General features: G+C 38.9%; 63 protein-coding genes (1 of these 63 running past the window's edge). 56 read left to right on the top strand and 7 right to left on the bottom strand.

What is annotated here, in order from left to right:
• The 10 genes from FC85_RS01645 to trxA all read left to right on the top strand — a co-directional run.
• A protein-coding gene (locus FC85_RS01645) for a DHH family phosphoesterase (protein ID WP_057863830.1) crosses the window boundary here: on the top strand, positions 1–324 show its 3' portion. 624 nt of this gene lie to the left of the window's left edge; only the last 324 of its 948 coding nucleotides appear in the window; its start codon lies beyond the left edge, outside the window; its stop codon occupies positions 322–324.
• Positions 325–332: 8 nt separating this feature from the next.
• Complete coding sequence (locus tag FC85_RS01640; RefSeq protein WP_057863829.1) at positions 333–1694, top strand: DEAD/DEAH box helicase; 1362 nt, start codon at positions 333–335, stop codon at positions 1692–1694.
• A gap of 336 nt (positions 1695–2030) precedes the next feature.
• Entirely contained in the window at positions 2031–4673 is a 2643-nt protein-coding gene (alaS, locus tag FC85_RS01635) for an alanine--tRNA ligase (protein ID WP_057863828.1), read from the top strand.
• A 108-nt stretch (positions 4674–4781) separates the two neighbouring features.
• Complete coding sequence (locus tag FC85_RS01630) at positions 4782–5063, top strand: IreB family regulatory phosphoprotein (protein WP_057863827.1); 282 nt, start codon at positions 4782–4784, stop codon at positions 5061–5063.
• Positions 5060–5494 (top strand): Holliday junction resolvase RuvX, encoded by a 435-nt coding sequence (gene ruvX / locus FC85_RS01625; protein ID WP_057863826.1) that lies wholly within the window; start codon positions 5060–5062, stop codon positions 5492–5494. The genes FC85_RS01630 and ruvX overlap by 4 nt, the downstream gene beginning before the upstream one ends.
• 15 nt (positions 5495–5509) lie before the next feature.
• Positions 5510–5836 carry a DUF1292 domain-containing protein gene (locus tag FC85_RS01620; RefSeq protein ID WP_057863825.1) on the top strand — a complete coding sequence of 109 codons (327 nt, stop codon included), beginning with the start codon at positions 5510–5512 and terminating at the stop codon, positions 5834–5836.
• Positions 5837–5924: 88 nt separating this feature from the next.
• On the top strand, positions 5925–6191 hold the full coding sequence (locus tag FC85_RS01615) for a cell division protein ZapA (protein ID WP_057863824.1): 267 nt from the start codon (positions 5925–5927) through the stop codon (positions 6189–6191).
• 7 nt (positions 6192–6198) lie between these two features.
• The gene (locus FC85_RS01610) at positions 6199–6711 is read left to right on the top strand and encodes a CvpA family protein (RefSeq protein WP_057863823.1); all 513 of its coding nucleotides are present in this window, start codon (positions 6199–6201) and stop codon (positions 6709–6711) included.
• A 7-nt stretch (positions 6712–6718) separates the two neighbouring features.
• The gene (locus tag FC85_RS01605) at positions 6719–9085 is read left to right on the top strand and encodes an endonuclease MutS2 (protein ID WP_057863822.1); all 2367 of its coding nucleotides are present in this window, start codon (positions 6719–6721) and stop codon (positions 9083–9085) included.
• A 76-nt stretch (positions 9086–9161) separates the two neighbouring features.
• The gene (gene trxA, locus FC85_RS01600; RefSeq protein WP_057863821.1) at positions 9162–9473 is read left to right on the top strand and encodes a thioredoxin; all 312 of its coding nucleotides are present in this window, start codon (positions 9162–9164) and stop codon (positions 9471–9473) included.
• Between the two features lie 104 nt (positions 9474–9577).
• Here the strand turns inward: trxA and FC85_RS01595 are convergent, their stop codons facing one another.
• Positions 9578–10096 carry a YslB family protein gene (locus tag FC85_RS01595; RefSeq protein ID WP_057863820.1) on the bottom strand — a complete coding sequence of 173 codons (519 nt, stop codon included), beginning with the start codon at positions 10094–10096 and terminating at the stop codon, positions 9578–9580.
• Positions 10097–10250: 154 nt separating this feature from the next.
• Between FC85_RS01595 and murI the strand changes: the two genes are divergently transcribed.
• From murI to cbpB, 4 genes are read left to right on the top strand one after another with little or no spacing between them, the layout of a single operon-like run.
• A complete protein-coding gene (gene murI / locus FC85_RS01590; protein ID WP_057863992.1) occupies positions 10251–11024 on the top strand; it encodes a glutamate racemase in 774 nt (257 codons plus the stop codon).
• Positions 11025–11041: 17 nt separating this feature from the next.
• A complete protein-coding gene (locus FC85_RS01585) occupies positions 11042–11641 on the top strand; it encodes an XTP/dITP diphosphatase (RefSeq protein WP_057863819.1) in 600 nt (199 codons plus the stop codon).
• Complete coding sequence (locus tag FC85_RS01580) at positions 11638–12159, top strand: metallophosphoesterase (RefSeq protein ID WP_057863818.1); 522 nt, start codon at positions 11638–11640, stop codon at positions 12157–12159. Before FC85_RS01585 ends, FC85_RS01580 begins: the two co-directional genes overlap by 4 nt.
• Before the next feature lie 17 nt (positions 12160–12176).
• Entirely contained in the window at positions 12177–12686 is a 510-nt protein-coding gene (gene cbpB, locus FC85_RS01575; RefSeq protein WP_057863817.1) for a cyclic-di-AMP-binding protein CbpB, read from the top strand.
• 238 nt (positions 12687–12924) lie between these two features.
• Here the strand turns inward: cbpB and FC85_RS01570 are convergent, their stop codons facing one another.
• Positions 12925–13803 (bottom strand): mechanosensitive ion channel family protein, encoded by an 879-nt coding sequence (locus FC85_RS01570; RefSeq protein WP_057863816.1) that lies wholly within the window; start codon positions 13801–13803, stop codon positions 12925–12927.
• A gap of 144 nt (positions 13804–13947) precedes the next feature.
• On the opposite strand from FC85_RS01570, the gene FC85_RS01565 reads away from it, so the two are divergent.
• Together FC85_RS01565 and FC85_RS01560 are read left to right on the top strand one after the other, a co-directional pair.
• A complete protein-coding gene (locus tag FC85_RS01565) occupies positions 13948–14364 on the top strand; it encodes a DUF948 domain-containing protein (RefSeq protein WP_057863815.1) in 417 nt (138 codons plus the stop codon).
• Positions 14365–14393: 29 nt separating this feature from the next.
• Positions 14394–14894: a YtxH domain-containing protein gene (locus FC85_RS01560; RefSeq protein WP_147008438.1), complete on the top strand. Its 501-nt coding sequence runs from the start codon at positions 14394–14396 to the stop codon at positions 14892–14894.
• 145 nt (positions 14895–15039) lie between these two features.
• Here FC85_RS01560 and FC85_RS01555 read toward each other — a convergent pair whose 3' ends face one another.
• The gene (locus FC85_RS01555; RefSeq protein WP_057863813.1) at positions 15040–16140 is read right to left on the bottom strand and encodes a M24 family metallopeptidase; all 1101 of its coding nucleotides are present in this window, start codon (positions 16138–16140) and stop codon (positions 15040–15042) included.
• Positions 16141–16347: 207 nt separating this feature from the next.
• On the opposite strand from FC85_RS01555, the gene ccpA reads away from it, so the two are divergent.
• The 16 genes from ccpA (at position 16348) to FC85_RS01470 (ending at position 30663) form a co-directional block, all read left to right on the top strand.
• Positions 16348–17349: a catabolite control protein A gene (ccpA, locus tag FC85_RS01550; protein ID WP_057863812.1), complete on the top strand. Its 1002-nt coding sequence runs from the start codon at positions 16348–16350 to the stop codon at positions 17347–17349.
• Positions 17350–17642: 293 nt separating this feature from the next.
• Positions 17643–18380, top strand: a complete 738-nt coding sequence (locus tag FC85_RS01545) for a YebC/PmpR family DNA-binding transcriptional regulator (RefSeq protein ID WP_057863811.1) — start codon at positions 17643–17645, stop codon at positions 18378–18380.
• A 337-nt stretch (positions 18381–18717) separates the two neighbouring features.
• Complete coding sequence (gene comGA / locus FC85_RS01540; RefSeq protein WP_057863810.1) at positions 18718–19689, top strand: competence type IV pilus ATPase ComGA; 972 nt, start codon at positions 18718–18720, stop codon at positions 19687–19689.
• A complete protein-coding gene (locus tag FC85_RS01535) occupies positions 19619–20680 on the top strand; it encodes a type II secretion system F family protein (RefSeq protein WP_057863809.1) in 1062 nt (353 codons plus the stop codon). Before comGA ends, FC85_RS01535 begins: the two co-directional genes overlap by 71 nt.
• Position 20681: 1 nt before the next feature.
• Positions 20682–20996 carry a competence type IV pilus major pilin ComGC gene (gene comGC / locus FC85_RS01530; protein ID WP_057863808.1) on the top strand — a complete coding sequence of 105 codons (315 nt, stop codon included), beginning with the start codon at positions 20682–20684 and terminating at the stop codon, positions 20994–20996.
• The gene (locus FC85_RS01525) at positions 20980–21417 is read left to right on the top strand and encodes a hypothetical protein (protein ID WP_057863807.1); all 438 of its coding nucleotides are present in this window, start codon (positions 20980–20982) and stop codon (positions 21415–21417) included. Before comGC ends, FC85_RS01525 begins: the two co-directional genes overlap by 17 nt.
• The gene (locus tag FC85_RS15805; protein WP_057863806.1) at positions 21395–21583 is read left to right on the top strand and encodes a type II secretion system protein; all 189 of its coding nucleotides are present in this window, start codon (positions 21395–21397) and stop codon (positions 21581–21583) included. Before FC85_RS01525 ends, FC85_RS15805 begins: the two co-directional genes overlap by 23 nt.
• Positions 21558–22019: a competence type IV pilus minor pilin ComGF gene (locus FC85_RS01515; protein WP_057863805.1), complete on the top strand. Its 462-nt coding sequence runs from the start codon at positions 21558–21560 to the stop codon at positions 22017–22019. Before FC85_RS15805 ends, FC85_RS01515 begins: the two co-directional genes overlap by 26 nt.
• Positions 22020–22493: 474 nt before the next feature.
• Positions 22494–23504 carry a class I SAM-dependent methyltransferase gene (locus FC85_RS01505; RefSeq protein WP_057863803.1) on the top strand — a complete coding sequence of 337 codons (1011 nt, stop codon included), beginning with the start codon at positions 22494–22496 and terminating at the stop codon, positions 23502–23504.
• Positions 23505–23529: 25 nt separating this feature from the next.
• Entirely contained in the window at positions 23530–24732 is a 1203-nt protein-coding gene (locus FC85_RS01500; RefSeq protein WP_057863802.1) for an acetate/propionate family kinase, read from the top strand.
• 280 nt (positions 24733–25012) lie between these two features.
• Complete coding sequence (locus tag FC85_RS01495) at positions 25013–26383, top strand: amino acid permease (protein WP_057863801.1); 1371 nt, start codon at positions 25013–25015, stop codon at positions 26381–26383.
• Between the two features lie 226 nt (positions 26384–26609).
• Positions 26610–27221 carry a metallophosphoesterase gene (locus tag FC85_RS01490; protein ID WP_057863800.1) on the top strand — a complete coding sequence of 204 codons (612 nt, stop codon included), beginning with the start codon at positions 26610–26612 and terminating at the stop codon, positions 27219–27221.
• Between the two features lie 12 nt (positions 27222–27233).
• Entirely contained in the window at positions 27234–28625 is a 1392-nt protein-coding gene (locus FC85_RS01485; protein WP_057863799.1) for a bifunctional metallophosphatase/5'-nucleotidase, read from the top strand.
• Positions 28626–28638: 13 nt separating this feature from the next.
• Positions 28639–29220, top strand: coding sequence for a YutD family protein (locus FC85_RS01480; protein WP_057863798.1), 582 nt, complete (start codon positions 28639–28641; stop codon positions 29218–29220).
• A 17-nt stretch (positions 29221–29237) separates the two neighbouring features.
• Positions 29238–30011, top strand: coding sequence for a TIGR01457 family HAD-type hydrolase (locus FC85_RS01475; RefSeq protein ID WP_057863991.1), 774 nt, complete (start codon positions 29238–29240; stop codon positions 30009–30011).
• A 1-nt stretch (position 30012) separates the two neighbouring features.
• The gene (locus FC85_RS01470) at positions 30013–30663 is read left to right on the top strand and encodes a TIGR01906 family membrane protein (protein WP_225427538.1); all 651 of its coding nucleotides are present in this window, start codon (positions 30013–30015) and stop codon (positions 30661–30663) included.
• On the opposite strand, the gene FC85_RS01465 is transcribed toward FC85_RS01470, so the two are convergent.
• Positions 30628–30816: a PspC domain-containing protein gene (locus FC85_RS01465; RefSeq protein WP_057863796.1), complete on the bottom strand. Its 189-nt coding sequence runs from the start codon at positions 30814–30816 to the stop codon at positions 30628–30630. The two genes, FC85_RS01470 and FC85_RS01465, sit on opposite strands and share 36 nt — an antisense overlap.
• 117 nt (positions 30817–30933) lie before the next feature.
• On the opposite strand from FC85_RS01465, the gene FC85_RS01460 reads away from it, so the two are divergent.
• Entirely contained in the window at positions 30934–31185 is a 252-nt protein-coding gene (locus FC85_RS01460) for a hypothetical protein (protein ID WP_057863795.1), read from the top strand.
• A 91-nt stretch (positions 31186–31276) separates the two neighbouring features.
• Positions 31277–32449, top strand: a complete 1173-nt coding sequence (locus tag FC85_RS01455; protein ID WP_057863794.1) for a hydroxymethylglutaryl-CoA synthase — start codon at positions 31277–31279, stop codon at positions 32447–32449.
• Positions 32450–32572: 123 nt separating this feature from the next.
• Here FC85_RS01455 and lexA read toward each other — a convergent pair whose 3' ends face one another.
• Complete coding sequence (gene lexA, locus FC85_RS01450; protein WP_057863793.1) at positions 32573–33202, bottom strand: transcriptional repressor LexA; 630 nt, start codon at positions 33200–33202, stop codon at positions 32573–32575.
• A gap of 162 nt (positions 33203–33364) precedes the next feature.
• Between lexA and FC85_RS01445 the strand changes: the two genes are divergently transcribed.
• Positions 33365–33613: a DUF896 domain-containing protein gene (locus FC85_RS01445; RefSeq protein WP_186825054.1), complete on the top strand. Its 249-nt coding sequence runs from the start codon at positions 33365–33367 to the stop codon at positions 33611–33613.
• 106 nt (positions 33614–33719) lie between these two features.
• A complete protein-coding gene (locus tag FC85_RS01440) occupies positions 33720–33944 on the top strand; it encodes a YneF family protein (protein ID WP_057863791.1) in 225 nt (74 codons plus the stop codon).
• Between the two features lie 90 nt (positions 33945–34034).
• Here the strand turns inward: FC85_RS01440 and FC85_RS01435 are convergent, their stop codons facing one another.
• On the bottom strand, positions 34035–34661 hold the full coding sequence (locus tag FC85_RS01435; RefSeq protein WP_057863790.1) for a lysophospholipid acyltransferase family protein: 627 nt from the start codon (positions 34659–34661) through the stop codon (positions 34035–34037).
• Between the two features lie 90 nt (positions 34662–34751).
• Between FC85_RS01435 and FC85_RS01430 the strand changes: the two genes are divergently transcribed.
• From FC85_RS01430 to FC85_RS01420, 3 genes are all read left to right on the top strand, one after another.
• Entirely contained in the window at positions 34752–35504 is a 753-nt protein-coding gene (locus tag FC85_RS01430; protein WP_057863789.1) for a tRNA1(Val) (adenine(37)-N6)-methyltransferase, read from the top strand.
• On the top strand, positions 35488–35760 hold the full coding sequence (locus FC85_RS01425) for a GIY-YIG nuclease family protein (protein WP_057863788.1): 273 nt from the start codon (positions 35488–35490) through the stop codon (positions 35758–35760). The genes FC85_RS01430 and FC85_RS01425 overlap by 17 nt, the downstream gene beginning before the upstream one ends.
• An 82-nt stretch (positions 35761–35842) precedes the next feature.
• Positions 35843–36841: a D-2-hydroxyacid dehydrogenase gene (locus FC85_RS01420; protein WP_057863787.1), complete on the top strand. Its 999-nt coding sequence runs from the start codon at positions 35843–35845 to the stop codon at positions 36839–36841.
• A gap of 268 nt (positions 36842–37109) precedes the next feature.
• Here FC85_RS01420 and FC85_RS01415 read toward each other — a convergent pair whose 3' ends face one another.
• Complete coding sequence (locus FC85_RS01415) at positions 37110–37835, bottom strand: HAD family hydrolase (protein WP_057863786.1); 726 nt, start codon at positions 37833–37835, stop codon at positions 37110–37112.
• A 233-nt stretch (positions 37836–38068) separates the two neighbouring features.
• Here FC85_RS01415 and rpsB point away from each other — a divergent pair, with 233 nt between their 5' ends.
• The 17 genes from rpsB (at position 38069) to truB (ending at position 57632) form a co-directional block, all read left to right on the top strand.
• Positions 38069–38869, top strand: a complete 801-nt coding sequence (gene rpsB / locus FC85_RS01410) for a 30S ribosomal protein S2 (RefSeq protein ID WP_057863785.1) — start codon at positions 38069–38071, stop codon at positions 38867–38869.
• Positions 38870–38959: 90 nt separating this feature from the next.
• Complete coding sequence (gene tsf / locus FC85_RS01405) at positions 38960–39838, top strand: translation elongation factor Ts (protein ID WP_057863784.1); 879 nt, start codon at positions 38960–38962, stop codon at positions 39836–39838.
• A 165-nt stretch (positions 39839–40003) separates the two neighbouring features.
• Entirely contained in the window at positions 40004–40726 is a 723-nt protein-coding gene (pyrH, locus tag FC85_RS01400) for a UMP kinase (RefSeq protein WP_057863783.1), read from the top strand.
• A 2-nt stretch (positions 40727–40728) separates the two neighbouring features.
• Positions 40729–41292: a ribosome recycling factor gene (frr, locus tag FC85_RS01395; protein WP_057863782.1), complete on the top strand. Its 564-nt coding sequence runs from the start codon at positions 40729–40731 to the stop codon at positions 41290–41292.
• 16 nt (positions 41293–41308) lie between these two features.
• Complete coding sequence (locus tag FC85_RS01390) at positions 41309–41755, top strand: hypothetical protein (RefSeq protein ID WP_057863990.1); 447 nt, start codon at positions 41309–41311, stop codon at positions 41753–41755.
• Between the two features lie 76 nt (positions 41756–41831).
• Positions 41832–42605 (top strand): isoprenyl transferase, encoded by a 774-nt coding sequence (locus FC85_RS01385; protein WP_057863781.1) that lies wholly within the window; start codon positions 41832–41834, stop codon positions 42603–42605.
• 11 nt (positions 42606–42616) lie between these two features.
• A complete protein-coding gene (locus tag FC85_RS01380) occupies positions 42617–43405 on the top strand; it encodes a phosphatidate cytidylyltransferase (protein ID WP_057863780.1) in 789 nt (262 codons plus the stop codon).
• Between the two features lie 24 nt (positions 43406–43429).
• Complete coding sequence (gene rseP / locus FC85_RS01375; RefSeq protein WP_057863779.1) at positions 43430–44704, top strand: RIP metalloprotease RseP; 1275 nt, start codon at positions 43430–43432, stop codon at positions 44702–44704.
• Between the two features lie 40 nt (positions 44705–44744).
• Positions 44745–46460, top strand: coding sequence for a proline--tRNA ligase (locus tag FC85_RS01370; protein ID WP_057863778.1), 1716 nt, complete (start codon positions 44745–44747; stop codon positions 46458–46460).
• Between the two features lie 146 nt (positions 46461–46606).
• On the top strand, positions 46607–50923 hold the full coding sequence (locus FC85_RS01365; protein ID WP_169788436.1) for a PolC-type DNA polymerase III: 4317 nt from the start codon (positions 46607–46609) through the stop codon (positions 50921–50923).
• Positions 50924–51090: 167 nt separating this feature from the next.
• Complete coding sequence (gene rimP, locus FC85_RS01360; RefSeq protein WP_057863777.1) at positions 51091–51564, top strand: ribosome maturation factor RimP; 474 nt, start codon at positions 51091–51093, stop codon at positions 51562–51564.
• 18 nt (positions 51565–51582) lie between these two features.
• The gene (gene nusA / locus FC85_RS01355) at positions 51583–52824 is read left to right on the top strand and encodes a transcription termination factor NusA (protein WP_057863776.1); all 1242 of its coding nucleotides are present in this window, start codon (positions 51583–51585) and stop codon (positions 52822–52824) included.
• A 19-nt stretch (positions 52825–52843) separates the two neighbouring features.
• The gene (gene rnpM / locus FC85_RS01350) at positions 52844–53143 is read left to right on the top strand and encodes an RNase P modulator RnpM (RefSeq protein WP_057863775.1); all 300 of its coding nucleotides are present in this window, start codon (positions 52844–52846) and stop codon (positions 53141–53143) included.
• Positions 53133–53450: a L7Ae/L30e/S12e/Gadd45 family ribosomal protein gene (locus FC85_RS01345; protein WP_057863774.1), complete on the top strand. Its 318-nt coding sequence runs from the start codon at positions 53133–53135 to the stop codon at positions 53448–53450. The genes rnpM and FC85_RS01345 overlap by 11 nt, the downstream gene beginning before the upstream one ends.
• A 4-nt stretch (positions 53451–53454) precedes the next feature.
• Positions 53455–56061 carry a translation initiation factor IF-2 gene (gene infB / locus FC85_RS01340; protein WP_057863773.1) on the top strand — a complete coding sequence of 869 codons (2607 nt, stop codon included), beginning with the start codon at positions 53455–53457 and terminating at the stop codon, positions 56059–56061.
• Between the two features lie 49 nt (positions 56062–56110).
• Positions 56111–56464, top strand: a complete 354-nt coding sequence (gene rbfA / locus FC85_RS01335; RefSeq protein WP_057863772.1) for a 30S ribosome-binding factor RbfA — start codon at positions 56111–56113, stop codon at positions 56462–56464.
• 250 nt (positions 56465–56714) lie between these two features.
• On the top strand, positions 56715–57632 hold the full coding sequence (gene truB, locus FC85_RS01330; RefSeq protein ID WP_057863771.1) for a tRNA pseudouridine(55) synthase TruB: 918 nt from the start codon (positions 56715–56717) through the stop codon (positions 57630–57632).
• Positions 57633–57671 lie beyond the last annotated feature (39 nt).

Below are 57671 nucleotides of genomic sequence, written 5' to 3'. Positions count from 1 at the left end.
CTGACGATGTTGGATAGCGGCGCGGCATATTTGGTGCTTTCAAACGATGTCCTGGAGCCCTTTAAGTTAGGAGACGATAGCACATCAGCAGTTGTGCCATTGCCTGGAAAAATTAAAGAGGTTATGAGTTGGGCAATTTTTGTTCAGCAAAAGGATGGCACATTTCGGATTCGGCTTCGTTCAAAGGGGCCCGCAATTAATGAGTTGGCTAAGAAATACGGCGGCGGTGGTCACCCACTTGCCAGCGGTGCCGTTGTTGAAAATGAAGACCAAATCAAAGATTTTGTAAAGGATCTAAATGACCTTGTCACAAACAACAAGTAGGAGATTATATGACCAATTTTTCAGAATTTAATTTAAAGCCATTTTTACTGGAAGCAATCAAAGATTTAAAATTTGACCATCCAACACCCGTTCAAGAGAAGTTAATTCCGGTTATTATGAAACATAGAGATGTTGTTGGTCAATCGGCAACTGGAAGTGGGAAAACCCACGCTTTCCTGCTGCCTATCTTTAATCAAATTGACCCCAGTGTTCAAAAGGTTCAAGCAGTTATTACAACGCCCAGTCGAGAATTAGCTTATCAAATTATCGAAGCGGCTAAACAATTAGCCAAATTCAGTCCTGAACCGATTTCGACCGGCGCATATGTTGGTGGCACCGATAAAGTTCGTCAAGAGGACAAATTAAAACGTGAACAGCCTCAGTTAATTATTGGGACACCCGGAAGAATTTGGGATTTGATTAAAAATGGCGGTCTAGACGTCCACACAGCTTCTCAGTTAGTCATTGACGAAGCTGATATGACACTTGATATGGGCTTCTTAGATGTTGTTGATCACATTGCGGCCAGCTTTGGAAAAGACGTTCAAATGATGGTCTTTTCAGCAACAATTCCTCAAAAAATCAATGTCTTTTTAAAGAAATATATGGATAATCCAGTTATTGAAGAAATTCCAGTTTCAACCATTATCAGCCCGACAATTGATAATTGGTTAATTTCGACGAAGGGCCAAGATAAAAACCAGCTGATTTATAAACTGCTCACAATTGGAGAGCCTTATCTGGTGTTGATCTTTGCCAATACGCGGAAACGGGTTGAGGAATTAACTGACTACTTGAAAGGTCAAGGACTTAAAGTTGCCATGATTCACGGTGGTATGCGACCTCGTGAACGTAAACAGGTAATGAAACGAGTGAAGAACCTTGATTTTCAGTTTGTGGTTGCCACCGATTTAGCAGCTAGAGGAATTGATATTCAAGGAGTTTCTGATGTCATTAACGATGACATTCCGACTGAGGACTTAGAATTCTTTATTCATCGGGTAGGCCGAACCGGTCGGAATGGGATGTCTGGAACATCTATTACGCTTTATTCTCCTGATGAGGAAAAAGAAGTCGAAGAATTAGAAGATATGGGAATTCACTTCAAACCAAAAGCTTTAAAACACGGTGAAATTATTGATTCCTATGATCGAAACCGACGTAAAACCCATCGAAAACATCATGATCGCCTCGATCCAACCATGATCGGCATGATCAAGAAGAAAAAGAAAAAAATTAAGCCTGGTTACAAGCGGCGAATCAAAATGACTATCGCCCGTAAAGATGAGATGGATCGACGAATTAAGAAACGTGAAGAAGCGCGTTCGAAGCGTAAGCAACGTAAGAATAGTTCCAATCGGTACCAGTAAGTTCATTGGGAATTGTCCTTTTTTAAAGAACCTGGTTATTAAAGTTTTGGTGTTTAATCAAAAACGTGATTGACATAAAATTCACAAAAAAGTATACTTTGAAATGTCTAAGAATATGCTAGCTAACTTTATTTTTAAGAAACGTTTTGGGTGATGCGAAAAACGATTTAAATTAGTTGGTGCTCTCTTACTTTTTAAATGATTAATGTTACGCAAACTCTACGTTATAGAGATTAAGTGGTTACGATAAACATCGTTGCAATCAGAGTGGTACCGCGTCAATCGGCGTCTCTGTTAGCAACGGTGTTTTAATTTTGTCAAAGAGGAGAATTGCTGATGAAAAGTTTAAGTAGTGGTCAGATTAGACAAATGTTTCTAGATTTTTTCCAGGAAAAGGGTCATACAATTGAACCGAGTGCTTCATTAATTCCAGTTGACGATCCAACCCTGCTTTGGATTAATTCTGGCGTTGCGACAATGAAGAAATATTTTGATGGATCTGTCGTTCCAAAGAATCCACGGATGACAAGTTCTCAAAAGAGTATTCGAACAAATGATATTGAAAACGTTGGTAAAACGCCTCGGCACCATACCCTTTTTGAAATGCTGGGTAATTTTTCGGTTGGCGATTATTTCAAAAGGGAAGCTATTGCATGGGCCTTTGAGCTGCTGACATCTCCAAAATGGTTTGGATGGGATAAGGACAAATTATTCATGACTGTCTATCCAAAGGATACGGATGCCAAAAAATATTGGGAAGCCGTTGGGGTTTCACCTGATCATATCATTGAAATTGAAGATAACTTTTGGGATATTGGTCAGGGCCCCTCTGGTCCGGACTCGGAAATTTTCTACGATCGGGGTAAAGATTTTGATAACCTTGCTGATGATGATCCGGAAAATTATCCGGGCGGTGAAAATGACCGGTGGTTAGAGGTCTGGAACATTGTATTTTCACAGTTTAACCATACGCCTCAGGATACTTATGAACCACTTCCTCGGAAGAACATTGATACTGGTATGGGACTGGAACGAGTCGTTTCAATTTTTCAGCATGCCCGCACTAACTTTGAAACTGATTTGTTTTTGCCAATGATTCATAAAACTGAAGAATTTAGCGATCATAAAACGTACAATACGAGTAAGCAAGATGATGTCGCATTCAGGATTATTGCCGATCATGCAAGAGCAATTACCGTTGCCATTGGTGATGGTGCATTGCCGTCAAATGTGGGCCGTGGATACGTTATTCGTCGACTAATTCGGCGTGCCATTGTAAATGGTCAACGCTTGGGAATCAAAACGTCGTTTCTTTACAAACTAGTTCCCGTTGTTGGTGAAACGTTGAAGACCTACTATCCTGAAGTTTTGGAACAAAAGGATTATATTGCCAAAGTCGTCCGGTCTGAAGAGGATCGCTTTAATGAAACGTTGGCAGATGGATTGAAATTACTTCACCAGGTTATTCAGTCAGCAAAGGATAATCATCAAGTAGCTATCGATGGCCCAACGGCATTTAAGCTTTATGATACTTATGGGTTTCCATTTGAATTAACTCGCGAAGAAGCTAATGATGCCAATCTGGATGTGGATGAAAAGGGCTTTAAAGCTGAAATGCAAAAGCAGAAAGATCGTGCCCGTAAAGCTCGTAGTGGTGCTAAATCAATGGGCGTGCAACGTGATCTGCTAATTAAAATTAAGGATCATAGTGAGTATGTTGGATACGAAACACTTGATGTTGCTAAAGCCAAATTACTTGCAATTGTCGAAAATGAAAAGTTGGTTAGTGAAACCAAAGCTGATACCGCTGAACTTGTTTTTGATCAAACGCCATTTTATGCTGAAATGGGTGGACAAGTTGCTGATAGGGGCGTCATCCTAAACGATGATGGTGACAAAGTGGCTGACGTGGTTGATGTGCAACACGCACCAAATGGCCAAAATCTCCATACTGTTAAAACACAAGAGCCGTTGATCAAGGGGCAGACTTACCATTTGGCTGTTGATCCATTGTTTCATAGCCGAGTTGAAAAGAATCATACAGCAACTCATTTGTTGGACCAGTCATTACGAAATGTGCTTGGCGGCCATACACAGCAGGCTGGTTCATTAGTTGAGCCCGATTATTTACGGTTTGACTTTAACCACTTTGGCCAAGTCACGGATGAGGATTTGCAAAAAGTTGAAGATCTGGTTAATAAAGAGATCTTCAAAGAAATCGACGTTAAAACGACCATTACAGATCCAAAGACTGGTAAAAAGATGGGGGCAATTGCTTTATTTAGCGAAAAATATGGTGACAAAGTTCGGGTTGTCAGTATTGGTGATTTTTCAGTTGAATTTTGTGGTGGAACGCATGTGTCCAACACCCGTGACATTGGTCTCTTCAAGATTGTTTCAGAATCTGGAGTTGGTGCAGGTGTTCGTAGAATTGAAGCTGTTACCTCAAAGAATGCCTTTGAACTATTGAATAAGGAAGAAAAAGCTTTAAAACAGGTTGCTGCTAATTTGAAAGTCACTCAAATTAAAGATGTCCCTCATCGGATTGAACAACTTCAAGATGAAGTAAAAACGCTCGAACAGAAACAAAGTGCATTGGAAGCCAAGCTGGCTGGACAACAAGCCCAAAACGTCTTTGCTGATAAAAAAGCAGCTGGTAATTACACAATTATTACAGGTGTTATAAAAGATGCCGGTATGGCACAGCTGCGGCAACTAGCAGATACTTGGCGCTCTAAGAAACTTTCAGACGTCTTGGTTTTGGGAACTGGCAGCGGTCAAAAAGCTAATTTAATCGTGGCGGTTGCTGATGATAAAGTAAAGAGTGGTCTTAAGGCTGGTGATTTAATTAAATCAATCGCTGGTAATATTAAAGGCGGCGGTGGCGGTCGACCAAACATGGCTCAAGCCGGTGGTAAGGATCCATCGGGTCTGGACAAGGCAATGAATGCTGCCGTATCATGGTTGATCAACAAATAATTATTACACCACGATTACATGTCGGTTACATTGAGTCTGTTGATTGTAGTTTTGGTTATAATCAGTTAGAATTAATACAAATGACCTTATGTCATAGAGGTGAATCGTATGAGTTCGTTAGATAAAACCATGTTTTTTAATTTCAATGAAGACCAACCGAAGGATGTTCGAGATACTTTATTGACTGTTTATGCAGCATTGGAAGAAAAGGGCTATAACCCTTATAATCAAATTGTTGGGTATCTGATTTCTGGAGATCCAGCCTACATTCCGCGTAATCTTGATGCAAGAAATCTTATTCGCCGTCATGAGCGTGATGAGATAATCGAAGAACTAGTTCGTTTCTATTTGGATAATCATCCAAATGAGACCAAAAAAGGTGAAAAATGAGATTAATGGGATTAGATGTCGGTTCAAAAACCGTCGGAGTTGCTGTTAGTGACTCACTTGGTTGGACCTCGCAAGGCGTTGAAATTATTCCGATCGATGAGGAAAATGGGGAATTTGGGTTGGACCGGGTTTCTCAACTGGTCGATAAGTACCAAGTGGATGGCTTTGTAGTGGGATTGCCAAAGAATATGAATAACTCTTTGGGACCTCGTGCTGAGGCATCGGAAAAGTATGGAAAACGATTAGAGAAACAATTTGATCTACCGGTAGATTTTGAAGATGAGCGATTAACTACCGTTGAAGCGCAGCGTATGCTTACAGAAGAAGCCGATATTTCGCGAAAGAAACGAAAGAAGGTCATTGATAAATTAGCTGCAGGTCTGATTCTTCAAAACTATTTGGATCGTAAAGGAAAATTAACTAAAATATAGCGAGGTAAACAAATTATGGCAGATGAACCAGTTCAACAACAAATTACATTAGTTGATGAGAACGGCGAGGAAACGTTATATGACGTTTTATTTACTTTTAAATCGGAGGATTTTGATCGTTCATACATCTTAATTTACCCAGCTGGTAAAAAAGATGATGAGGAAGTAGAAATCCAAGCCTTTGCTTTGCCAAAGGGTGATGATCCCAGTGACCCACAAGGTGGCGAGCTTCAGGTTATTCAAACGGACAAAGAATGGGATATGATTGAATCTGTCTTGAACACATTCCTTGGAAAAGATGGCGACGATCAAGACGATCAACCAAGTAACGATAATAAGTAATTAGATTATTATTGAGTCAAAGGATTGAGTGCAAAGCGTCAGTTTTGTCTCGGTCCTTTTTAATTGAAAAATATTAGGATGTGATTTAATGTCTGATAAGGAGAAACGACGATTTAAAGCAACGATTGACGGAAAAGACTACGTCTTGGTTGGTCACAGTTCAATTACCCACATGCAAGCTGTGACAGACCTGTTGAACGAGCAATTGGATCAACTACACACAGCGATGCCCCAATCAACAGAGGAACAGCGAGCAGTCTTAATTGCCTTTAATGCCATATCGAAGCAGTTCGATGTTGAAAAACAACTTGAAGAAATGCCAAAAAATAAACCGGAAACACCGAAGGATCGGTGATCAAGAAATGATTTTTACAATTATCATTATTTTGATCTTAGTGTTCGGATTTACACGGGGGCTTCACAAAGGGTTAGTTGTTGAGATATTAAATCTAGCAGGAATTTTGCTTTCGACAGTTGTCGGCTTTATTTATACAAGTCCGATTGCTGAATTTGCACTTAACTGGTTGAACCATGGAAATTCAACATTGGGTACCCAAAGGGCAGTTAAGTGGCTTATTTTTGGTATTCTTGTAATTGGCGTGTGGCAAATTGTCCGACTGGTTAAAAGCATCTTAATACCAGTTACGAAGCTACCGGTAATTCATCAACTGAATGCACTACTAGGTGGTGGCATTAACGTTTTGTCGAGCTATTTACTGATTTTTTTCTTGCTGAATTTACTCCTGATGATTCCAAATCAGGCCATTGTAAATCAATACGAACAGTCGACAGTTTCCCAATGGATTGTTAAACAAACCCCAATTCTCTCAGATAAAATGATTCAGATTTGGGACGAGCATTCAAACGAGGTTTAAAATTTAAATGAATGAAAAGGTATTGGAAACATTAGAGTACGATAAAATAAAACAACAACTGGCTGCTTATTTGACGACCGATCGAGGCCATGAAATTGTTAATCAATTGCAACCAAGTTCAGAATTTGATCAGGTGAAGGATCGTCTCGATCAGACAGCCGATGGCGCTGATATTATTCGATTAAAGGGAGAAATCCCGATTCCTAAACTAATCGAGATTGCGCCATATATGAAGCGATTAAGAATCGAAAATGCTGCTTTAAGTGGGACTGAGCTTTCCCACATCACTAAACTACTTCGGGCTGGCCAAGTTGTCCATCAGTTCTTTGAAGACTTTAAAGCAGAGGCGGTTGACCTCAGATCAATTCCTAAGATTGTTGATCAATTAACACTCATGCCCGAAATCACTCAACAGATGATTTCATCGATTGATGATGATGGTCGAATTTTAGATACAGCTTCATCGCAATTAAGTTCCATTCGGAAAACGATTGTCCGTACGCAAAATGACATTCGTGCTAAGATGGGAAAATTTATTAAGGGTTCTGAAGCGAAATATTTGAGTGAGCCGATTATTACTGTTAGAGATGAACGTTTTGTTTTACCCATTAGAGCGGATTATAAACAACACTTTGGCGGTATTATTCATGATCAAAGTGCATCAGGCCAAACGTTGTACGTTGAACCAAGTAATGTAGTTGAAATGAACAATCAGCTCCGACGGGATCAATTAGCGCAGCGAGCTGAGGAACGGCGAATTTTAGCAGAGTTAACCAATTTAATTCGGCCATATCGTTCTGAACTGTTGGAAAATATGAATTTAATTGGTCAGTTGGATTTTGTAAACGCAAAAGCAAAGTATGCCCATCAAACCAGGAGTGTATTACCGAATATTTCTGACCGAAATGTGATCAAGTTACGTCAAGCCAGGCACCCACTAATTCCTCGTGAGAAAGTGGTTGCCAATGATATTGAGATTGGCGATCAATATCATACAATTATTGTTACGGGTCCCAATACAGGTGGTAAAACAATTACGATTAAAACTGTTGGACTACTTCAATTGATGGGCCAATCTGGTTTATTTATCACTGCAAATGAGGATAGTCAAATTGGTGTTTTTGACGATGTCTTCGCTGACATTGGTGATGATCAATCGATTGAAGCTAATTTAAGTACGTTCTCTTCACATATGGATAATATTATTTCCATTCTGGGTCGCTTAAGCCATAACAGTCTTGTTCTACTGGATGAATTGGGAGCCGGAACCGACCCCAAAGAGGGGGCAGCTTTGGCGATGGCGATTATTGATGCAATTCATAAGACGGGTTGCGAACTCATTGCCACAACTCATTATCCAGAACTGAAAGCATTTGCGTATGATCGCCCAGGAATTATTAATGCTTCAATGGAATTTGATGTTGATACACTAAGACCGACGTATCGATTTTTACTTGGAATTCCAGGGCAAAGTAATGCATTAAATATTGCCCATAAATTAGGCCTCTCACAGGCGATTATTGAGCAAGCTCGTGCGTTTACAGATACCAAAAACCAAGATATCAATAATATGATTGAAGAGCTGACAGCTCAAACTAAGCGTGCTCACGATGAAGCTGATGAATTGAAGGTACAACTTGAAGCATCAACTAAACTGCAGCGTGAGTTGACTGATAAATTTAATAAATACCAAAGTCAAAAGGAACGTCTGGTTGAACAAGCTAAAGAGCAGGCTAATCAAGTTGTTGAGGAAGCTAAAAAGAAAGCTGATCAAATTATTGATGATCTGCACAAAAAGCAAGCTGAAATTGGCAAGGTTGCCGTAAAAGAGAATGAATTGATTGATGCAAAGGGCGCTTTGAATAAGCTTGAAGTGGCACCCAGCTTAAAGAGAAATAAAGTGCTTAGAAAAGAAAAAGCTAAGCATAATTTTCATGCTGGTGATGATGTTTTAGTTAAATCATATGGTCAACAGGGGACTTTACTGCGTCAAGAAAAAAATGGTGTTTGGGACGTTCAGCTTGGAATTTTAAAGATGCAAATTAATGAGTCTGATTTGGAAAAAAGTGGTTCTGATAAACCTGAAAAATCACGTTACCAGACTCAAGTTTCAAGAACCCGCTCGACGGGAATGTCACCAACATTAGATTTGCGTGGTCATCGTTACGAAGAGGCGATGTATGAATTGGATCGTTATATTGATTCTGCTTTACTAGCCGGTTATCCATCAGTTACAATTATTCATGGAAAGGGTACTGGTGCGCTTCGAAAGGGAGTTAATGAATACCTGAAGCGCAACTCACGGGTGAAGAGCTTTGGTTATTCAGCCCCTAATGCTGGTGGAGATGGTTCAACCGTAGCGAAATTCAAATAATAAATTGCGTGCAATTTGTTTGCATTTTGCTATATAATTGTTAGTATAAAATCATTAACGGATTGGAGTGTTTGATATGCTTAAAGAAACAACGGATCAAACTTTTGAAAATGACACTGCTAAGGGTGTGACATTAACTGACTTTTGGGCAACTTGGTGTGGTCCATGTCGGATGCAGTCACCAGTTGTTGAAGAGTTGTCTGAAGAGATGAATAATGTGACCTTTAACAAGATGGATGTTGACAAAAATCCAAACACGGCTTCTAAATTTGGAATTATGAGTATTCCAACTTTACTCGTAAAAAAAGATGGTAAAGTTGTGGATACCATTGTTGGTTATCATCCAAAGGCTAAGGTTAAGCAGGTATTGGATCAATATACTGACTAAGCATCATCAGGGTTAACTAAAAAGGAGCTGGACAAAAATGATTTTGTCCAGCTCCTTTTTTATATTTTCTATTATAGTAATGATTAATTAAAACTACTGATCTGTTATGACCGCTCCGAATCGCTATTTTGTTGGGAAGGATTGATGATTTTGAAAGGTTGGGTTGAATTTGATCCCTCAATTGGTTTGTCTTTACTTATAAACGTTGTAATTAAAACAAATCCCTTTGATGGATTTGTTTTCCCAATTTCCGATTCAGCTTGTCGATTTAAAATAGTCTGACAATTCTGCGCAATAAATCCGGCTTCCAAGAAAAAGTCAGGATCATCAAAAAGATCGAGTCGATTTGTGACTACATCACCATCTAATTGCCATTTAATTTGATTTCCAGAACGTTTTAGCAAGGTTAAGTGACCCATCTTAAATTGGTCAAAAAATGTGGTTAGATCATCATAATTGGCTAGTTGGTGGGTTCGTGCCAAATGTTTGCCAGCCCAATAAGATATTTCATGATAGTCACTTCCTAAAATGCTGGGTAAGAGATCATCTCGAATTAGCTCTTGGCCCAGTAAGCCTGATAAGTGATTATTCGTAATTAATTTGTTGTATGCTTCGTTATCCATTTTTTAATCTCCATCAATGCAAAATGTAATAATCCTATTATACAATAATCTTATAAGATCTGTTTTGTTAGTTGAATCTATCTGACAATTGAAAGATAATATTAATAATATAAAGGAAGAAGGAATTCACTTGGATAATCGCCCAATTGGCGTCATGGACTCAGGGGTTGGTGGCTTGACGGTTCTCAAACAAATCGTCAAATTACTTCCAAATGAATCGTATATCTTTATTGGCGACCAAGCCAATTTACCCTATGGTCAAAAGAGTTCAGAAACAGTCAGAAAATTAACTAAACGGATTGCTGACTACATGATAACGCAAGATATTAAAATGTTCGTGATGGCATGCAACACGGCAACTGCTGCCGCATTTGACTATCTATCAGAAATACTTTCCGTTCCGGTTATCGGTGTGATTGAACCGGGATGCCGTTCAGCAGTTCAAGCAACTCATAATGGTCAAATAGGTGTGATTGCCACCAATGGAACTGTTAAATCGGGGGATTACGAGCGCATTATTAAGAAGCTTGCTCCCAGCAGCCATGTTTATTCATTGGGCTGTCCGGAATTCGTCACAATGGTCGAACAGGGTTTGGCAGGGACGCCAGAAACTCAGCTGGTTGTGAATCAGCGGCTTGCTTATTTTGCTGATAAACCAATTGACACGCTTGTCATGGGATGTACTCATTTTCCTGTTTTAAGAAAAGAAATTACAAATGTCTTGGGCACAAAGATGTCCCTAGTTGATCCGGGAATTGCGGCTGGTCAAGATGTTTACGATTACTTGAAACAACATGGCGCACTTTGTGACCCAGCCAGTTCTGACGCAAGTCGTCGTTTCTTTACTACCGGCGATCCGGACGAATTTGCCAAGCTTGCAGACAATATTTTAGGAAATGCTATTGCTGCTGATCATCTTGATATTTAAAAGGGAGATCGTTTAAGTTGAAAAAACCTGCATCAATTGTGATTGCTTCAAAGAATCCGCATAAAGTCATTGAATTTGAAGAGGCATTTGGCGGCACAGGAATTACTGTCAACTCATTAGCAAATTATAATGATGTTCCAAATGTCGATGAAACGGGTCAAACTTTTGAAGAAAATGCAACGCTAAAAGCACAACAAATCATGAAATTTACCGGCCAAGCAGTGATTGCGGATGACTCTGGGTTGGTTGTCGGCGCATTGAATGGGCAACCGGGAGTTCATTCGGCACGTTATGCCGGTGATCACGATGACGATGCGAATAACGCAAAACTTCTTAAGGAAATGCAAAATAAATCGGACCGAGAGGCTTATTTTGAATCTGTTCTGATATATTTAACACCAGAAGGAGAAAAAGTTAAAGCCGTTGGCCGAATTGAGGGTCAAATTCTACGCGCACCACGTGGTGATAATGAATTTGGCTATGATCCACTGTTCTATGTACCAGCACAGCAAAGAACCCTGGCAGAAATGACAACTCATGACAAGAATATGATCAGTCACCGGGGAAATGCCATTCGGGTACTGATTCGGAAATTACTGGAGTTGTGGGACTCATGAAAATTGTAGCTATGAGTGATAATCACGGTGATCGACAAATTATTGAACAAATTATTAATAAGTATGAAGGTAAGGTTGATGCAATTGTCCATTGTGGTGACTCGGAATTAAAGGCCGACGATCCTCTAGTTTCAAAATTACAGATTGTAATGGGGAATATGGATTTTGAACATTTTCCAGAATCTAGGGCATTACGCATTGATCAAAAAAACATTCTTATTACCCACGGTCATCTTCAAAATGTAAATTCTGGCCTATTGACGTTGGAACTATTTGCGCAGTCACATTCGGCCGATATTGTCACGTTTGGTCATACTCACCAACTTGGGGTAAGCTTTGACAAGGGGATTCTGTTTGTCAATCCCGGGAGCATTTCCTATCCCCGGGGACGGTATGCATCAATCGGTGGAACGTATGCATCAATTATTACTGATAATCATGATTATTTGATTCAATTTTTTGATCGTCAATTGACCCCTGTCCCTGAGTTGAAATTTCGATTTAGTTCCTCACAGTAAAGGAGTATTAACCACAAATGATTGATAAGCCTATTGAAGCAGTGATGCGTGAAAGTAAACGAGACATTCTGATTCCTGCTGATCTCGTTGCAACCGTTAATGAAGAAAATAATTTACAGCACGTTTTTCTAGTATTAACCAAAATTAAATACGCAAAGATTCCTGTTTTAGACAATGATAGTCATTTTAAAGGTCTTGTTTCATTACCAATGATCACGGAGAAAATGTTAGGCAATACTGGAATTACGAGTCGTTGTCTTGACACAATGAAGGTCAAGGAGATTATGCAAACCGAGGTCCCCACGATTTATGAACGGGATAACTTAGAAGCAATTCTTCGGTATTTGATAGACGAAAATTTCTTACCATATGTTGATCATGAAAACCACTTTAAAGGTATTATTACGCGTCGCGAAATATTTAAAGAGGTTAATTTTCTGGCTCATAATTTTTCAAAACACTATATTGCTTTGCCGGCATATTTAGAGAAGAAATTGAATCAGGAAACTAAAAGTAAGAGCATGTAATTAAAGTCAATTTGGGAACACCTTAAGCCATTTTACCAAGTAATCATTATTGAAGAATTCAGATGATTCTAAAGTTGCGATTGAATCGTTTTTCAACCCGTTGCTTAGGTGCCGCGAGGACGTCAGCGTTATTTGTGTTTTCGTTTGTCGTCGATTGACAATTTTATGTGAAACAGGCACTAAAAATCAGGTAGTCAAGTGAACGTTAGTTTCGACTTGACTACCTGATTTTTTGAGGCTATTTATTTGGGCTTCCCTGAACGACTACGGGACTTGAGGGTAATTGAATATTATTTTTGTTTAACTCTGATAGATACATTGCCAAGAAATCGTGGGAAACATTGTACTGCGCGCCATTTTTTGTTGTGATATTAACTTGAACAACAAGCTTACCATCTGGCGTATTAATGGTTCCCAGGATTTTGGGATCACCAACGATGTCAGGATATTTAGCCTGTTGGCTTTTGTTAACTTCGCGAATGATTTTAATCACTTTATCAATTGGCGTTTCAGGTAATATTGCAACCTGAATCATGGCGGTCATATTATTACGCGACATATTTGAAATTGTTGTAATTGTTCGATTTGGAATAAAGTTCAGTGTGCCATCATCAGCAACGACTTGAGTTGTTCGAAGACCCACGGCGGTAATTGTTCCCTTGATTGTATTAATCTGTACGTATTCACCTACCTCAATTTGTTTTTCCAGCAAAATAAAGAACCCACTCACGATATCAGTCACGAATCCTTGAGCACCAAGGCCAATTGCTAAGCTGAATACACCGGCGCTGGCAATTAGTGTTCCGACCGGAACGCCAATTGTTGAAAGAACCGAGTATATCCAGAAGAACCATAAGCAGTAATTTAAAATGTTCATCGAGAGGGTGTGAAATGTCCGAACGCGCTTTTCGGTCACAGTATCACGATATTTTTGATGATATTTTTTAAAAAAATGATTAATGAGAGACTTACCGATTCGCCGACAAGTTAACATTAAAATACTTAGTAATATGATCATGATAATCTTTTCTGTCACTGTGATTAATATTTTTTGCCAATCAAAATAATTAAGATATTGCTTCCAATTAATTGCTAGTTTCATCGTGATTGCACGCATTATGCAGGACCTCGTTTTTTTAATATATTTCCATACTATCAAACCACTACTTGAAATAAAACCATCGCCAAAAAAACAATTTCATTGTCAAACCACTGTGGTAATGCTATTCTAAAGTAAATTGTTGCACAAGGAGGAGAAAAGATGACTGTTGGGCAAATTGCAGGACTCATCGCTGCAATTGCATTTTTGCTATTGGTGCTGTTCATTGGATTATTTTTGATGAAAGTAAGTAAAACAGTTACTGAAGTTAATTCATCAATTCGATCAATGACCAGTAACGTGGATGTAATTGTTAAGCAAACAGATAAAATCATGGCAACTTCTAATACCTTAGTCAAAGATGTTGATGATAAGCTAAACATTGTGACTCCTGTTTTTCAGGCTGCAGCTGACTTAGGACAGAGCGTGTCTGATTTAAATACTGCGACTCAAAATTTAACATCAAAGGTCAAAGATAGTGGCAAGAAAGGTGTTACAGCTGGTGTTGCCAGTAAGTTTGGCAAGACTGCTTGGAATATGTACCGGAATCACCGCCATTCGAATAAGCAGAAAGAATAGTTCATACTAATTGTGAAAGGATGATTTTAATGGGTAAAAAAATTGTTAGTGGTTTAGTTGCAGGGCTTCTTGGGGCAGGTTTGTACGCTGCCTATCAAAAACTAGATGAGAATAAGAAGAACCAATTGAAACGGAATCTCCGTGAAAAAACAGATGAGGTCCGTGATCGGGCAGTCGATTATGCATTCTATGCCAACGATGCTGTCAGTGATTTTAAAGATGTCATTAAAGATGAGCTGAATAACGCCAAAGGAACTGTCAAGGATGCCAGTTCTCAGTTTACCGAAAAAGCAACAACTTCTAAATCACAAAGGGGTGCTGATGATCTTAACGAATCTGCACCACAACAGGATGACATCGTTGTCGATGCTCGAGAGGCGTTCAAGAGTACGGATTCAACTGATTCAGTCAATCAAAGCACCACATCACCAGATTCAAGTACTAACGCAGATCCAAGTGGGACAACATCCAATGATGATCCATCGCTGGACCCGACGACCCCAGACCATGATCATTCTCAAGATAAATAAGTTAACGTCGGTTATTTGGTTCTCTTAAATGAAAGCTTGTTGATTAATTACTTTTAGACTAAAAAGGAATGAAGGCAACGCAAAGAAAATCTTGCGGCGCTTCGTTCCTTTTTAGTTTTTTTATTGGGTTTAAGAATGCTGGGGCTTAGCCTTCAACATACTGAAGTTCTTTTGTCATATGAGTAAATGGTTCACAACCATTTTCAGTGATATAAACACAATCTTCAATTCGAACACCGGCAACATTAGGAATATAAATTCCGGGTTCAATCGAGAAGCACATGCCGGGTTGGAGTTGCATCTTATTTCCCTCCATAATTGACGGAAATTCGTGCTCGCTCATCCCCATACCATGGCCCAAACGATGAATGAAGTAGTCACCATAACCAGCCTTAGTGATGACGTCTCGAGCAACTTTATCGAGTTCTTCAGCTGTTATTCCCGGCTTTGCGGCCGCTTGGGCGGTCAACTGTGCTTCCAGGCAGACGTGGTAGATGTCTAAGGATTTTTGATCGGGCTTTCCAACGGCAATTGTTCGTGAAGCATCACTAATATAGCCATCCCAGACTGTCCCAAGATCAAACAGGACGAGTTTATTATTTTCAATTTTTTTATTGCTAGTCGCACCGTGGGGTTCTGCGGCATGAGCAGCTGACTGGACAAGTGATGGAAAACTGAGTTCCATAATACCATTTTTCATCAGCGCATATTGAAGTTCCGCTGCAACTTGATTTTCGGTTCGACCGACTTTAACAGCTTCGATACCAGATTTAAGTGCAAAATCATCCCATTTGCCAGCGATTTTTAATTTTTCAATTTCATCAGATGTTTTAATCACACGCATATTGTTGATGAGTGGCGTTAGATCAGCGGAAAAATGACTTGTTGGGAAACATTTTTGAATCAGTTCTAAACGGTCAATCGTTAATGCATCTTTTTCGATTGCAATTTGATCTTCTGCAGTGTTACGTGCATGAACTTGATCAGCAATGATTTTCCATGGATTTTCATGGTCTAAGTAACCATATACAGGACTTGTCCAACCGCTATCCTTAATTGCTTCAGTTTCAAGGGCTGGTGCAAACATGAACGGTTCTTTATTTTTGAAAACAATCAGCATCAGCACACGTTCGTGAGGATCGCTGTAAAAGGTAGTCAAATATTGTATGGTTTTTGGATTGCTGATTAAAGCAATGTCTTGCCCATTATCAGCCAGCCATCTTTGTACTTTTTCTATCTTACTCACAATTAACACATCCTTTATAGATTAGGAATAGTATATCACATATAAATGTCATCAAAAGTGCGCTTTCACTTGAATTTTCAGTTTTGATAGTTTATGATTTAGTTGAAAACGTTTTCAGTTTGCCGAAGCGTCGTTTATTTGGTATATTGAATGGTGTTTTGAAAATCGATGAAAACTTATTTTGTCTTGAAAGAAAGGGCTATCTTTATGGATAAACAAACGATAACAATTTATGATGTTGCCAGAGAAGCTAGCGTTTCGATGGCGACCGTCTCAAGAGTGGTTAATGGAAATGCAAATGTGAAACCTGCAACCAGAAAGAAAGTTCTGGATGTCATTGAAAAATTAGACTACCGGCCCAATGCTGTTGCCCGTGGTCTGGCAAGTAAAAAGACGACAACCGTTGGGGTAATTGTGCCTGATGTAACCAATATGTACTTTGCGTCTTTAGCGCGTGGTATTGATGATGTTGCCACGATGTACAAGTACAACATCATTTTAACTAATTCTGATTCCAACAGCGAAAAGGAAATTAAAGTTCTGAATACACTTTTGTCAAAACAAGTTGATGGGATTGTTTTCATGGGCAATGAAATTACTGATCAATTACGTGAAGAATTTAAACGAACTAAGACACCAATTGTATTGGCAGGCTCAGTTGATGATCAGGACTTGAATCCGAGCGTCAACATTGATTACGTGGCAGCTGTTCAGGAAGAAGTCAAAAATTTGATTGATCGGGGAAACAAGCGGGTTGCCTTTGTTTGTGGTCCACTAGAACAGGCAATCAATGGGAAGTATCGTTTAAAGGGATACAAGCAAGCTTTAAAGAGTGCAGGGATTCCTTACGACGAAAAACTGGTCTTCGAAACGGACGATACATACAAGACCGGAACGCTGCTCCAGCCAGCCCTTATGTCAGTTAATGCAACTGCTGCAATGGTAACTGATGATGAATTAGCCGCTGGGATTATGAATGGCATGTCTGATGCGGATGTTACAGTTCCCGATAATTTTGAAATTATTACCAGTAATGATACGAAATTAACTGAGATGGTTCGACCAAAGATGTCATCTATCACACAACCGTTGTACGATATTGGTGCGGTTGCAATGCGATTGTTAACCAAGTTAATGAATAATGAAACGGTTGATGAAAAGAATGTTTTACTGCCATATGGACTGATGAAGCGTGAGTCAACTAAGTAATTATTAATTAGGTACGGTCAGCGGGTAATGGCAATTGGAATTGGCTGATTTGGTAATTTGCAAGGAACTGATTCAACGAATAAAAGTTTAATAACCATTATTTGGACAAATGAACCTGGTATTTGAACTTCAGAGATATTGGGTTTATTTATTGTGCATAATGAGAAGTAGGGGTTGAAATCACTGTGACAATTGGGATCATATAACTTGCCTTGAAACCGCTGTTCGTATCTGGTAGAATGTTGCTGTATGTTTGAAACTAGCTATTAAATTTTAGAAAAGAGGAGTTATTTATGTCAGGACATTCAAAATGGCATAACATCCAAGGGCGGAAGAACGCCCAAGATGCTAAACGTGGAAAAATTTTCCAAAAGATCTCACGTGACTTATATCAAGCCGCTAAAGCAGGTGATCCTGATCCAGAAAATAATCCTCAGTTACGTTTAGTAATGGAAAAGGCTCGTGCCGCTAACATGCCAAAAGACAATGTTCAACGGGCCATCGATAAGGCTTCAGGTGTTGGTGGAGCCAAGTTTGAAGAAATTACTTATGAGGGTTACGGTCCCGGCGGTACAGCCATCATGGTTTCTGCTTTAACTGATAATAAGAACCGGACAGCTGCAGCAATTCGTTCGGCATTTACTCATCATGGTGGTTCACTTGGAGCCAGTGGATCAGTGTCTTATATGTTCGATCGAAAGGGCTATATTGTTGTTCTTCGCGATGGCTTGGATAAGACTGAAGACGACATGTTGATGGACGCGCTGGATGCAGGTGCTGATGACATGAAGACAACTGATGATGAATTTCAGATTTTTACCGATCCATCATCGATGGCTGCTGTTCGTGATGCATTGCAAAAAGCCGGTTATGATCTGGATACTGCTGAAGTCCGGTTATTCCCAGAAACAACCACCGAAGTGCCCGGTGATAAGACATCACAGTATACTGGTTTGATTGACGAACTTGAAGACAATGATGATGTTCAAGACGTTTATGAAGCTGCTGTTTTGCCAGAAAGTCAAGATTAATTATAACTATATTTAAAGACCAAAGTGAAAAATCCATTTCACTTTGGTCTTTTTTTGCCGAAAATTTTATTCAATTTTGAGTAGCAGGTTATCAAAAATTGATAATAGAAAAACAAATGGTAAGGATGTCATTTAATTACTGATTGAATTCTTTGGGGGATCACGAATTTCATAAAGGGATAATTCTGCTGGAATCGTTTTAGCCAGTCTCTTTATCGTATTCAAATTATTATTGACGAGAATTTAGAAACTAATCACATTGTGTTCCATTGTTTTTAGTTGTTTTCAAGGAAAATTTTATTCTTTTACGTAACTAATTATTGAGAGGTGAAACAACATGGAAATTAGTGAACAGGTGAATGCTTTATTAATGAACGCTATTACTCATCAAGCCAGTGATATCTACTTTTTACCTACTGAGGATGGGTATGTCATTAAAATTCGTGGTGTTCAGGAAATAATTATTTGGGATGAAATTAAATATTTGAACGCCCGGAGAATGATGAATTATTGTAAATATTTAGCTGATATGGCGCTTAGTGAGCAGAGAAGACCGCAGATTGGCGCGATGGAATGGTATATAGACGACATAAAATATGATTTAAGGTTGTCAGCTGTTGGGAACTTTGCCGGTAAGGAATCACTCGTCATTAGAATTATCTATTCACTGGCAGACTTGTCAACTGCTTTTTTTAATGAAGCCCAGAAGCATTTTCTTGAAGAGCTAAGCAGCAGAAGAGGATTAATCATTTTTTCGGGCCCCACTGGTTCAGGAAAAACGACAACGATCTATAGTTTGGTTCATCAGTTAGTTGCGGATCAATTTGTGATGACAATTGAAGATCCAATCGAGATTAAAGATCCAAGGTTTTTACAACTCCAGGTCAACAATGATGCAGGAATGGGTTACTCAGAGCTCATAAAAGTTGGCCTTAGGCACCGACCAGATATTTTTATTATTGGCGAGATTAGAGATTCAATGACTGCCCAGGCGGCTATCAAAGCAGCCCTGAGTGGACATTTGGTTTACACAACCGTTCATGCCCAAAATCCTCTCGGCGTTATTAGTCGATTAAAGCAGCTGGGCGTTGATGAGTCATTTATCTCACAAGCAGTGACTGCTGTTGCCTACCAGCGTTTAATTCCAACCATCCAAGGAAAGCAGAAGGCGCTATTAATGGCTCATGAATATGCCGAATTGAGCAGAATGAATCGTTACGATTGGAAGGAGTGGAATAGTGAACTTGAAAAAGCGGTCAACCGAAAAATGGTTACCAAACAAGTGGCCGAAAAGTTCCAACTTGGTTAAAAAATGGTCAATCGACCAGCAGGCTGAATTTTTTGCGCTTTTGGCAAATCTATTAACAATTGGTTTTTCCCTAACAGCTGCCCTTGATTTTATTGTCCAAACCAATAAACGAATGCGACCGCAGGTTAATTTGATTGTGACCAGGTTAAAAAGTGGCAACGGTTTTTCGGAAAGTGTTAGATCACTAATCAATATTGGGGCCTATCATCAACTGCTGATTTCTGAAAAGCATGGCCGGTTAAAAGACGTCTTAAAAGAATTGGCCAAGTTTGACCGATTGAAAATAAAACAAATTAAAAAGATCAAGTCAATGATGGTATATCCGTTATTTTTATGTCTTATTTTATTCGTTTTGATGATCATGATTCGCTTGTTCGTATTTCCTCAAATTCAGGAATTGATGCCAAATATTCATCAGTCAACGTCCTTGACGAGAAACTTTAGACTCATCAAATATTTTCTGATTGGCATAGTCCTTTTAACGGGAATCAGTTTTGTTTATTGGTTCACACAATCGCCAATCAGGAAAGTTCAGTTGCTGATTAAATTACCACTTATTGGCAAGCTATTTCAAAATTACGTTGCTTATTATTTGGCAAGTAACTTGGCAACACTTTTAAAAAGTGGTCTCAGTGTAAGAGAAATTTCAATAACTTTGGCGGAATTTGATAAAGGCTCTTTAATTTATTCACTGGGAGCAAAATTGGATGCCGCATTAACTAACGGTCAGTCATTAACTGATGTGGTTGATGAGACCCAATTTGTTCCAGATGAAATTATCAAATTTCTCAATTCAGGAGATCCAATTACAGAAATGGCAAACGCAATGACTGCCTATTCAAGCTTAATGTTTGAAGAAATGATGCTAACAACCAATAAAATAATTGGATTCATTCAGCCGTCAATGTTTATCGTTATTGGCATTACCATCGTGGGAACATATTTTCAATTATTAACGCCAATTTATAATGGTGTGAAAGGAATGTATTAAAATTAACAAACAAATTAAGAAAACTAAACAAGCATTTACTTTAATAGAAATGACCATTGTCTTATTCATTATTTCACTATTAATTATGATTGTTATTCCAAACCTTTCCAGTCAACGAAAGCATGCACAGACAATTCATACATCTGCGATGGGTTCGGTTGTTCAGGCGCAAGTTGATGCATATACCAGTCAGCATCCAAGCGCTGGCAGCATCGGCTACCCAGAATTAGCTAAGGATGGTTATTTAACGAAAAAGCAAATTAAGCAGGCAAAAGATGAAGGCTTAAGGATTGATCATAATGAAGTATCCAAATAAAAGTGGATTTACGGTTGTTGAATTAATCGTTTATCTTGGCGTTATTGCAGGGACGCTGTTAATAAATCTAACGTTAATCAGAGTTATAAACGTCAGCAGCACGCAAGAGACATCTTTTTGGCGCTCAGTTCATAATTCTTGGGCCGAGGCAGATAATGATGCCCAACTTCATAAACGAGCCTACTTTGTGCAAATCCAATCCCATCAAATTGTTTTTGTGCCCGGAAATCAGAAGGAAAAACAATTTTTAGTAGAAATTCCAAAAGAATTGCATCCCGGAAAGGTCATTACACTTCGCATTAATGCTGATGGCTTTGTCAGTCCCAATACCATCAATTGGTTGACAAAAGACGGCAGGGTAAAATACGTTCAAAAAATTCAAATGGGATGGAGTGGCTATGAACTTGAGCAAAAATTTTAAATCGGGATTTACAATGATTGATTCGTTGATTGGTTTAACGATTATTTCGATATTCAGCGTTTTATATTTTCAAACTGTCCATCAGATGAATCAACAACTCAAAGAGGCCCAGCAAGTGATGATCAATGAAAGGCATAACTATGAAGAACTCATTATTAAAAAATAGTTTTTCAAACAGTTCAGGGCATTTCAAGTATGGGTATCTCTTGGTTGAGGGAATGATGAGTATGATGATTTGTGTGCTGGGCATCTGGTTAATCACGACAACTATTTGGGCAAACAATCATGATCAACAAAATCAAACCCTCAATTTTTATTCATGTGTTCAATTATTGGAGTCGGATCATTATCAATTTGAAGTTTGCGAGGTAAAACCGGATTGGGAAGTAGTGCTATATAGTCCCAAGACCCATAAGTACTATCATTTTCAAAAGTATAGTAATATGCTTCGGCTAACCGGGGATCGAAAGGGACATCTGAGATCACTGACAGATGTCCATTATGTTCATTTTGAGAAAAAAGAGGGGTGTTTACAAACGCGTGTCATTTTTAATAATGGCGAGAAATACGTGGCATATTCTCGTCTTGAGTTTAAGAAGTAATCAGCGTCGACAAGGATCACTCACTGTGGTTGCGGTTATTTTTGCAACTATAATCGTTAGTTGTATTATATTTCAATGTCGTTCTTTCCAGGAACAAATGTCGACGATTCAAGAAATTCGACTTATTAATCAGGAAAAACTAAAAAATACGGTTAAAACAAAAAGAAGTATAAAACTGAAAGGGGTTGACACTACTGCACAAAACACGACATTGGTTAGGCAGCTAAAAAAATGAGTTCATTTTAGTAACTGAATCATAGAGAATTATGCAAAGACCATACTTAATAAAAGACCTCTGTATTACGGCTTTGCTAAATATGGCAATTTTGGGTGCTACTAAAACTTTAATGACTAGGACAAACTAATATCTGTCCTGGTCTTTTTTACGTTAACTTCAAAATTATCTAAAGCTACTTGAATTATTAAAGCCTTTTCTGGTAGTATTTAATAGTATTCAAGTATTGTGAAAGGGAGTTGAGTGTTCTGACTGAAGAACAAATTGAACGTTTCTTTAACATCTTGAATGAGTCTAGTGAAATCATTCAAAAAGCAAAGGATCAATCCTATTTGGATTCACTGATTGAGACCTTAGATGCTGTTCAGGATGGGGATGGCCGGCATCTTGGGTTAACTGCTTCAGATGCCCAAAGGGTTACTAATATTTATGCAAAATTCAATCGCGACGATTATGATGCTGAGACACTTAGAAAGTCAATTCAGATGGCCATTTTAAAGGCAATTCGACTCGATAAAATCCAAGCAAATTATCAGATTACGCCAGATACAATTGCAAATGTGATTGGCTATATTGTAGCTGGGATCTTTAATGATAAAAAACAAATCAGTCTATTGGATCCTGCGATGGGAACAGGTAATCTACTAACAGCTATCTATAATCAACTCGACCGAAGTTTGGGAGTTAAGCCTACCGTTTCGGGAATTGAAAACGATGATGCCATGTTTGAACTTGCTGCTTCTTCATTTGAAATCCAACATATCCATGCTGAGCTGTTTCATGAAGATGCCATTCAAAATGTATTGGCTCCGGTCGTTGATGCTGTCATCAGTGATCTGCCAATTGGCTATTATCCAATTGATGCGAATGCGAAGGGGTTCAACACTCATTCTGAAACAGGACATTCCTATGTTCACCACCTATTAATCGAATATAGTATGAACCATGTAAAAAAAGGTGGATTTGGTTTCTTCCTGGTTCCAAGCCAGCTTTTTCAAACAGAGGAAGCTAAGCAACTATTAAAGTGGATGCAAGGTCGAATTTATCTACAAGGTCTGCTGAATCTCCCCGGTGAATTATTTGAAAACAAGGCGGCTCAGAAGGCAATTTTAATTTTACAAAATACTGGAGAAAAGGCAAAACAATCCAATCCGGTTATGCTTGGTGAGTTTCCTTCTTTCAAAGATCAAACTGCGTTTAAGAAGTTCCTGACTGAAATTGATGATTGGCAGCAACGGGATCTTTTATAAAAAATTTAGAGGAGTAATACTAATTATGGGAAAATCGATTGCAATTAACGCTGGTAGTTCAACTTTAAAGTACAAATTATTTCAAATGCCTGAAGAAAAGGTATTGTCGAGTGGTGCCATTGACCGAATTGGTTTGGGATCATCATTAGTTGAGATTAAGTATGATGATGGTAAAAAGTACAAGGACACAATCGACATTGATAATCATGAGCAGGCGATTCAGCTTGTTTTGGATAAGTTGTTGAGTTTGGGAATTATTAAGGATTATAACGAAATCACCGGGGTTGGGCACCGAATCGTTGCTGGTGGTGAAGACTTCCATGATTCAGTGGTCATTACCGATGATGTTCTTAAGAAGATTGAGTCGTTAACAGATTTTGCCCCACTTCATCAACCAGCAAATGTTTTGGGAATCAAAGCGTTCAAAAAGATTTTGCCAAACGTAATTAGTGTTGCCGTTTTTGATACCTCATTCCATACGACATTGCCTGAAGTGAACTATACTTACAGTTTGCCATATAATTATTATTCTGATCTTGGCGTTCGTAAATATGGTGCTCACGGTACCAGCTTCCGTTATGTCTCGCAACGAGCTGCTGCAATGCTTGGCAAACCACTTAAAGACCTTAAGTTGGTCATTCTTCATCTTGGCGCAGGCGCTTCTATTGATGCGATCAAAGATGGCAAATCCTTTGACACATCAATGGGCTTCTCACCGGTTGCCGGAATTACTATGGCAACTCGTTCAGGGGATGTTGACCCGTCTGCACTTCAGTATATTATCGATAAGTCGGATGTTAAGGATATGAACGAAATGATTGATATTCTTAATCATAAATCTGGATTAGTCGGCGTTTCTGGTGTTTCAGCAGATATGCGAGAAATTGAAGGTGTCATGCATGAAAATCATCGGGCAATGTTAGCCCGTGAGATCTTCAAGAATCGGATTATCCGTTATATTGGAAGTTACGTTGCTGAAATGGGCGGCATTGATGCATTAGTATATACTGCCGGAATTGGCGAAAATGATATCATGATTCGTCAAGAAGTTTCTGACAAACTTGGCTATTTTGGCATTAAAGTTGATCCAAAGAAAAACGATATTCGTGGTGTTGAACGTGACCTTTCTGCTGATGGCTCGACCACAAAGACACTCTTAATTCCAACTGATGAGGAGTTAATGATTGTCCGTGATATTGAACGATTACGCAAAACTGAACAAAAGTAACATTAAGATACTCGAATGATCCATTTACTGAGTTAATATGAAAAAAGACGCGGTCATCTAAGATGATATTTAGTCAATGTGTTCTTGGTTTATGGTGATTACCGGGTATACAACTACTTGGGTTTCACGTTTTGACTCAAAATTATCGCGTAGAAGAGGCTGGCGACAAAACGGTGTTTTGTCTCCGCCCCTTTTTTTATTAAACTGATGATTTATGAGTTGACATCATGCCGAATTATTATTAAATTTTAACAATAACTATTAAAGGGAGGAAACCTTTTTGGAGAATCAAAATGATGACCATCACTTATCTCGTGGTTTAAAGAACCGTCACGTCCAATTAATTGCACTTGGTGGAACGATCGGAACTGGTCTGTTTTTAGGTGCGGGGCAATCGATTCACCTTGCTGGGCCTTCTATTATCTTGGCATATCTGCTGGCTGGCTTTGCGTGCTTCTTACTCATGCGGGCCTTAGGAGAACTTTTGCTATCAGATTTGAGTGGCAATTCCTTTGTCTACTTTATTAAGAAGTATTTAGGGGAACGAGCCGGGTTTGTGATTGGCTGGACTTATTGGACATGCTGGATTTCGATTGCAATGGCTGATTTAACGGCAACAGGATTATATATCCAATTTTGGTTTCCAAAGATACCGGTTTGGTTGACAGGATTGGTTGTACTATCTGTCTTGTTTCTTGTAAATATCATTGCGGTGTCAGCATTTGGTGAAACTGAATTTTGGTTGTCAATTATCAAAATTGCCGCAATTGTTGCATTAATTGTGATTGGTATCATATTAGTGTCAGTCCATTATAAAACCCCGTATGGCCATGCTGAGGTGTCTAACATCGTCAGCGGAGGACTATTTGCCAATGGAGTTTCAGGGTTTATCCTATCGTTTCAGATGGTTCTCTTCGGATTTGCCGGAATCGAAATGATTGGCATGACTGCTTCTGAAACACAGGATCCAGAGGTCACAATTCCTAAGAGTATTAACGAGGTCCCAACTAGAGTGCTGCTTTTTTACGTCGGGTCTCTGCTGGCTTTAATGAGTATTTTTCCTTGGCAGCATGTTTCACCGACCTCAAGTCCGTTCGTCCAAGTCTTTTCCGGAATCGGCATTCGATCGGCCGCCACAATTATCAATTTTGTTGTATTGACTGCTTCAATTTCAGCCTGTAACAGTTCAATTTTTACCACAGGCCGAATGATGTTTTCGTTAACGTACAGTGGCAAATCAAAATTTCATCGAACCGTTGGAAAATTATCGCGGCGGCAGATTCCGTTTAACGCAATTCTATTTTCAACATGTGTGATTGCATTGATTGTTGTGGTGAGTATTCTGATGCCAGGGAATGTGTTTAGTTTTATTTCCAGCGTTACCACAACCTGCTTCTTATTTGTTTGGGGAATGATCATTTTAGCTCACATTAAATATCGACAGACGGTTGATTTGAGTAAGACAAAGAGTTTCAAATTTAAAATGCCACTTTTTCCGTTTTCGGATTATTTTGTCTTGGCGTTTTTAATTTTCGTCGGTTGTGTGTTGGTTCTAAAAACCGATACCTTAATTGCATTGATTGGATCGATTATCTGGTTAACAATTTTATTTGTGGCAAAGGGGTTTTCAGACCGGATGGAAACAAAATAATAATGTCATGTGGTATCATAGATACGTTGAATAAGGTGTAACGGTTAAGGCAAGAGGGGCTCAAGCAAAAGTAATTTTGTTCGGTCCCTTTTCTTATGACACGCCATATTTTTTGTCATAAGGATATGATGGATTAAAATCTTAAGTTGCCATAACTGGCAATATAGCAAACTAACTGAGTGGTATGATTAAACGTATAATGACAATGTGAAAGAAGAGTTGAACAATGCAATATTTCACGGCGGACACCCATTTTTTTCATGAAAGATTGTTGGGAATTAGCGAATTTGCTCCCCGACCATTTTTAACTGTTGAAGACATGAACCAGACAATTATTGATAATTGGAACAAGCGAGTGGCACCTGATGATGTTGTTTATCATTTAGGTGACATTGCTATTTTGCATACGCGGCCAGAAAAAATTGCCCTTCAGAAAATTTTTGAAGTTCTTGATAGTTTACATGGCCGACTAGTTTTAATTAAGGGGAACCATGATTCACGAGATTTATTTAAATACCTTGAGAAGCATAATCATCCTGTTGGAAATCATATGAAATTCGAATTTCATGATGTCGGTGTCTTAATTAAGATGAATCACAGACAGTATTACATGACCCATTATCCGATGATGTTGGGAATCGTTAAGCAAATCGTTAATTTGCACGGGCATATTCACCATTATGCGGTTCCGGTTAAAGAGAATATTAACGTTGGGGTTGATACACCCGAATCGGATTATCTTAAACATAAGCCGCCATTTGGAACACCATTCTCTGAATCAGAAGTTGAAGAAATGGTGACCGGTAAACAAATTGATTTTGCAAAACGACAACGATAACGGGTGGATAGAATGAATGAAAAAATTACGATATTACACACAAACGATTTACATTCACATTTTGAAAACTGGCCACGAATCAGACGCTTTATTGAACAACGACGTCGTGAATTAAACCAGCAAAAAGATTCTTCGGTGATCACAGTTGATTTAGGGGATGCTGTTGATCGGGTGCATCCACTAACTGAAGTCACCAATGGTAAGGCAAACGTTGATTTGCTCAATCAGATTCACTATGATGCCGCTACTATTGGAAATAACGAAGGGCTTACCAATACGCATGAACAATTAAATGAATTATACCAAGATGCCAACTTCGATGTTATCTTGGGGAACTTGCTGGATATTAAAACCAAGAAAATTCCCGCATGGGCAAAGCCAAGCAAAATTATCACAACCCCAAAGGGAACCCGAGTCTTGTTAATCGGGCTTACTGCTCCTTATACATTAACTTATCCGATTTTAGGGTGGCAGCCACTTGATCCAGAGAAAGTACTTCCTAAAATTTTGGCAGCGAATAAGGGTAAATATGATGTTGTGGTGTTATTATCACATCTGGGTCACCCTAAAGATCGCATCTTAGCAAGAAAATTTCCCCAGTTAGATATCATTATTGGTGCTCACACTCATCATTTGTTGGCAATGGGCGAACGCATTAACACGTCACTACTCGCTGCTGCCGAAAAATGGGGTCACTATATCGGTGTGATCACGATAGAATTAGATGATTCTCACAAAATATATGCTGATAAAGCTCGGGTTGTTAAAACAGTTAGCTTGCCTGAGGATCCTTCTGATCAATCAGAGATCGAAGGATATGAAGACCATGGTGAAAAACTGTTGGCAAGGAATAAACTTGCTCGAATTAAAACACCAATGACAACTAGTCTGATTGGCCATTCGCGGTTAGTAAATGAGGGGCTGCATGCCATCATGGACAAGGCAGGAACCGAGGCAGCCATTCTTAGCTCAGGTTTATTTCTTAAAGATTTACCGGCAGGCGTTGTGGACAGAAATCAGCTGCATCAGATGTTGCCCCATGCCATGCACGTTATGCGGGTTACTTTAGACGGTTATAACTTATGGCGATTAATCCAAGAAATGGAACACAACCGAAACTTCCTCATTAAATTTGAACAAAAGGGAATGGGATTTCGAGGAAAATATTTTGGCGAGCTTCATTATGCCGGATTAAGGTATGATCGGGAAGCCGGCCAGTTGTATTTTCATGAGGAATTAGTCTCACCAATTAAAACGTATCAAATTGCGATGCCGGATCATTATTTGTTTATTCCGTTCTTTCCGACTTTAAGTATTATCGGTAAAAATGATATTTTATATGATCAAAATTTACGGGACGTTTTTGGTGATTATATGTCAAGGCATTACCCGTTAACTAAATGAAAGGAGATTGCTCGTGGATCGAAAACAATTAGACCAGTTAGTTGCCGATCATGATGAAAAAAGGCGACCACTTGCGCGAATTAGTCAATTAACAGAAACAACGTTCACAATTAATGATCATCAATATCAGCTTGATGATGATCATGCCAATGGTTTTAACTTTGAAGCATTCGTCAAACGTTATAATCCAGCGCTTAGTCAATTTGATTACATTGTTGGTGATTGGGGATATGGTCAGCTACGTTTGCGCGGATTTTATAAGGATGATCGGGAAGATGAAACCAACGGCCCATTTATATCCGCCTTGAATGATTATCTGCTGGAACGTGTTAATTTCGGTGCGGCTTACTTTGTTATTCACAATTTGGAAGCTCGGCCAATTATCAGGAAATCAAGAAATTATCAGAATCCTAAAAGTCATCGACGGTCTAGTCGTGGACGCGGCAGAAATCATAAAGCTCGTCGAAATCACGCATTTATTGAACAAAAAGTGACACCACGCAAACCGCCTATTGAAAAGCGTAAAAATTTAGTTGTGAAGACTGAAGAAAAATCGAATAATCACCACTTCATTATTCGTGAAAGTAAAAATTGATTGAAGGGATGATTGCAATGAAAAATTATAAGGGGTATTTCATCGACTTGGATGGCACGGTTTATGCTGGTAAAAAACGAATTCCAGCGGCCAAGCGATTTATCGAACGTTTGCAGGCCAAACAAATCCCGTTTTTATTCGTGACTAACAATTCCACGCAATTACCAAAAGATGTTGTCAAAAACTTGGCTGAAAATCATGATATTCATGTTCACTCTGAAAATGTGTATACTTCGGGGATGGCAACCGTTGATTTTATGAATGCTGACAAAAAAACCGACTCACCAAGTGTTTATATTGTTGGTGAACTCGGTTTAAAGCAAGTTATTTTGGCTCATCATTATCGTCTGGAAGCTGATCGGCCAGATTACGTTGTGGTGGGACTAGATTCAGATCTTACGTATGAGAAGCTGTCAGAGGCTGTTTTGGCCATTAGAAATGGTTCCCGGTTTATTGGGACCAATCCTGATACAAACATCCCCAAGGAGCGTGGCATGATGCCAGGAGCTGGCTCAGTTGTTAAGTTTGTTGAATATGCCACACAAACAGAACCTATTATGATTGGTAAACCCAAAGCCCAAATTCTTAATAGTGCGCTTCAGAAGATTGGATTGGCGAAAAATGACGTCGTAATGGTTGGCGATAATTACAATACTGATATTATGGCAGGCATCAATGCCGGCATTGATACCTGCCTTGTATATTCTGGGCTATCAACTAAACAACAGGTCGCCAAAAAAGAAATTATGCCAACCTACCAGATTGATAGTTTAGATGAATGGCGGCCATAATGTGAAACTAACATTGAAGCAAACTGGATTAGCAATTCTATTTTTTCTTGGATGTTTAGCAACTGCTGTTTTTTTAACAATTAACAGTATTTGGTTGTTTGATATTAACATTTCATTTTTACATTTGAGAACCGCAACTGGGTTGACGGCAAGTCAAATGCATACTGATTATGTTCAAATTATTAATTATTTACAGAATCCTTGGAAAACAGCTTTAAAATTCCTTTACTTTACAAGTTCGCCAAATGGCTTACAACATTTTAAAGATGTGCGACACTTGGTCATGATCAATAATTCAGTGGGCATTATTTTACTCCCCATATGTGGATATGCATTAGTTAGTCTAAATAAAAAATCACTAACGTGGCTATTAATAACACCCATTAAATTAATGGTTGTCGCCTCGTTAGTAATTATTTCATTGATGATTGTTAATTTTAATCAAGTATTTATTTACTTTCATGAATTATTGTTTCGAAACCAAGACTGGATTTTTGACCCTAATTTTGATCCTGTCATTAACATGTTACCCGACACTTTTTTTCTTGAATGTTTCATGCTATTTTTTTTCTTTTTCTTTGGCCTGTTGGGGTTAATATACTGGCTTGGCAAAAGATCACTCGGGATCTTGCATAACAATCCACAAGATTAAGTAAACAATGATTCCGGGAAAAGGTGGGGTCAATGTTAAAAGTGCAAACAAAACTCTGACTAACAACGGATTCCAATGATAATGTTTACTCAAACCGCCTAAGACGCCGCCGATGACACGATTACTTCTAGAACGGTGAATATTAATTTTCATAACGATCCCTCACTTTTTTAGATTTGTTCAAATTAACCATACCTGATTCGCAATCAGATATCAATTATGCTATATTATTATGTTAGATAAACGAAATCGCTAGGAGAATTTAATTCAATGTTAACTATAAATGTGAATGGAAATTTAGGGAACCAAGAAGTTATGTTATCTGATAATACTTCTGGTACTTTAACTGGAGTTCGAATTTTTGGCTCTGTGATTGGTGGTAATCAAGTAATTCAGTGGACATTTATTTCAACGGGGCACAAGCATGAAGGGTTTGTATATGCTGGTGATTTGCATGAAGGTCTCGTGATCAACTCGATGAACGGTAATGATCAATATAAAGTTCATTTTGTTCAGGAATAATGCCATTTGAATAAGTGATACATAATGAGACCAAGATATTGAGTGTTAACTCGTGATATCTCGGTCTCATTCTTTCGTAAAGGAGATTTTTATGATCGTTGGAATTGACAAAATTGCTTTTTTTACGTCACCTTATTATATTGACATGACTGATTTGGCGAATGCTCGTGGCGAAGATCCCAACAAGTATTTGATTGGAATTGGTCAGCAAAAACAATCTGTAATCCCACCAACTCAAGATGTGGTAACCTTGGCGGCAAACGCAGCCGATGAGATTTTGGATGAAGCAGACAAACAGGCGATTGATATGGTGATTTTTGGGACCGAAAGTGGTATTGATCAATCAAAGTCAGCTGCAATTTATGTCCAATCACTTTTGGGAATCGGTAAAAGTGCCCGTTCGTTTGAAATTAAGCAGGCCTGTTACGGCGCCACGGCCGGCATTCAGATGGCATTTGATCATGTTACACAGCATCCCAAAAGCAAGGTTCTTGTGTTGGCTGCTGATATTGCCCGATATGGGTTAAATACACCGGGTGAAGTGACACAGGGCGGTGGGGCAGTTGCAATGTTAATAACGGCGCAACCAGATATCCTAGCATTGGACGGGCAGAGTGCTTTTTATTCAGATGATATCATGGATTTTTGGCGGCCTGCTTATCGGCGCGAAGCTTTAGTTGATGGTCACTATTCAACGGATGTTTATATTGACTTTTTTAATCGGACTTGGAATCAATATCAGGCACAAACTAATCGTCATTTGGATGATTTTAAAGCTATCGCGTTTCATTTACCGTTTACAAAGATGGGATTAAAAGCGTTACGTTCGGTAGTGCATGACCATCCAAGTGCGGTTGGACTATTGGAACAATTTGAATTTTCTCGACAATATAATGCCTTAGTTGGGAACTTGTATACAGGATCACTCTATCTTAGCTTACTTTCGTTATTAGCAAATTCCGATGATCTTAAACCGGGTGACCGGATTGGGTTATTTAGCTATGGATCTGGTGCCCAAGGAGAATTTTACAGCGGCAAAATTATTGCTGACTTACAATCACAAAAGTTAGCAGAACCAGTGAATCACTTGCTGAACAATCGGATAAAATTAACAATTAGTGAGTACGAGAAAATGTACCAGCAGGGATTGCCAATGAACGGTCGTGACTATGAGTTTGATATCACCAAGGATCATAATCGATTTGTTTTAGCAGGTAGAAAAGCCAACCGCCGATTATATAAAGATACTAAAAATCGCATTTAATGGAAATATAATGTCAGATAACAGACTGGAGCGATTGCTCAGCTGTCCCAATCAGACTAAAAAAAGCCAGGACGACTAAACATTTACTTGAAAAATCGTCTTGGCTTATTGGAAAAAAGTGTTCTATGAAATTTCATCTCTATATAAGCTAACTACTTTACCTAAGATGCTAACCTTTGTTAATATAATTGGCGCCATCGTATCGTTCTCTGGTTGCAACCTAAAATGGTCACTCTCTTTATAAAATCGTTTGCAGGTCGCTTCGTTTTCATCGGTCATGGCAATAACAATGTCGCCATTATCAGCATAAGACTGCTTTCGAACGACGACGTAATCACCATTTAAAATACCGGCCTTAATCATACTTTCACCACGAATTTGTAGCATGAATAATGGCTGGTCAGTGTGTGAAAGACTTGGGGGTAACGGAAAATAATCTGTCGCTTCTTCGACAGCAAGAATCGGTTCACCAGCCGCAACGATTCCAAGTACTGGAATCTGCTTTTGTTTGGGTGTGATGCCTAAAATATCCATACCCGCGGAAGTCACTTCCAGCGCACGCGGTTTAGAAGGATCTTTAACGATATATCCTTTTTTTTCTAGTCGGGAAATATGGCCGTGAACCGTAGACGTTGAAGAAAGATGAACAGCTTCGCCAATTTCTCGGACGGTCGGTGGGTAACCATGTTCATTCACTTTTTCCCAGATATAATGTAAAACTTCAAATTGTTTACTTTGGGGACTTTTTGTCATTGTTGACACCTCATAAGTTCATTTATTAATTGTGTCAATCGTATCATAAGTTAACAACTTTTTCAAACACACGTTCGCATGTTTTTGGAAAGATGAGTTATAATATATAAACAGGAGGTTTATTAAATGAATAAGCAAGAAAAAAAGGAATTACAAAGTAAAATCGGTGATAGTGTATTACGAGAAATTGTTCCCAGAATCAACGAATTAGCCCAGAAAGCTAAAAAAGAAGGATTAACTGAGGTTGAAAAAGTTGAGCGAGCGGAACTCAGGAAAAAGTATGTTTCTCGTTTTCGTGATAATTTCAAAAAACAGATTGAAATGATCAAAGTTTACGATAAAGACGGAAAAGAAGTCACTTCAAAAAAGGTGAAGCAAATTCAACGTCATAAAGGACTCCGCGATGATTAATTAGTCTGATTCCGATGACATATTGGTTTGGTTTCATGATTGCCCTTTAATTTTACCTAATAATTGTGTAAAATTAACAATTGAGATTATATAAGGAGGCCTTGTCTTGGCAACTTGGATTTGGATTTTAATCGTTGTTTTGGCCTTGGTTGTTGGTTTAGTTGGTGGCTTTTACGGTGCTCGTAAATACATGGAAAAATATTTAAAAGAGAATCCGCCATTTAACGAAGAGCAATTGCGGCAACTAATGCTTCAAATGGGTCAAAAACCTTCCCAAAAGAAATTGAATCAAATGATGCACTCTATGCAAAATCAATCGAGTCGTAAGTAGTTTGGATAGTGTGTCGTGCAAAATTAAGGTGGCTGAGACAATGTAAATCTGTCTCAGCCACCTTTTTATTCGGAATTCAGTACCAGTCAATTATTTTTTCTTTGATACGTCCACGTATTTAAATTCGGGATTAACGGAATAATCCAGTGCATCGAAGGCACTTTGCATTTCCTTTTCGATTTGCTTTTGGGCATCATCATTTAATTTCTGATGACGATCAATGTAGATTGGGTCACCGAAAGCAACAGTAATCCGTTGTCGTGTAAATAATCGTTTAAAAGAGAGAGGTCCCTGATAAACGGTTGGAACTAAAGGAACGTTGGAAAGTTGTGAAATTAAAGCTGCACCGCCCTTTAATTGTTCGGAATGACGGGTTCCTGATGGAAACAGAATTAGTGATAGATCTGATTTTCGTAAAATTCGAACGGGTTTTTTTATGGCAGAAGGTCCGGGATGGTCCCGATCAACTGGAAAAGCGTTTGCATGATCTAAAATCCACTTTAATATTGGATTTTTGAAAAGTTCTCGTTTCGCCATAAAGCTGAATTTTTTGGGACTGGCAGCCAGTGCAAAATAAATTGGATCAAACCAGGTCCGATGGGGGCCAACCAAAATATAATTTCCTTTTGGCAATCGATCTTTGTGCAAATAATGAGCATTGCCGTTAATAATAAATACCAGGCCGCGAACAAGCACCCGGACAAATGAATAGAACAATCTCATTTCCTTCTTTCTTATCTGATAGAATAATCTTAACTTAAAACAAGTCAATTTACCAAACATATCTTAGTGAAAGGTTCTTAAAACATGCAAGTTAAACTGAACAGCGATGAGCGGATTGATCAATTATACAGTAAAAATATTTCTATTATTCAGAGTAGCCACGTTTTCTCATTTTCATTGGATGCTGTGTTATTGGCAGATTTTGTGAGAATAAATGGGCATAAAACCCGTCAAGTCGTGGATCTATGCGCGGGGAATGGTGCCATTGGATTGTTTTTAAGTGAAAAAACAGCAGCTCATATAACGATGATTGAAATTCAACCTAAATTGGCCGATATGGCTACTCGGAGCATCAAGTTAAATGATTTGGGTTCGCAAATTAGTGTTGTTAATGATGATTTAAAAAATGCCACTGCTTATTTAAAAAAGGACTCTGTAGATATCGTTGCTTGTAATCCACCATATTTTGTTAATTACGAGACAAGTGTCAAAAATCCAAATCAATATGTAGCAATTGCCCGCCATGAAATTAAAACTAATTTGAATGAAATCGTTAAAGTATCAGCTGACTTATTAAAAATGAACGCCAAACTTTTCATGGTTTACCGACCCGATCGGCTAACTGACTTAATGGTCAGCTTGCGTAAAAATCGTCTTGAACCCAAGAAATTGCGGTTTGTGAGGCCTCGAATAGGGATGGAAGCAAACATGGTTCTAATTGAAGCAATAAAAGATGGGAAACCTGATGGTCTCAAAGTATTGGCAGATTTGATTACTTATGATGGCGATCACTATACTGATGAAGTGAAGAAGATGCTTTATGGTCAAGACAAATAATTATTTTATGTATGTGTTGCTTTGTGAAGACAATAGTTTATATACGGGTTTCACGACCAATGTTGAAAAACGGTTTTTAAAACATCGGAGTGGCAGAGGCGCTAAGTACACTCGCTCGCATCGACCAATTAAAATTTTGTTCAAGAGAGAATTTGAAAGTAAGCATGACGCACTAAGCGCTGAGTATGCATTTAAGCAGCTCTCTCGGTCCCAAAAGATTGCTTATTTGGCTCAACATGGAATCTTAATCCATTAAATTCAAGTAAGCGTTTTTAAGCCTAAAAAATCAGCAAGTGAAAGTGTTATAATGAACTTACTAATTTAGGGAGGTAATATTCGTGAAAATTATTGCATATGGCATTCGTGATGATGAGAAACCATATTTAGACAAGTGGAGTGAGGAAAATTCTGATGTTGAAGTTGAATCAACCGGTAAACTCCTCGATGAATCAACTGTTGATCAAGCTAAGGGTGCTGATGGTGTTGTAACATACCAACAAAAGCCTTATACTGCTGCTGTTTTGGACAAATTAGGAAGCTTTGGCATTAAGTTTCTTTCTCTTCGAAACGTTGGGGTTGACAATGTTGATGCCGACGCAGCTAAGCGTAATAACATTCAAGTAACCAACGTTCCAGCATATTCCCCACAAGCAATTGCTGAGTTTACAGTTACTGAATTAATGCGATTACTACGTCGAACACCCACATTTGATCGTAAACAAGCTAATGGTGATCTTCGTTGGGCTCCAGATATTGCTGACGAATTAAACCAAATGACTGTTGGTGTGTTTGCCACTGGTCGAATTGGTCGTGCTGCGATTCAAATTTATAAGGGATTTGGCGCCAAAGTCATTGCTTATGATATTTTTCATAATCCAGAGTTAGAAAAAGAGGGCATCTATGTTGATAGCCCAGATGAGCTATACGCCAAGTCTGACGTTCTTTCAATTCATGCGCCTGCTACCAAGGAAAACGAGCATATGTTAAATGATGATGCCTTCAGTAAAATGAAAGATGGTGTCTATATTCTTAACCCTGCCCGTGGGACATTAGTTGATACCGATGCTTTGATTCGTGCGCTTGATTCTGGTAAAGTTGCCGGAGCTGCACTTGATGTTTATGAAGATGAGGTTGGCATCTTCAACACTGATTTCGGTAGTTTTGATAAGATTCCAGATGAACGGCTCAAGAACTTAATGAAACGGGAAAATGTTCTGGTAACGCCACATATTGCTTTTTATACCAAGCGTGCCGTTCGTAACATGGTTTATTTTGCAATGGATGCCAACAAATCATTAATTCAAACGGGTAAATCAGATAAGCTAGTAAAGCTGTAAATTCGGTAGCAATTTAGAAAATGAGCTGACTCAGCATTTAAATTTAGAAATTTCTGTGATTGTAAGGCCATCCTTACCTAACTGAAATGAATTTTTTATTCAACTATGATGATCTTTTCCTGGATTTGGCCATCTTTTAAATTGTCAACAACTTTTGTCTTGTATAAAAAGCCTCTCAACATTTTGGTAATAATAAAATGTTGAGAGGCTTTTTGAATTGTCATGGTACGGCGGATTCGTTAAATTATTCTGATTAAGTCTCATTTTCTTAAACTTGAGCTGCCAAGTCCATTAAAAGATCCTTAAGTTCTTCTCGATTGTTAACGGTTTGATCCGGAATGATATTTGGATCGGTGATTGGACTTTGCTGATGGTTGTACCAAATAGTTTGCCAACCAGCCTTTTTTGCCGGAACCATATCCTCCAAATAAGAACTGCCAACATACATCATTTCATTACCACGAAGATTGAACTTCCGATTCATCAATGTGAAAATAAGCGGGTCCGGCTTCTTTGCGTTGGCCTCTTCAGATGTAATGATTTGATCTCTGGTAAACCAGTGGTGTAATTTTAGCTTCATGATCTTCGCAAGTTGAGTGTCTGTGCTGCCGTTTGTAATAATTCCAAGCTTAAACTTAGAAAGAAGTGTATTAAACACGGTCGTTAGGCCATCAAACAATTGAATGTTTTGACATGCCTCTGCATAAGCAAGCTCAAATTGTTCGGCGGTAGCCTGGCTGAGTCCGACTAAATTAAATTTCTTGAATGTGTGATGCAGGCTGTGAAAGTTTATTTCCTGTTTTGACAGGTCGAAATCTGAGGTTGAGTTGGACTTTGCGATTGCTAATTGTTCCTGTTGAACGTAATTCGCAAAAACGTCATTCATTTCATCATCGGTTAAGTTAAGACCAAAAACATCGCTAAAAACTTTTTCAAACGATGGCTGTTTATCATATAATGTGTCGTCAACGTCAAAAACGATGGCTTTAATCATAGACATATTCCTCCTTGTCACGAAATAGTATCTTAACACACTTTACGGAATTATAACAATTTTTGTAACAATTCAATGACAAAAGGACGTTTATGCTTGCGCTTCAAGTTAATATCAGATATACTTTTAAAGGTGTTTTAAATACACACCTAATGTAATATGTCAACTAGTGCCGTTACGGTTCTTGACGTAGATGATCATTAGGGAGGAAAAAACTATATGGAGGCTATATCATGGCTGTAATTTCTATGAAACAATTATTGGAAGCCGGAGTTCATTTCGGTCACCAAACGCGTCGCTGGAATCCAAAGATGAAGCAATACATCTTTACGGAACGTAATGGTATTTACATTATTGACTTACAAAAAACAGTTAAGTTGATTGATGTTGCTTATAACTTCATGAAAGATGAAGCAGCAAAAGGTGCCGTTGTATTATTCGTTGGTACTAAGAAGCAAGCCCAGGATTCGATTGCTGAAGAAGCAACCCGGGCAGGCCAATACTATGTTAATAATCGTTGGCTTGGCGGAACTTTAACCAACTGGGAAACTATCCAGTCACGGGTTAAGCGTCTTAAGGATTTGAAGAAGATGGGCACTGATGGTACTTTTGATATTTTACCAAAGAAGGAAGTATCACTATTAATTAAGCAACGTGACAAACTCGAGAGATTCTTAGGCGGTATTGAAGATATGCCAAAGATTCCTGACGTTATGTTCATTGTTGATCCTCGCAAGGAACAAATTGCGGTTCACGAAGCTCAAAAATTAAACATTCCGATTGTTGCAATGGTTGATACCAATACTGATCCTGATCAGATTGATGTTGTCATTCCTTCAAACGATGATGCAATTCGTGCCGTTCGTTTGATTACTTCTAAAATGGCTGATGCGATTGTTGAAGGTCGTCAAGGTGAAGATGACGTTGACGAAAAGACTTTTGAAGGCAAAGATGCTGATAAGAAAGATAAAAAAGAAGATTCAATCGAAGATATTGCGAACGCCGTTGAAGGCGACAATGATACTAAAAAATAATTAGTAGCACTTAGGCTGACTCTATCGCTATAGACCAATTTGGCCTTGGTGAAGAGTCAGTTTTTATTAATGAAAAGGGAGGCCATTAAAATGGCAAAGATTTCCGCATCACAAGTAATGCAATTACGTAAAAAGACTGGTGTCGGCATGATGGATGCTAAGAAGGCACTTGTCGCAACTGATGGCGATTTCGATAAAGCAATTGATGTTTTACGCGAAAAAGGTGTTGCCAAAGCCGAAAAGAAGAGTGATCGAGTTGCCGCCAATGGATTAGCAACAATTGCCGTTAGTGGTAACACTGCAGCAATCGTTGAAATCAACTCAGAAACCGATTTCGTGGCCACTAGTGATCCATTCAAGGCATTGGTTAAGCGGGTTAGTGACGCAATCGCCGCTAGTAAGCCAGCTGACGTTGATGCTGCTTTGGCATTAAAAACAGATAAGGGCACTGTCAAAGATGACCTGATCGAGACAACCCAAGTAACTGGTGAAAAAGTTACATTACGTCGCTTTGAAATCGTTGAAAAAAGCGATGATGAAAGCTTTGGATCATATTTACACAATGGTGGTTTAATTGGTTCACTTGTACTATTAAAAGGTGCTGATGAGGCAACTGCAAAAGACATTGCCATGCACGTTGCTGCCACAAATCCTGAGTATTTGAACAAAGCTGAAGTTCCAGCTGATCGACTTGCTCATGAACGTGAAGTTCTCAAGCAAGAAGCTTTGAACGAGGGTAAGCCTGAAAAAATCGTTGAGAAGATGGTCGAGGGGCGTCTTCACAAGTTTTTGGCAGAAATTTGCTTAGAAGACCAAGATTTTGTTAAAGATCCGGACCAAACTGTTGCCAAATATGTTGCTTCAAAGGGTGGATCAATTGTTAAGTTTGTTCGTTATGAAGTTGGCGAAGGAATTGAAAAGAAACAGGACAGCTTCGAGGATGAAGTTCGTGAACAACTAAATAACTAAAAAGTTTTTCTGGCAGGGTTTGAGAGCAAAGATTAGTAAGTTGCTTTCGGATTCTGTTTTTTTACATTTAATTCCTAAGAATTATTGAAATTGGCAGTTTTATTGTTGTTGACATCTTTAGTATGCTAAAATTAATAGTAATGATTAACTATGGGAGGCACTTAGATGTCTAAAGTGAAGTACAACCGAATAATTTTAAAATTGAGTGGTGAAGCGTTAGCTGGAAAACGCGGCTATGGCATCAATCCACCAGTAATAAAAAACGTCGCCCAAGAAATCAAGGATATCTTTGAACTTGGTGTTCAAATTGGTATCGTTGTTGGCGGTGGCAACATGTGGCGTGGTGAGGCTGGAGCCGAAATGGGAATGGAACGAGCCCAGGCAGACTATATTGGTATGCTTGGAACGACAATGAATGGGCTGGCTTTACAGGATAATCTTGAATCATTAGGTGTTCCAACACGTGTTCAAACGTCAATCGAAATGAGACAAATTGCTGAGCCTTACATTAGGCGAAAAGCAATTCGACACCTGGAGAAGGGACGGGTTGTTATCTTTGCGGCCGGAACTGGTAATCCATATTTCTCCACTGATACAACTGCAGCACTAAGGGCAGCCGAAATTGGTGCCGATGCAATCCTAATGGCTAAGAATGGTGTTGACGGGATTTACTCAGCAGATCCTCGGACACATAAAGATGCCATTAAATTTGACACTTTAACCTATATGGATATTTTAGAAAAGGGATTAAAAGTGATGGATTCTACCGCTAGTTCCTTATCAATGGATAATCATATTCCATTGGTTGTCTTTAATTTAAATAAACCAGGTAATATTCGTAAAGTTGTTGCAGGCGATAGTATTGGAACAACCGTGAAGGAGAAATAAAAATGGCAGATTCACAAACCGTCTTAAATGAAACAAAAGAAAAAATGCAAAAGGCTCAAGAAGTTCTTGAACGCGAATTAGGTAAAATTCGGGCCGGTCAAGCCAACGCTAGCTTGTTAAACGGCGTTATGGTTGATTATTATGGTGCGCCCACCCCTCTTAACCAAATTTCGTCAATTTCAATTCCTGAGGCACGTGTTATTTTAGTCACACCATATGATAAGAGTGCTTTGGATAATATTGAAAAGGGCATCTATGAAGCTGATTTAGGACTCAATCCTGCTAACGACGGAACTGCAATTCGTTTAGCAATCCCTGCCTTAACGGAAGACCGACGCAAAGAAATTGCTAAGCAGGTTAAAGCAACCGGTGAAAAAAGTAAAGTTGCTGTTAGAAATGTTCGTCGTGAGGCAATGGATACCCTCAAACGAAGCAATAAGAAAGAAGAAATTACTGACGATGACTTCCACAGATTAGAAGATCAGGTTCAAAAATTGACTGACAACTCGATTAAGAGTGTCGACAAAATTGTTGCTGATAAAGAGAACGAAGTCGTCCATGGGTAAAGGGAAGGAAACAACAATGGCAGATAATAATAATAATCAAAATAACGATGAGATTTCCGTAGTACCAGGAACTGACGAATTTGAAAAAATGCTTTTTAAGTTAAATACGCCCGTCACCAAAGATAATCTGGGTGTGTTAGATTATAATGGCAGCCGGCTACAACCGGTTCAGAATGATTTATATGCGATGCCTGCGTTCGTAACTGATGATTTTAATTTGTTTTTTATCGTCTCTCAGCTAGTTGAGGATGATTGGGTAATTGCATTTTCAAATGCCAAGATCGAAAATGGCAACGAGATCACTGATTTGTCAGAACCTGTAACAACTGGCAAAGGACTTAACCTCTTAGGTCAAAAAAGTCCAGCAGATGCCAACAAATTATTGAAGTATTTCAATACATTGGCAGAGGCAAAACGTGGAGAATGGCGCATGGTTGAACGTCCGGATGGTGCAAACGACTAATAATTAAGTGCATTTTAGGATGAGTTTAATTTCTCATCCTTTATTTTTGCCCTAACACGATTTAAAGGAGTATGCCATGTTTAAAAACACAAATAAGAATCAATCAGTTGATGGCGAATTACTTGATTCCGAACGGATTCCCAACCATGTTGCAATCATTATGGATGGGAATGGGCGCTGGGCAAAGAAACGACATTTACCTCGGATTGCAGGCCATAAACGAGGAATGGAAACAGTTAAAACAATTACCAAGGCAGCAAGCAATCTTGGTGTTAAGGTATTAACACTTTATGCCTTTTCAACAGAGAATTGGAAGCGGCCAACTGATGAAGTTAGTTTTTTGATGAGCCTTCCAGTTAAATTTTTTAATGATTTTGTCCCAGACTTGATCGCTAATAATGTTCAAGTTAAAGTAATGGGCTTAATTGACCAGTTGCCCCCAGCAACTCAAAAGGCCGTCAAAGATGCGATTGATGATACCAGTCAATGCACTGGGATGATTCTGAACTTCGCCTTGAACTATGGCAGTCGATTAGACATTCGAATGGCTGTCCAGAAGATTGCTCAGGAAGCAAAAGATGGTAAAATAGTGCCAAATGAAATCGATGATCCTTTAATTTCAAAACATTTGATGACTGGGTTCTTGGGTGATTATTCGGATCCTGACCTGTTGATTCGGACAAGTGGTGAAGAACGAATTTCAAATTTCTTATTGTGGCAGATTGCATACAGTGAACTTGTTTTCACTCATATTCTGTGGCCCGATTTCACCGAGCAGGTATTTGTGGATATGTTGAAAGAATATCAGCATCGTGATCGTCGATTTGGCGGTTTAAATACTAGTAAATAGGAGAGACAAACGTGAAACAACGTGTTATAACCGCAATTGTTGCGTTAATCATTTTTATACCAATCATTATTCTTGGGCATATCTGGGTTGATATTGCTGCAATGCTACTTGGAATTGTGGCAATATCTGAAATATTAATTATGAAAAAAAGGATTTTAGTATCGACCGAATCCATTTTGGCATATTTAGGGGTTAGTGTTTTGATACTACCTGATACTTGGACTGCGATTTTACCAGGCAGGGTAGAGCAAATGTTTGTTTTTTTCCTATTTGTATTAATGCTCCTGTTGCTGACGGTTCTAAGCAAAAATCTTTTTTCATTTGATGATGCCGGAGTCATCGCTTTAGGAATGCTATATATTGGAATGGGATTTCATTACTTTGTTGCTGCTCGGGCGGACTCACTGACCGTCCTCTTATACGCACTGTTTATTGTGTGGTGTACGGATAGTGGTGCTTATATTTTTGGTCGGATGTTTGGTAAACATAAGCTTGCTCCAAGAATTAGCCCGAATAAAACTTGGGAAGGGTCAGTTTACGGATCAATCGCTGCGACAATCATTTGTACAGCCTTCGTTTATTTTTACCCGATTGCCGGGTATTCAATTACCAAAATGTTTTTCATTACGATCTTCCTGTCAATTGCTGGCCAATTTGGTGATTTAATTGAGTCTGCTCTGAAACGTTATTATGGTGTCAAAGATTCCGGTAAGATTTTACCCGGTCACGGTGGCATCTTAGACCGATTTGATAGTTTATTGTTTGTGCTGCCAATGTTACATTTAGTTGGTATCATTTAGGTTAATTTAGGAGGAAAGTTTCACTTGATAACTACAATTATTGTTTTCATCATTGTCTTTGGTATTCTGGTGATCTTTCACGAGTTTGGCCATTATATAGTTGCAAAACGATCTGGAATTATGGTTCGTGAATTTTCAGTTGGAATGGGTCCGAAAGTATTCTTTTATCGCCGTGGTAGTACGACTTTTACACTCCGTTTGCTGCCTTTAGGCGGTTATGTTCGGATGGCCGGCGAGGTTGATGATGGTGAGGAAGAACTGCAACCTGGGACTCCCGTTACCCTGCAAACTAATGATCAAGGTGTTGTGACAAAGATAAATACAAGTAATAAACATTCGCTTTTTCAAGGAATCCCTTTAACTGTTACCGGAACTGACCTGTCCAAGGGACTTTATATCAAAGGTTATGAAAACGGTGATGAATCAGAAGTTAAAACGTATCCCGTTGATCACGATGCCACAATTATTGAAACTGATGGGACAGAGCTTCAGATTGCACCTGAAGATGTACAATTTCAATCAGCATCATTGGGTAAGCGAATGCTTACTAATTTTGCTGGTGTTTTTAATAACTTTATTTTGGCGATCTTAGTATTCACAATTCTTAGTTTCGTTCAGGGCGGAGTGGTCACCAATACCAATAAAATCAACGTAATGCCACAGGACTCTGTAGCCAAAAGTGCCGGCATGAAATCTGGCGACCAGATTACTTCGATTGATGGCCATAAGACACGAAATTGGGAAGACTTATCTGTCCAGATTCAATCCAATCCTAATAAAAAAATATCTGTCACCGTTAATCGCGACGGTCAGTCAAAAGTTCTGTCAATGACGCCCAAGACCCAAAAGTCAAACGGCAAAAATGTTGGAATGATTGGGATTACTCAGTCTCTTGATACAAGTTTTAAGACAAAGATTTTGTCAGGCTTTACTCAAACTTGGACAATGGGGACAACATTATTGGGGGCACTTTGGTCAATGATTAGTGGCCATTTCAGCCTAAATGATTTAGGTGGACCAGTTGCTATTTTTGCAACGACTTCTCAAGCGGCCAGCATGGGTATTGCCGGTGTCCTTCGATTCTTGGGATGGCTCTCGCTAAACTTAGCCATCATTAATCTGGTTCCGATTCCAGGACTAGATGGTGGTAAATTAATTTTGAATATCATCGAAGCAATTCGTCGAAAGCCTGTTTCTCAACGAACTGAAACAATTGTCACCTTAGTTGGATTTGCATTTTTGATGCTATTAATGATTTTAGTGACATGGAATGATATTGAACGCTATTTTATTCACTAACTAATTAATAAACTTGATTTAAAAGGAGAAATAACGGAATATGAAGCAATCTAAAATTCTTGTGCCAACACTTAAGGAAACACCTAAGGGTGCCGAGGCTTTGAGTCATCGAATGTTAGTTCGAGCTGGATATATTCGACAGATTTCGGCTGGTATGTACGCGTATTTACCGCTTGCCTATCGGGTATTAACAAAGATTGAAACAATTGTTCGGCAAGAAATGACTCAAACTGACGCACACGAAATGTTAATGCCAGATATTTTACCTGCTGATTTATGGAAAGAATCAGGGCGATATGATACATATGGACCCGAACTTTTCAAATTTAAGAACCGTCACGACACTGATTTTATTCTAGGACCAACCCATGAAGAAACCTTTACGGCACTTATTCGGGATTCAATCAAATCATATAAACAATTGCCACTAGTTTTATATCAAATTCAAAATAAATATCGTGATGAAAATCGGCCTCGTTATGGACTACTTAGAAGTCGAGAATTTATTATGAAAGATGCCTATTCATTCGCAACCAATGATCAGGATCTTGATAAGTCATATCAAGCGATGGAGAAAGCTTATCGTCGGATTTTTGATCGAATTGGCCTTAACTATCGAGTCATCATTGGTGATGGTGGTGCAATGGGTGGTTCCGATTCAAAAGAATTTTCTGCAATGGCCCCTGTTGGTGAGGATACCATTGTGTACTCCGACCAAAGTGATTACTTTGCTAATTTGGAAATGGCAAAAGCCAAGAATGTCGACGAGCCTTCTGATGACCCGGTTAAGAATCTTGAAAAAGTTGCAACGCCTAATGCCAAGACAATTCAAGAAGTTGCCAACTTTTTGAATGTTTCGGATAATAAAACGATTAAATCAATGTTGTATATTGCCGACGAAAAGCCAGTATTGGTTTTAGTTCGTGGTGATTATGACGTTAACGATGTTAAACTAAAGAATTACTTACATGCTGATTTTCTTGACCTTGCCACCGATGATCAAGCCGTGAGGTACCTTGGTGCAGACTTTGGTTCATTAGGACCAGTTGGGGTTAGCGAAGACGTTCAAATTTTGGCTGATCAACACGTTTCTGGGATGAAAAATGCAGTTGTTGGCGCGGATCAAGATGGTTATCATTACATCAATGCTAATCCTGGGCGCGATTTTCGAATCGATCAAGTTGATGATTTTATTGTGGTCAAAGAAGGTGAAGTTTCACCCGATGGTAAGGGAAAGTTGAAGTTCACCCGAGGAATTGAAATTGCCCACATCTTTAAATTAGGAACCCGCTATTCAAAATCTCTGAACGCAACTGTATTAGATGAGAATGGTCGCACTGTTCCAGTTATTATGGGATCTTATGGGATTGGAATTAGTCGGTTACTCTCAGCTATTTCGGAACAAAATGCTGATGAGAACGGATTGGTTTGGCCAGTCTCGGTTGCACCATACGCGGTTCATGTCATCCCGATTAACGTTAAAAAACAGGTCCAAATGGATTTAGCAAACCAGATTGAATCTCAACTAACCAGCGCCGGCTTGGAAGTCTTAGTTGATGATCGTAAGGAACGACCCGGAGTTAAATTTGCCGACTCTGATTTAATGGGAATCCCGCTGCGAATTACGATTGGTAAAAAAGCGGATGAAGGAATTGTTGAAATTAAACTCCGAAAAAATGGTGAAACAGTAGAAAGCAAAGTAGAAGAATTAAGCGAAACGATAAAAATTTTGTTGAAAAATCTTGACGAAGAGTAGGATTACTCACTACTATTAACGTATATTATCGTCACGGTTAGATAAAGGGACTGTGCCAAAACTGACGTTTTGAAGCGGTCCCTTTATTATGTTACTTAATTTCAGTAGTTGTATGATGCTCTTTGTTAGATTAAGGAGGATTTGCTGTGAGTCTGGATCAAAATGAATTGTTTGAAAAACTATTAGAACAAATTCGATGGACAGAAGCAAAAGATAAACCCTATTTTCAAGATGCCAAAATCCAGAAACTAGAGGTTCATGAAAAAAGTCAACGTTGGCAGTTTGATATTGTGATGCCGAGAATTTTACCATTTGAAATTTTCAATGACTTTAACGCACGACTTAAATCTGCGTTTCAAGAAATTGCAAAAGTTTCATTGAATATTACACCTGAAAATAACCATTTTGATGAACAATTACTTCGTCAATATTGGCAATGGGTAGTGGTAAATAGTGGGGTGACATCACCTCTTATTCAAGAATTGTGTGAAGACCGATACCCTTCAATTGTTGATTCCCGAATTGAGTTTATAGCGGAAAATGATATTGTAAAAAACTTTCTAACAAATACGGCACTTGGTCCAATTGAGGACATGTATCAGCGAGCCGGCTTTCCGGATTTTACCATTCATACGATCGTGGATGAAAGTTCATCTCAGGAAAATATCAAGGCCTTACAAAAGAAAAAAGAAGCAGACAATGCAGTTCTGGTTAAGAAGGCAAAACAGGCAATTCAGCAGAATAACCAATCTCGAGCAAAAAGATCAAGTAATGGTAAAAGTATGATTGGACGAAAGATCAAAGATGATTTGCCAACTATGAAGATGCAGGATATTACCGAGGAAGAACGTTCAGTCGTCGTTTCTGGATATGTTTTTAATAAAGAAGTTCGATCACTGAGATCCGGCCGTCAGTTATTGATGTTAAAAATAACTGACTACACATCTTCAATTCAGGTCAAAAAATTTTCTAATAAAGGCGAAGAAGCTTTATTTGAAGGGATCAATGAAGGTGACTGGGTAAAGGTTCGCGGCAGTGTTCAAGAAGATAATTATTCACACGAATTAACTCTAAATGCTTATGATATTAATCAGGTGAAGAAAGTTTCTCGCCAAGATACTGCAGCCGAAGATGAAAAGAGAGTCGAATTACATCTGCACACGACAATGAGTCAGATGGATGCCACTAATAATATTGCCGATTTTGCCAAGCAAGCAAAGAAGTGGGGCCACAAAGCATTGGCAATCACCGATCATGCTGGTGTTCAAGGTTTTCCTGATGCGTTTCATGCCGGTCAAAAAAATGATATTAAAATGCTATATGGTGTTGAAATCAATCTAGTGGATGATGGTGTTCCAATTACCTATAATGACAAGCATATTCCCTTAAAGGATGCTACTTATGTTGTTTTTGACGTTGAAACAACTGGACTTTCTGCAATTTATGACAAGGTTATTGAACTTTCAGCTGTCAAAATGCAAAATAACAATGTAATCGATCAGTTTGAAGAGTTTATTGATCCAGGGTTTCACTTGTCCGAAAAAACAACTAATTTAACCTCTATTACTGACGATATGGTGCATGGTTCTAAATCAGAAGAAGAAGTTTTTAAACTTTTTCGAGAGTTCTATGGTGACGCTGTGATTGTTGGCCATAATGTCACATTTGATGTTGGTTTTATGAATACTGGTTACGTTCGTCACGGGATGCCGGAAATTTCTAATCCAATTATTGACACATTACCTTTAGCACGATTTTTGTATCCCCACATGCGTGGTTATCGTTTAAATACACTTTCGAAGAAGTTTGATGTCAATTTGGAACATCACCATCGAGCAGTTTATGACGCTGAAGCAACTGGACATTTAAATCACATATTCTTAAAAGATGCCGAGGATCGTTATGGTGTTGTTTATCTTGATGAATTGAACCATCACATGACCGAAAATGATGCGTACAAGCACGCACGGCCATCACACGCAATTTTGTTGGCGAAGACTCAAGCGGGCTTAAAAAACATGTTCAAAATTGTGTCCTTGTCCAATGTTCATTATTTCTTCAGAGTGCCACGGGTGCCACGTAGCCAATTGGAGAAATATCGAGATGGCATTATCGTTGGGTCAGCATGTGCATCTGGGGAAGTCTTTACCGCAATGACCCAAAAGGGAATTGATGAAGCTCGGAAGAAAGCTGATTTTTATGACTACTTGGAAGTTCAGCCTAAGCGAGCATATGCACCGCTAATCGAGCAGGGATTGATTGCTGACGAGAATAACCTTAAAGAGATATTATCCAATATGGTTAAGCTTGGGGATGAAATGGATAAACCGGTTGTTGCAACCGGTGATGTTCACTTTCTTAACCCTGAGGACTATATTTATCGTAAGATTTTAATTAATTCACAAGGTGGTGCTAATCCACTAAATCGGCAAGAGCTCCCGGATCTTCATTTTTTGACAACTAATGAAATGTTGGATGACTTTTCTTTTCTAGGCGAAGAAAAGGCCAAAAAAATTGTTGTGACAAATACCAATAAAATCGCTGATGAGATTGAGGATGTTCATCCATTAAAGGATAAACTTTATACACCGAGAATGGCGGGAGCTGAAGATGAAATTCGGACTCGCACAATGAATACTGCTCATGCATGGTATGGAGATCCGCTTCCAAAAATTGTTGATGACCGTCTAAAAACTGAGTTGAAAAGTATTATTGGTAATGGTTTTTCCGTGATTTATTTAATTGCCCAGCGATTGGTTGCTAAAAGTAACAAGGATGGGTACTTGGTAGGATCACGGGGGTCTGTTGGCTCCAGCTTGGTTGCCACTTTAACCGGGATCACAGAAGTTAATCCATTGCCCCCTCACTACCGTTGTCCTCACTGTCAACATACTGAATTCTTTACTAAGGGTGAGTATAGTTCAGGTTATGACTTGCCACGAAAAAAGTGTCCAGAATGTGGCACACAAATGATTGGCGATGGCCATAATATTCCTTTTGAAACTTTTCTAGGTTTTACAGGGAATAAAGTGCCTGATATTGATCTTAATTTCTCAGGTGATTATCAACCAATTGCCCATAATTACACAAAAGTTTTGTTTGGTGAAAAGAATGTATATCGAGCCGGAACAATTGGCACGGTTGCTGACAAAACTGCCTATGGTTACGTTAAGGCGTTTGAACGAGATAAAGGAAAAACCTATCGTCAAGCCGAGGAAGATCGTTTGGCGAAAGGGGCAACCGGAGTTAAACGAACAACTGGCCAACATCCTGCCGGCATAATTGTTGTCCCTGACTATATGGATATTTATGACTTTACACCAATTCAGTATCCAGCCGATGATCAAGATGCTGCTTGGCAAACCACTCATTTTGATTTCCACTCGATTCATGATAATATTTTGAAAATCGATATTCTGGGGCATGATGATCCAACCATGATTCGGATGCTACAGGATTTGTCCGGTATTAATCCGAAATCAATTCCAATGGATGATCCTGGTGTGATGTCGATCTTTTCAAGTCCTAAAATCTTGGGGGTAACAGAAGATCAGATTCAATCAAAAACTGGAACGTTAGGGGTACCGGAATTTGGAACTCGGTTTGTTCGTGGCATGTTAGAGCAAACCCATCCAAGTAATTATTCGGAGCTGCTTCAGATTTCCGGCTTGTCACACGGAACTGATGTTTGGCTTGGAAATGCCGACGAATTAATCAAAAACGGGACCGCAACAATTGCTAATGTGATTGGATGTCGAGACAACATCATGACCGATTTGATCCAATGGGGGCTTGATTCAGAACTTTCATTTCAAATTATGGAAAGTGTCCGACACGGTCGAGGAATTCCTGATGATTGGCAGGCAGAGATGAAAAAAGCAAAAATTCCTGACTGGTATATTCAATCTTGTCTAAAGATTAAGTACATGTTCCCACGAGCCCATGCTGCTGCTTATATTTTAATGGCGCTGAGAATTGCTTATTTCAAAGTCTATTTTCCATTAGTTTATTATGCGGCATACTTTTCAGTTCGAGCTGATGACTTTGATATTGTTTCAATGTGCCGTGGTAAAGAGGCGGTTAAAAATGCGATGCGTCAAATTAATGATAAAGGCATGGAAGCCTCTGCCAAAGAAAAAAATCTACTAACCGTTTTGGAACTTGCAAATGAGATGCTTGAACGGGGTTACGATTTTGAAATGGTTGATTTGGCAAAATCCGATTCCAGCGAATGGCTGATTGATGGGAATAAGCTGATTGCACCATTTAATTCTGCTCCGGGTCTCGGATTGAACGTTGCCAAGCAAATTGTAGCTGCTCGCGAAGATAAGCCGTTTATTTCGAAGGAAGATTTGGCTAAACGTGGTAAAGTTTCAAAAACATTAATTGATTTTATGACAGAAAATCATGTTTTAGATGGATTACCGGATGAAAACCAGTTAAGTTTATTTGATATGATGTAATGGAAATTGTGAGAATGTTTTAACGATTCCACAAAGCGGGGCCAGACACCGACCAATCCATTTGTCATGATTAATGATCTATGGTATACTAACTTTACTAAATAACTTGTAAGGAGTGAGCAGAAATGCTCGCTCTTTTTAATGGATAATTTTTAGGAGGCCTATTTTTGAGCAATGTCGTTGAAACGGTCAAACAAGTTGTCACACCAATTTTAAAGGAACATTCGTTTTACCTTTTTGATGTTGAATTTGTCAAAGAGAATAAAAGTTGGTACTTAAGGGTTTACATTGATAAACCCGATGGCATCACCATTGATGACTGTGTTTTAGTGAGCGATGAATTAAGTGAAAAATTGGATGCAATGGATCCTGATCCAATCCCACAAGCGTACTTTTTAGAAGTATCGTCCCCTGGTGCAGAACGTCCTTTGCGAAATGAAGAGGAGCTCAAACAGGCGGTTGGCTCATATATTCACGTATCACTGTATAAAAATTTAAATGGCAGTAAAACCTTTGAAGGAACACTCCAATCCGTTGATGATGATCAACTGGTCATGAAAAATGAAAAATGGGGGGAACCTGATACCGTCACTATTCCACGTGATTTGGTCGCTAAATCACGCTTGGCAATCCAATTTTAGTTAAAGGAGACAATAATAATGAGTAAAGAACTTTTAGGGGCCCTTTCAGCTCTAGAAGAAGAAAAGGGCATCAAGAAAGAAGTCGTTATCGAGGCGCTTCAAGCTGCTTTGGTATCTGCTTACAAGCGAAACTACGGTCAGGCCCAAAATGTTCAAGTCGTATTTGACGAGAAGAAAGGTGACATGCACGTTTATTCTGTCAAAACGGTTGTTGATGATGTAACGGACGACCAATTACAGGTTTCACTGGATGATGCCCTTCAAATTAATAAGGGATATGAACTTGGTGACGAAATTAAATTTGAAGTAACACCAAAGAACTTTGGCCGAATTGCTGCCCAAACCGCTAAGCAGGTCATCATGCAACGAGTTAGAGAAGCTGAACGCGAAAATGTTTTTGATGAGTATTCAAAATATGAAGATGAGTTAGTTACCGGAACCGTTGAACGACAAGATACTAGATTTGTTTATATCAACTTGGACAAAGTTGAAGCTGTAATGGGGGCTAAGGACGAAATGCCAAACGAGGTTTATCGTCCTCAAGACCGAATCAAAGTCTATGTGACAAAGGTTGAAAATGCAACCAAGGGACCGCAAGTGTTTGTCAGTCGGACTGCACCCGGAATGCTTAAACGGCTATTTGAACAAGAAGTTCCAGAGATTTATGATGGCACTGTAGAGATTGTTTCAATTGCCAGAGAGGCTGGCGATCGTGCTAAAGTGGCGGTTCGTTCTAACAGTAAGGATATTGATCCGGTCGGAACTGCTGTCGGCCCCAAAGGACAGCGAGTTCAGACAATTGTTAATGAACTTCACGGTGAAAACATGGACATTGTCGAATGGGATGAAGATAATGCCAGATATATTGCCAATGCTTTAAACCCGGCTGAAGTCATCGATGTGATCTTTGACGATGACAATGATCGGGCCTGCACGGTAATTGTTCCGGATTATCAGCTTTCATTAGCTATCGGTAAAAAAGGACAGAATGCTCGGTTAGCTGCTAAATTAACAGGATTCAAAATTGACATTAAGTCTGAAACTGAAGCCAAAGAGTTCTTTGCCACTAAACAGACCAGTGATGACACCCATGAGACTGGTGATGAAAATGATCAATTACAAGATAAGTCAATTACAAATGATCAATCAGACGAAGATTCACAGACAGAAAAACCTGATAATTCTCAAACGGATGCTGACAAGGCAACTGTTGATGATCCATCAGATTCAACAACGGTTAACGAACAAAACATTAATTAAACTTTAGGAGGCGATCCTAGTGAAAAAAAGAAAAATTCCAATGCGTAAAGATATTGTTACTGGTGAAATGGCGCCTAAAAAAGAATTAGTGCGAATTGTTCGTGATTCTGACGGTAACGTTTCTATTGATGAAACAGGCAAGAAATCCGGTCGGGGTGCTTACATTTCAATTAATGTCGATATTGCCAAAAGGGCCAAGTCAGAGCATACTTTTGAAAGGGTGTTTTCAACCAAACTAGAAGATAATTTCTACGATGAACTGATTGCTTATGTAGATCATAAACAGGCTCGAAAAGAGTTGTTTGAAGATGGAAAATAAACAAGCAATTTTGAATTTTTTGGGAATTGCAAGGCGTGCAAGCAAACTTGTTTCCGGGCAAGATAAATTACTTTCAGAAATTCGTAATAGCAAAGTTCATTTTCTGTTCATTGCATCGGATACCGGAGAATCAACAAAGAAAAAATTTACAGATAAGTCAAATTACTATCATGTCCCGGTTAATAACATGTACACTAAAGAAGTGCTTAGTAATGCGATTGGTATGAAACGAACGATCGTTGGAATTTCTGATCGGGGTATGGCAAAAAAATTGGTTGAATTAACCAATAATACTAAGGGAGAGTGATGATATGGGGAAAAAGCGAATTTACGAATTAGCTAAAGAACTTAATGTCTCCAGTAAACAAATCGTTGACCGAGCTGATAAGGCCGGAATGTCAATAAAGAATCACATGTCAACGGTTGACGACAATCAAGAAAAACAAATTAGAAAGATGTTTAGTAAGAGTGGAAATAACAGTACTCAACAAACCAATTCCCATCAACCAACTCAACATCATAATTCTAAAAATTCAGATCAACGCAATCATAATCGAGTGAATGCAAATAACCATCAGTCAAATAATCATGAGCAAGGTCATACCAACAGTCATAGTAATAATAATTCGCGGACTGTTAATCGCACTCAGCATCAAAATCAAGATAACCGTTCTGAAGGTCATACCAACAGTCGCACAAATAGTTTGACTCGTAATAATCAGTCAACGCATTCAAGCAACCGGAACGAACATTCAAGTTCCAATCAAAGTCGAAACAATAATTCCTCTAGGAGTAATGCTTCTAATCGGAGTAACAATTATGCCAGTCGACCAAACAACGCACGTAGTTCAGCTTCAAATGATAACCGGCGTAACAGCACCAGTTCGCAAAATAGCCGGCCAACCACGAACACCTCGAGTCGACCTAATCCTGCGAATGCCCAAAGTCGAACTTCTTCCAATAGTAACCATAACACTAGCAGCTCCAATAATTTTTCTCGTAATAACACTGGTAGTGGGAGATTTGGTGGAAGTTTGAATCGAGGCGGCGGTTCACGAAAGGCTAATAAAAAGCGTAACAAAAAACAACGTAAGCAAAAGAATCAGCGATTACGTCAAGTTGAACATCATGGCGCACCTGAACGTAAAGATCGACCATTACCAAAAGTGCTTGAGTACCAGGATGGCATGAATGCTCAGGACTTAGGAAAGTTACTCCATCGTGAACCAGCTGAAATTGTTAAGAAGTTATTTATGTTAGGCGTCATGGTCAACCAAAATCAATCATTGGATAAAGACACAATTGAAATTTTAGCTGACGATTATGGGATCTCCGCTCAGGAGAAAGTTCATGAAGACTTATCTAATTTGGATAAGATCTTTGAAAAGGAAATGGAAAATACTGAACATTTGGTTTCCCGACCTCCAGTTGTTACAATTATGGGACATGTTGATCATGGTAAGACAACATTACTTGATCATTTACGTCATTCCCATATTACAGAAGGTGAAGCAGGTGGAATCACTCAGAAAATGGGTGCTTATCAAGTACGCCATGGTGATAAAGTGATTACTTTCTTGGACACTCCAGGACATGCTGCCTTCACTGAAATGCGAGCTCGTGGCGCTAACATTACCGATATTACCATTTTGGTTGTTGCTGCAGATGACGGTGTCATGCCTCAGACAATTGAAGCCATTAATCATGCAAAGGCTGCCAAGACACCAATTATTGTTGCGATCAATAAAATTGATAAGCCGGATGCTAATCCGCAACATGTTACCGAACAATTAACCGAATATGGTTTAATTCCTGAAGATTGGGGCGGTGACACTATCTTCGTTAATATTTCCGCCAAATTCGGCAAGAATATTGACGAGCTATTGGACATGATTGGCTTGGAAGCTGAGATGCTTGAATTGAAGGCTGATCCCGAGCAAAAAGCTGTTGGCTCTGTTATTGAAGCCCGACTTGACCAAGGCAAAGGACCAATGGCAACGTTACTCGTTCAACAAGGAACGTTACGTGTCGGTGATCCAATTGTTGTTGGTCATACCTTTGGTCGTGTTCGTGCGATGACAAATGAACGTGGCCGGGAATTGAAAAAAGCAACCCCTTCAATGCCGGTCTCAATTACTGGCTTAAATGATGTTCCAGAAGCCGGTGATCGATTCGTTGTCTTCGCCGATGAAAAGACTGCTCGTGCAGTTGGTGAAGAAAGAGCTAAGGAAGCCCAAGTTCAAGAACGCCGAAAGACTACCCGAGTGACTTTGGATAGCTTGTTTGACTCACTTAAAGAAGGCGAAATGAAGGAAGTAGACATTGTAATTAAAGCTGACGTTCAAGGGTCGGTTGAAGCTTTGTCTAACAGTCTTCAAAAGATTGAAGTTGAGGGTGTTAAGGTTAACATTATTCATGCTGGCGTTGGTGCCATTAATGAAAGTGATGTTGCCTTGGCCGAAGCAAGCAATGCGATCATTATTGGATTTAATGTCCGACCAACCCCACAAGCCAAATCACAAGCGGATAGTGACCATGTTGATATTCGTCTTCATCAAGTTATTTACAATGCGATTGACGAAGTTGAATCAGCGATGAAAGGGATGCTTGCACCAACCTATAAGGAAGAAGTAACCGGTCAAGTTGAGGTTCGTGAAATTTACAAGGCTTCTAAAGTTGGCACAATTGCCGGCGGAATGGTTGTAGATGGTTATATTGAAAAGGGTAGCAAGGTTCGACTAATTCGGGACGGCGTTGTCAAATATACTGGTGATTTAGGTAGTTTGAAACGTTTCAAGGATGATGTTAACCAAGTTAAGCAAGGATTTGAACTCGGCTTGACGATTACGGATTATAATGATATTAAGGTTGGCGATGTTATCGAAGCCTATGTCATGAAAGAGGTTCCGGTTAAATAACATTAATTGCTAATTTTTCCATTAAAACATCAAATTAGGAGGTGTTTCTATGGCTCATTATCGTGTTGGCCGATTGGAACAAGAAATTCAACGAGAAGTCAATGATATTTTGCTGAAACGAGTGAGAGATCCTCGGGTTCAAGGTGTCACATTAACTGGGGTAGAGGTTACTGGTGATTTACAGCAAGTAACTATTTTTTACAGTATTCTCTCAGATAAGACGGAGGACGAACAAAAAACTGCCCAAGGGCTTGAGAAAGCATCTGGTCTGATTCGTGGAGAATTAGGATCACGATTAAGTATTTACAAGACCCCTGAAATTAAGTTTGAACTCGATACGTCAGTTCAATACGGCGATAAGATTGATCGCTTAATCAACAAGTTAAAACAAGATAAAAACTAATCCTTGAACTATAAAAAAGACCGGGCAGATATTTTGTCCGGTCTTTTTTATAGTCATAGATATTTAAGCAAAAGTACGAATTAACAGAAAGTTTCCAATTGGCTCATTGCTCTTAATCAACCGGAAAAACTTTTGAGCTAATCTTTGAAATCATTGATAGTTAACGTGATTTTTGGGATTTATCCGCCTTCTGTTGTGCTTGGATTTTGTGATATACTTTTATTACTGAAACGATTAGGAGAAACGATATATGGATGGCGTAATTGCTTTATTTAAGGAACGTGGGATGACTAGTCATGATTGTATTAGCAAACTGCGAAAAATTTTACACACAAAGAAGGTAGGGCATACTGGTACGCTGGACCCCAATGTTGATGGTGTTTTACCGATTTGCATTGGACAAGCTACCAAGATTAGTGATTTGATGATGCGGTCCGGGAAAGTATACCGTGGGGCAATTACACTGGGGATTGCCTATGACACCGAAGATTTGGATGGAAAAGTTATTAATCAACAACCTATTGAAAGACCATTCACTGCATCACAGATTGATTATGCCCTTTCTAAGTTGACCGGAAATATTCAGCAGATCCCACCAATGTACTCAGCAGTGAAGGTGAATGGTCACAAACTTTACGAATATGCCCGAAAGGGATTGAGTGTTGAACGTCATCCTCGAGAAATTCATATCGCTTATTTTAAACAGATTAAGCCGACTATATTTGATGACGAGCGGCGCACTCAAACGATTTATTTTGAAGTGGCGTGTTCAAAAGGAACTTACGTGAGAACCTTAGCAGTTGATTTTGGAAAGCTCCTTGGTGTGCCGGCTGTTATGTCGGATTTAACGCGAATTAAGAGTGGTGGGTTTGATTTATCTCAATGTGTGACGCTGGCTCAAGTTAATACAGCTGTAGAAAATGACACTTTAGACGAAGTTCTTCAGCCATTGTCAGAAGCATTGCGTCATTATCCAGTCTATTCTCTAGATGAGACCCGCTGGAAAATTGTTTCCAATGGTGGGTTTCTGGATGAATCGATTAACAAGGAACAGCAACCTATAGTTCGTTTAGACTATCAGGGAATTGTTAAAGCTTTGTATCAGTTTGACCAAAAAGTTGGTCAATACCGACCATTCAAAATGTTTTTACTTAACGCGTTGTGCTAGTTGTGCCATATTCTTAACAATTAAATCTTTTATAGAACT

Source organism: Lentilactobacillus diolivorans DSM 14421, from assembly GCF_001434255.1.
Classification (GTDB): Bacteria; Bacillota; Bacilli; order Lactobacillales; family Lactobacillaceae; genus Lentilactobacillus; species Lentilactobacillus diolivorans.
The sequence above is the reverse complement of the archived record's forward strand: the minus strand, read 5'-3'. Positions and strand labels throughout refer to the sequence as shown.

Excerpts from the sequence above, each read along its gene's own strand:
- FC85_RS01515 (WP_057863805.1), top strand. The coding sequence starts at position 21,558 with ATGAAGAACTCATTATTAAAAAATAGTTTTTCAAACAGTTCAGGGCAT.
- FC85_RS01465 (WP_057863796.1), bottom strand. The coding sequence starts at position 30,816 with ATGAAAATTAATATTCACCGTTCTAGAAGTAATCGTGTCATCGGCGGC.
- FC85_RS01595 (WP_057863820.1), bottom strand. The coding sequence starts at position 10,096 with ATGGATAACGAAGCATACAACAAATTAATTACGAATAATCACTTATCA.
- FC85_RS01605 (WP_057863822.1), top strand. The coding sequence starts at position 6,719 with ATGAATGAAAAGGTATTGGAAACATTAGAGTACGATAAAATAAAACAA.
- FC85_RS01630 (WP_057863827.1), top strand. The coding sequence starts at position 4,782 with ATGAGTTCGTTAGATAAAACCATGTTTTTTAATTTCAATGAAGACCAA.
- alaS (WP_057863828.1), top strand. The coding sequence starts at position 2,031 with ATGAAAAGTTTAAGTAGTGGTCAGATTAGACAAATGTTTCTAGATTTT.
- trxA (WP_057863821.1), top strand. The coding sequence starts at position 9,162 with ATGCTTAAAGAAACAACGGATCAAACTTTTGAAAATGACACTGCTAAG.
- FC85_RS01385 (WP_057863781.1), top strand. The coding sequence starts at position 41,832 with ATGTTTAAAAACACAAATAAGAATCAATCAGTTGATGGCGAATTACTT.
- FC85_RS01460 (WP_057863795.1), top strand. The coding sequence starts at position 30,934 with ATGTTAACTATAAATGTGAATGGAAATTTAGGGAACCAAGAAGTTATG.
- FC85_RS01640 (WP_057863829.1), top strand. The coding sequence starts at position 333 with ATGACCAATTTTTCAGAATTTAATTTAAAGCCATTTTTACTGGAAGCA.
- truB (WP_057863771.1), top strand. The coding sequence starts at position 56,715 with ATGGATGGCGTAATTGCTTTATTTAAGGAACGTGGGATGACTAGTCAT.
- FC85_RS01455 (WP_057863794.1), top strand. The coding sequence starts at position 31,277 with ATGATCGTTGGAATTGACAAAATTGCTTTTTTTACGTCACCTTATTAT.
- ruvX (WP_057863826.1), top strand. The coding sequence starts at position 5,060 with ATGAGATTAATGGGATTAGATGTCGGTTCAAAAACCGTCGGAGTTGCT.
- rbfA (WP_057863772.1), top strand. The coding sequence starts at position 56,111 with ATGGCTCATTATCGTGTTGGCCGATTGGAACAAGAAATTCAACGAGAA.
- murI (WP_057863992.1), top strand. The coding sequence starts at position 10,251 with ATGGACTCAGGGGTTGGTGGCTTGACGGTTCTCAAACAAATCGTCAAA.
- FC85_RS01475 (WP_057863991.1), top strand. The coding sequence starts at position 29,238 with ATGAAAAATTATAAGGGGTATTTCATCGACTTGGATGGCACGGTTTAT.
- cbpB (WP_057863817.1), top strand. The coding sequence starts at position 12,177 with ATGATTGATAAGCCTATTGAAGCAGTGATGCGTGAAAGTAAACGAGAC.
- FC85_RS01620 (WP_057863825.1), top strand. The coding sequence starts at position 5,510 with ATGGCAGATGAACCAGTTCAACAACAAATTACATTAGTTGATGAGAAC.
- FC85_RS01490 (WP_057863800.1), top strand. The coding sequence starts at position 26,610 with ATGCAATATTTCACGGCGGACACCCATTTTTTTCATGAAAGATTGTTG.
- pyrH (WP_057863783.1), top strand. The coding sequence starts at position 40,004 with ATGTCTAAAGTGAAGTACAACCGAATAATTTTAAAATTGAGTGGTGAA.
- FC85_RS01580 (WP_057863818.1), top strand. The coding sequence starts at position 11,638 with ATGAAAATTGTAGCTATGAGTGATAATCACGGTGATCGACAAATTATT.
- FC85_RS01415 (WP_057863786.1), bottom strand. The coding sequence starts at position 37,835 with ATGATTAAAGCCATCGTTTTTGACGTTGACGACACATTATATGATAAA.
- FC85_RS01570 (WP_057863816.1), bottom strand. The coding sequence starts at position 13,803 with ATGCGTGCAATCACGATGAAACTAGCAATTAATTGGAAGCAATATCTT.
- FC85_RS01425 (WP_057863788.1), top strand. The coding sequence starts at position 35,488 with ATGGTCAAGACAAATAATTATTTTATGTATGTGTTGCTTTGTGAAGAC.
- FC85_RS01565 (WP_057863815.1), top strand. The coding sequence starts at position 13,948 with ATGACTGTTGGGCAAATTGCAGGACTCATCGCTGCAATTGCATTTTTG.
- ccpA (WP_057863812.1), top strand. The coding sequence starts at position 16,348 with ATGGATAAACAAACGATAACAATTTATGATGTTGCCAGAGAAGCTAGC.
- FC85_RS01390 (WP_057863990.1), top strand. The coding sequence starts at position 41,309 with ATGGCAGATAATAATAATAATCAAAATAACGATGAGATTTCCGTAGTA.
- nusA (WP_057863776.1), top strand. The coding sequence starts at position 51,583 with ATGAGTAAAGAACTTTTAGGGGCCCTTTCAGCTCTAGAAGAAGAAAAG.
- lexA (WP_057863793.1), bottom strand. The coding sequence starts at position 33,202 with ATGACAAAAAGTCCCCAAAGTAAACAATTTGAAGTTTTACATTATATC.
- FC85_RS01560 (WP_147008438.1), top strand. The coding sequence starts at position 14,394 with ATGGGTAAAAAAATTGTTAGTGGTTTAGTTGCAGGGCTTCTTGGGGCA.
- tsf (WP_057863784.1), top strand. The coding sequence starts at position 38,960 with ATGGCAAAGATTTCCGCATCACAAGTAATGCAATTACGTAAAAAGACT.
- FC85_RS01615 (WP_057863824.1), top strand. The coding sequence starts at position 5,925 with ATGTCTGATAAGGAGAAACGACGATTTAAAGCAACGATTGACGGAAAA.
- FC85_RS01345 (WP_057863774.1), top strand. The coding sequence starts at position 53,133 with ATGGAAAATAAACAAGCAATTTTGAATTTTTTGGGAATTGCAAGGCGT.
- FC85_RS01430 (WP_057863789.1), top strand. The coding sequence starts at position 34,752 with ATGCAAGTTAAACTGAACAGCGATGAGCGGATTGATCAATTATACAGT.
- FC85_RS01525 (WP_057863807.1), top strand. The coding sequence starts at position 20,980 with ATGAAGTATCCAAATAAAAGTGGATTTACGGTTGTTGAATTAATCGTT.
- frr (WP_057863782.1), top strand. The coding sequence starts at position 40,729 with ATGGCAGATTCACAAACCGTCTTAAATGAAACAAAAGAAAAAATGCAA.
- FC85_RS15805 (WP_057863806.1), top strand. The coding sequence starts at position 21,395 with ATGAACTTGAGCAAAAATTTTAAATCGGGATTTACAATGATTGATTCG.
- FC85_RS01610 (WP_057863823.1), top strand. The coding sequence starts at position 6,199 with ATGATTTTTACAATTATCATTATTTTGATCTTAGTGTTCGGATTTACA.
- FC85_RS01500 (WP_057863802.1), top strand. The coding sequence starts at position 23,530 with ATGGGAAAATCGATTGCAATTAACGCTGGTAGTTCAACTTTAAAGTAC.
- FC85_RS01485 (WP_057863799.1), top strand. The coding sequence starts at position 27,234 with ATGAATGAAAAAATTACGATATTACACACAAACGATTTACATTCACAT.
- rpsB (WP_057863785.1), top strand. The coding sequence starts at position 38,069 with ATGGCTGTAATTTCTATGAAACAATTATTGGAAGCCGGAGTTCATTTC.
- FC85_RS01370 (WP_057863778.1), top strand. The coding sequence starts at position 44,745 with ATGAAGCAATCTAAAATTCTTGTGCCAACACTTAAGGAAACACCTAAG.
- infB (WP_057863773.1), top strand. The coding sequence starts at position 53,455 with ATGGGGAAAAAGCGAATTTACGAATTAGCTAAAGAACTTAATGTCTCC.
- FC85_RS01545 (WP_057863811.1), top strand. The coding sequence starts at position 17,643 with ATGTCAGGACATTCAAAATGGCATAACATCCAAGGGCGGAAGAACGCC.
- comGA (WP_057863810.1), top strand. The coding sequence starts at position 18,718 with ATGGAAATTAGTGAACAGGTGAATGCTTTATTAATGAACGCTATTACT.